At 73.1% G+C, this 56,440-nt stretch carries 52 protein-coding genes (1 of these 52 only partly in view); 21 read left to right on the top strand and 31 right to left on the bottom strand.

The genetic code is table 11. From position 1 onward, the window contains the following. A protein-coding gene (locus tag ACWDD7_RS24900) for a hypothetical protein (protein WP_450458973.1) crosses the window boundary here: on the bottom strand, window positions 1-70 show its 5' portion. 245 nt of this gene lie to the left of the window's left edge; the window shows 70 of its 315 coding nt (coding positions 1-70); the start codon lies at window positions 68-70; the stop codon falls past the left edge of the window. Between the two features lie 65 nt (window positions 71-135). Here ACWDD7_RS24900 and ACWDD7_RS24895 point away from each other — a divergent pair, with 65 nt between their 5' ends. Next, window positions 136-324, top strand: a complete 189-nt coding sequence (locus ACWDD7_RS24895) for a hypothetical protein (protein WP_285561245.1) — start codon at window positions 136-138, stop codon at window positions 322-324. A 314-nt stretch (window positions 325-638) separates the two neighbouring features. Here ACWDD7_RS24895 and ACWDD7_RS24890 read toward each other — a convergent pair whose 3' ends face one another. The 4 genes from ACWDD7_RS24890 to ACWDD7_RS24875 form a co-directional block, all read right to left on the bottom strand. Continuing rightward, complete coding sequence (locus ACWDD7_RS24890; RefSeq protein WP_450458971.1) at window positions 639-941, bottom strand: hypothetical protein; 303 nt, start codon at window positions 939-941, stop codon at window positions 639-641. Then, window positions 938-1,669 (bottom strand): GntR family transcriptional regulator, encoded by a 732-nt coding sequence (locus ACWDD7_RS24885; RefSeq protein ID WP_450458970.1) that lies wholly within the window; start codon window positions 1,667-1,669, stop codon window positions 938-940. Before ACWDD7_RS24885 ends, ACWDD7_RS24890 begins: the two co-directional genes overlap by 4 nt. Window positions 1,670-1,677: 8 nt before the next feature. After that, window positions 1,678-1,902, bottom strand: coding sequence for a hypothetical protein (locus ACWDD7_RS24880; protein ID WP_450458969.1), 225 nt, complete (start codon window positions 1,900-1,902; stop codon window positions 1,678-1,680). Between the two features lie 523 nt (window positions 1,903-2,425). Beyond that, the gene (locus ACWDD7_RS24875) at window positions 2,426-2,704 is read right to left on the bottom strand and encodes a hypothetical protein (protein ID WP_450459002.1); all 279 of its coding nucleotides are present in this window, start codon (window positions 2,702-2,704) and stop codon (window positions 2,426-2,428) included. Window positions 2,705-2,782: 78 nt separating this feature from the next. On the opposite strand from ACWDD7_RS24875, the gene ACWDD7_RS24870 reads away from it, so the two are divergent. The 5 genes from ACWDD7_RS24870 (at window position 2,783) to ACWDD7_RS24850 (ending at window position 7,191) form a co-directional block, all read left to right on the top strand. After that, window positions 2,783-3,538 (top strand): GntR family transcriptional regulator, encoded by a 756-nt coding sequence (locus ACWDD7_RS24870; protein ID WP_450458968.1) that lies wholly within the window; start codon window positions 2,783-2,785, stop codon window positions 3,536-3,538. A gap of 366 nt (window positions 3,539-3,904) precedes the next feature. Further along, entirely contained in the window at window positions 3,905-4,204 is a 300-nt protein-coding gene (locus ACWDD7_RS24865) for a hypothetical protein (RefSeq protein WP_450458967.1), read from the top strand. A gap of 204 nt (window positions 4,205-4,408) precedes the next feature. Beyond that, window positions 4,409-6,073 (top strand): energy-dependent translational throttle protein EttA, encoded by a 1,665-nt coding sequence (gene ettA, locus ACWDD7_RS24860; RefSeq protein ID WP_450458966.1) that lies wholly within the window; start codon window positions 4,409-4,411, stop codon window positions 6,071-6,073. Window positions 6,074-6,079: 6 nt separating this feature from the next. After that, window positions 6,080-6,502 (top strand): acyl-CoA thioesterase, encoded by a 423-nt coding sequence (locus ACWDD7_RS24855; protein ID WP_351868408.1) that lies wholly within the window; start codon window positions 6,080-6,082, stop codon window positions 6,500-6,502. Next, entirely contained in the window at window positions 6,499-7,191 is a 693-nt protein-coding gene (locus tag ACWDD7_RS24850) for a hypothetical protein (RefSeq protein ID WP_450458965.1), read from the top strand. The genes ACWDD7_RS24855 and ACWDD7_RS24850 overlap by 4 nt, the downstream gene beginning before the upstream one ends. A 66-nt stretch (window positions 7,192-7,257) precedes the next feature. Here ACWDD7_RS24850 and ACWDD7_RS24845 read toward each other — a convergent pair whose 3' ends face one another. Beyond that, window positions 7,258-7,662 carry a globin gene (locus ACWDD7_RS24845; protein ID WP_285561230.1) on the bottom strand — a complete coding sequence of 135 codons (405 nt, stop codon included), beginning with the start codon at window positions 7,660-7,662 and terminating at the stop codon, window positions 7,258-7,260. Between the two features lie 83 nt (window positions 7,663-7,745). Between ACWDD7_RS24845 and ACWDD7_RS24840 the strand changes: the two genes are divergently transcribed. Beyond that, a complete protein-coding gene (locus ACWDD7_RS24840; RefSeq protein WP_450458964.1) occupies window positions 7,746-8,723 on the top strand; it encodes a methyltransferase domain-containing protein in 978 nt (325 codons plus the stop codon). A gap of 18 nt (window positions 8,724-8,741) precedes the next feature. Here ACWDD7_RS24840 and ACWDD7_RS24835 read toward each other — a convergent pair whose 3' ends face one another. The 14 genes from ACWDD7_RS24835 to ACWDD7_RS24770 form a co-directional block, all read right to left on the bottom strand. Further along, window positions 8,742-10,259, bottom strand: coding sequence for an FHA domain-containing protein (locus tag ACWDD7_RS24835; protein ID WP_450458963.1), 1,518 nt, complete (start codon window positions 10,257-10,259; stop codon window positions 8,742-8,744). A gap of 58 nt (window positions 10,260-10,317) precedes the next feature. Further along, window positions 10,318-11,667: a VWA domain-containing protein gene (locus tag ACWDD7_RS24830; protein WP_450458962.1), complete on the bottom strand. Its 1,350-nt coding sequence runs from the start codon at window positions 11,665-11,667 to the stop codon at window positions 10,318-10,320. A gap of 79 nt (window positions 11,668-11,746) precedes the next feature. Further along, window positions 11,747-13,144, bottom strand: coding sequence for a protein phosphatase 2C domain-containing protein (locus ACWDD7_RS24825; protein WP_450458961.1), 1,398 nt, complete (start codon window positions 13,142-13,144; stop codon window positions 11,747-11,749). Between the two features lie 3 nt (window positions 13,145-13,147). Beyond that, window positions 13,148-15,658, bottom strand: a complete 2,511-nt coding sequence (locus ACWDD7_RS24820; RefSeq protein WP_450458960.1) for a tetratricopeptide repeat protein — start codon at window positions 15,656-15,658, stop codon at window positions 13,148-13,150. Continuing rightward, window positions 15,658-16,929, bottom strand: coding sequence for a coiled-coil domain-containing protein (locus tag ACWDD7_RS24815; RefSeq protein WP_392212443.1), 1,272 nt, complete (start codon window positions 16,927-16,929; stop codon window positions 15,658-15,660). The genes ACWDD7_RS24820 and ACWDD7_RS24815 overlap by 1 nt, the downstream gene beginning before the upstream one ends. A 41-nt stretch (window positions 16,930-16,970) precedes the next feature. After that, complete coding sequence (locus tag ACWDD7_RS24810; RefSeq protein ID WP_450458959.1) at window positions 16,971-17,996, bottom strand: glutamate ABC transporter substrate-binding protein; 1,026 nt, start codon at window positions 17,994-17,996, stop codon at window positions 16,971-16,973. A 14-nt stretch (window positions 17,997-18,010) separates the two neighbouring features. After that, window positions 18,011-19,450, bottom strand: coding sequence for a hypothetical protein (locus tag ACWDD7_RS24805; RefSeq protein WP_450458958.1), 1,440 nt, complete (start codon window positions 19,448-19,450; stop codon window positions 18,011-18,013). A gap of 188 nt (window positions 19,451-19,638) precedes the next feature. Beyond that, a complete protein-coding gene (locus ACWDD7_RS24800; RefSeq protein ID WP_450458956.1) occupies window positions 19,639-20,625 on the bottom strand; it encodes an N-acetylglucosamine kinase in 987 nt (328 codons plus the stop codon). Next, on the bottom strand, window positions 20,616-21,881 hold the full coding sequence (locus ACWDD7_RS24795; protein WP_450458955.1) for a 6-phospho-beta-glucosidase: 1,266 nt from the start codon (window positions 21,879-21,881) through the stop codon (window positions 20,616-20,618). The genes ACWDD7_RS24800 and ACWDD7_RS24795 overlap by 10 nt, the downstream gene beginning before the upstream one ends. A gap of 7 nt (window positions 21,882-21,888) precedes the next feature. Further along, window positions 21,889-22,788, bottom strand: coding sequence for a carbohydrate ABC transporter permease (locus ACWDD7_RS24790; protein WP_450458954.1), 900 nt, complete (start codon window positions 22,786-22,788; stop codon window positions 21,889-21,891). Between the two features lie 2 nt (window positions 22,789-22,790). Further along, window positions 22,791-23,732 (bottom strand): carbohydrate ABC transporter permease, encoded by a 942-nt coding sequence (locus ACWDD7_RS24785; protein WP_450458953.1) that lies wholly within the window; start codon window positions 23,730-23,732, stop codon window positions 22,791-22,793. Window positions 23,733-23,735: 3 nt separating this feature from the next. Beyond that, window positions 23,736-25,079 carry an ABC transporter substrate-binding protein gene (locus tag ACWDD7_RS24780; protein WP_450458952.1) on the bottom strand — a complete coding sequence of 448 codons (1,344 nt, stop codon included), beginning with the start codon at window positions 25,077-25,079 and terminating at the stop codon, window positions 23,736-23,738. Between the two features lie 94 nt (window positions 25,080-25,173). Then, window positions 25,174-26,385 (bottom strand): ROK family transcriptional regulator, encoded by a 1,212-nt coding sequence (locus tag ACWDD7_RS24775; protein WP_450458951.1) that lies wholly within the window; start codon window positions 26,383-26,385, stop codon window positions 25,174-25,176. A gap of 133 nt (window positions 26,386-26,518) precedes the next feature. Then, window positions 26,519-27,628, bottom strand: a complete 1,110-nt coding sequence (locus ACWDD7_RS24770; RefSeq protein WP_450459001.1) for a mechanosensitive ion channel family protein — start codon at window positions 27,626-27,628, stop codon at window positions 26,519-26,521. A gap of 324 nt (window positions 27,629-27,952) precedes the next feature. Between ACWDD7_RS24770 and ACWDD7_RS24765 the strand changes: the two genes are divergently transcribed. After that, window positions 27,953-28,489 (top strand): HNH endonuclease, encoded by a 537-nt coding sequence (locus ACWDD7_RS24765; RefSeq protein ID WP_020940112.1) that lies wholly within the window; start codon window positions 27,953-27,955, stop codon window positions 28,487-28,489. 114 nt (window positions 28,490-28,603) lie between these two features. Here the strand turns inward: ACWDD7_RS24765 and ACWDD7_RS24760 are convergent, their stop codons facing one another. The 3 genes from ACWDD7_RS24760 to ACWDD7_RS24750 all read right to left on the bottom strand — a co-directional run bounded on the left by ACWDD7_RS24760 (window position 28,604) and on the right by ACWDD7_RS24750 (window position 31,441). Beyond that, window positions 28,604-29,968 carry an FtsX-like permease family protein gene (locus tag ACWDD7_RS24760; protein WP_450458950.1) on the bottom strand — a complete coding sequence of 455 codons (1,365 nt, stop codon included), beginning with the start codon at window positions 29,966-29,968 and terminating at the stop codon, window positions 28,604-28,606. Between the two features lie 224 nt (window positions 29,969-30,192). After that, window positions 30,193-30,891: an ABC transporter ATP-binding protein gene (locus ACWDD7_RS24755; protein ID WP_351868456.1), complete on the bottom strand. Its 699-nt coding sequence runs from the start codon at window positions 30,889-30,891 to the stop codon at window positions 30,193-30,195. Between the two features lie 16 nt (window positions 30,892-30,907). Then, window positions 30,908-31,441: a PadR family transcriptional regulator gene (locus tag ACWDD7_RS24750; protein ID WP_351868458.1), complete on the bottom strand. Its 534-nt coding sequence runs from the start codon at window positions 31,439-31,441 to the stop codon at window positions 30,908-30,910. A gap of 109 nt (window positions 31,442-31,550) precedes the next feature. On the opposite strand from ACWDD7_RS24750, the gene ACWDD7_RS24745 reads away from it, so the two are divergent. From ACWDD7_RS24745 to ACWDD7_RS24735, 3 genes are read left to right on the top strand one after another with little or no spacing between them, the layout of a single operon-like run. After that, window positions 31,551-31,838 carry a hypothetical protein gene (locus ACWDD7_RS24745; protein ID WP_450458949.1) on the top strand — a complete coding sequence of 96 codons (288 nt, stop codon included), beginning with the start codon at window positions 31,551-31,553 and terminating at the stop codon, window positions 31,836-31,838. Beyond that, complete coding sequence (gene malQ, locus ACWDD7_RS24740; protein ID WP_450458948.1) at window positions 31,839-34,055, top strand: 4-alpha-glucanotransferase; 2,217 nt, start codon at window positions 31,839-31,841, stop codon at window positions 34,053-34,055. It begins immediately after the preceding gene. 58 nt (window positions 34,056-34,113) lie between these two features. Continuing rightward, window positions 34,114-34,356, top strand: coding sequence for a hypothetical protein (locus tag ACWDD7_RS24735; RefSeq protein ID WP_351868465.1), 243 nt, complete (start codon window positions 34,114-34,116; stop codon window positions 34,354-34,356). A 133-nt stretch (window positions 34,357-34,489) separates the two neighbouring features. On the opposite strand, the gene ACWDD7_RS24730 is transcribed toward ACWDD7_RS24735, so the two are convergent. Together ACWDD7_RS24730 and ACWDD7_RS24725 are read right to left on the bottom strand one after the other, a co-directional pair. Continuing rightward, window positions 34,490-34,888 (bottom strand): cytidine deaminase family protein, encoded by a 399-nt coding sequence (locus ACWDD7_RS24730; RefSeq protein ID WP_392212763.1) that lies wholly within the window; start codon window positions 34,886-34,888, stop codon window positions 34,490-34,492. A gap of 161 nt (window positions 34,889-35,049) precedes the next feature. Further along, complete coding sequence (locus ACWDD7_RS24725) at window positions 35,050-35,625, bottom strand: TetR/AcrR family transcriptional regulator (RefSeq protein ID WP_450458947.1); 576 nt, start codon at window positions 35,623-35,625, stop codon at window positions 35,050-35,052. 130 nt (window positions 35,626-35,755) lie between these two features. Here ACWDD7_RS24725 and ACWDD7_RS24720 point away from each other — a divergent pair, with 130 nt between their 5' ends. After that, window positions 35,756-37,264: an FAD-dependent monooxygenase gene (locus ACWDD7_RS24720; protein ID WP_450458946.1), complete on the top strand. Its 1,509-nt coding sequence runs from the start codon at window positions 35,756-35,758 to the stop codon at window positions 37,262-37,264. 96 nt (window positions 37,265-37,360) lie between these two features. On the opposite strand, the gene ACWDD7_RS24715 is transcribed toward ACWDD7_RS24720, so the two are convergent. Continuing rightward, the gene (locus ACWDD7_RS24715) at window positions 37,361-37,840 is read right to left on the bottom strand and encodes a DUF1203 domain-containing protein (protein WP_351868472.1); all 480 of its coding nucleotides are present in this window, start codon (window positions 37,838-37,840) and stop codon (window positions 37,361-37,363) included. A gap of 112 nt (window positions 37,841-37,952) precedes the next feature. On the opposite strand from ACWDD7_RS24715, the gene pepN (ACWDD7_RS24710) reads away from it, so the two are divergent. Continuing rightward, window positions 37,953-40,523 carry an aminopeptidase N gene (gene pepN, locus ACWDD7_RS24710; protein ID WP_351868475.1) on the top strand — a complete coding sequence of 857 codons (2,571 nt, stop codon included), beginning with the start codon at window positions 37,953-37,955 and terminating at the stop codon, window positions 40,521-40,523. Between the two features lie 100 nt (window positions 40,524-40,623). Here the strand turns inward: pepN (ACWDD7_RS24710) and ACWDD7_RS24705 are convergent, their stop codons facing one another. Beyond that, complete coding sequence (locus ACWDD7_RS24705) at window positions 40,624-41,640, bottom strand: aspartate-semialdehyde dehydrogenase (protein WP_450458945.1); 1,017 nt, start codon at window positions 41,638-41,640, stop codon at window positions 40,624-40,626. Window positions 41,641-42,027: 387 nt separating this feature from the next. On the opposite strand from ACWDD7_RS24705, the gene ACWDD7_RS24700 reads away from it, so the two are divergent. From ACWDD7_RS24700 to ACWDD7_RS24685, 4 genes are all read left to right on the top strand, one after another. Continuing rightward, a complete protein-coding gene (locus ACWDD7_RS24700; protein ID WP_351868508.1) occupies window positions 42,028-42,504 on the top strand; it encodes an RNA polymerase sigma factor in 477 nt (158 codons plus the stop codon). A 1-nt stretch (window position 42,505) separates the two neighbouring features. Beyond that, window positions 42,506-43,348 carry a hypothetical protein gene (locus ACWDD7_RS24695; RefSeq protein WP_450458944.1) on the top strand — a complete coding sequence of 281 codons (843 nt, stop codon included), beginning with the start codon at window positions 42,506-42,508 and terminating at the stop codon, window positions 43,346-43,348. Window positions 43,349-43,563: 215 nt separating this feature from the next. Continuing rightward, window positions 43,564-45,318 (top strand): TIGR03767 family metallophosphoesterase, encoded by a 1,755-nt coding sequence (locus tag ACWDD7_RS24690; protein WP_351868484.1) that lies wholly within the window; start codon window positions 43,564-43,566, stop codon window positions 45,316-45,318. A 47-nt stretch (window positions 45,319-45,365) separates the two neighbouring features. Further along, a complete protein-coding gene (locus ACWDD7_RS24685; protein ID WP_450458943.1) occupies window positions 45,366-46,493 on the top strand; it encodes a serine hydrolase domain-containing protein in 1,128 nt (375 codons plus the stop codon). Here ACWDD7_RS24685 and ACWDD7_RS24680 read toward each other — a convergent pair. Beyond that, window positions 46,490-46,933 (bottom strand): hypothetical protein, encoded by a 444-nt coding sequence (locus ACWDD7_RS24680; protein WP_450458942.1) that lies wholly within the window; start codon window positions 46,931-46,933, stop codon window positions 46,490-46,492. The genes ACWDD7_RS24685 and ACWDD7_RS24680 overlap by 4 nt on opposite strands. A gap of 11 nt (window positions 46,934-46,944) precedes the next feature. After that, window positions 46,945-47,730 carry a hypothetical protein gene (locus ACWDD7_RS24675; RefSeq protein WP_450458941.1) on the bottom strand — a complete coding sequence of 262 codons (786 nt, stop codon included), beginning with the start codon at window positions 47,728-47,730 and terminating at the stop codon, window positions 46,945-46,947. Window positions 47,731-47,832: 102 nt separating this feature from the next. On the opposite strand from ACWDD7_RS24675, the gene ACWDD7_RS24670 reads away from it, so the two are divergent. From ACWDD7_RS24670 to ACWDD7_RS24660, 3 genes are all read left to right on the top strand, one after another. Then, window positions 47,833-48,564: a Crp/Fnr family transcriptional regulator gene (locus tag ACWDD7_RS24670; RefSeq protein WP_392212475.1), complete on the top strand. Its 732-nt coding sequence runs from the start codon at window positions 47,833-47,835 to the stop codon at window positions 48,562-48,564. Between the two features lie 172 nt (window positions 48,565-48,736). Further along, window positions 48,737-51,232 carry an ATP-binding protein gene (locus ACWDD7_RS24665; protein ID WP_450458940.1) on the top strand — a complete coding sequence of 832 codons (2,496 nt, stop codon included), beginning with the start codon at window positions 48,737-48,739 and terminating at the stop codon, window positions 51,230-51,232. A 22-nt stretch (window positions 51,233-51,254) separates the two neighbouring features. Next, complete coding sequence (locus ACWDD7_RS24660) at window positions 51,255-51,476, top strand: hypothetical protein (RefSeq protein ID WP_450458938.1); 222 nt, start codon at window positions 51,255-51,257, stop codon at window positions 51,474-51,476. A gap of 4 nt (window positions 51,477-51,480) precedes the next feature. On the opposite strand, the gene ACWDD7_RS24655 is transcribed toward ACWDD7_RS24660, so the two are convergent. After that, on the bottom strand, window positions 51,481-52,572 hold the full coding sequence (locus ACWDD7_RS24655; protein ID WP_450458936.1) for a hypothetical protein: 1,092 nt from the start codon (window positions 52,570-52,572) through the stop codon (window positions 51,481-51,483). A gap of 207 nt (window positions 52,573-52,779) precedes the next feature. Then, window positions 52,780-55,350 (bottom strand): aminopeptidase N, encoded by a 2,571-nt coding sequence (gene pepN, locus ACWDD7_RS24650; protein WP_450458934.1) that lies wholly within the window; start codon window positions 55,348-55,350, stop codon window positions 52,780-52,782. 141 nt (window positions 55,351-55,491) lie between these two features. Here pepN (ACWDD7_RS24650) and ACWDD7_RS24645 point away from each other — a divergent pair, with 141 nt between their 5' ends. Then, window positions 55,492-56,154: a mycothiol-dependent nitroreductase Rv2466c family protein gene (locus tag ACWDD7_RS24645; RefSeq protein ID WP_351879926.1), complete on the top strand. Its 663-nt coding sequence runs from the start codon at window positions 55,492-55,494 to the stop codon at window positions 56,152-56,154. Window positions 56,155-56,440: the final 286 nt, after the last annotated feature.

The following is a 56,440-nucleotide window of genomic DNA, read 5'->3' as shown; positions in this document are numbered from 1 at the left end:
GGGTGGCGCCCTCGTCGAGTGCTCGGTAGTACGCCATGATCTCTGTCTCGATGCGCTCTAGATCAGCCACAAGGCCATCGTGCCAGCGAGCGAATAGGGAAGCACGGCAGAAACGGTGCCGGGAACCGGGGGACTGTGAGTAGGAGACGCTACGTAGCCCGGGGTGTGCCAGGTGGATACCGGATCTGGGACAACCGAGGACGTCGATGGTGGGGTGATCTCTACGAGTTGTGTCCTGACGATCTTGTGGCCGAGCTCAACGGCCAGGCAGACCACGTACGAATCACCGTGCTGATGAAGCGCTACAGGGCGCAGAAGCGATAGGTGCCGCCGAAGCGGAGATGACGCATGCGCGCACCACAAGCGCACCAGATCGGACGGGGAACAGCGGGGGGCCACGGTGAAAGCAGCCAGCCCGACGGGACGGCGTCCCAGCCGTTCACCCAGGTCAGCGGCCGACCCGGCCCCAAAGGGCCGCAGCTTCCTAAGCTGAGGGCTCAGAGTCTCTTCCTCCCCCGTTGCCCAGTGTTCCAGCGGCCGAAGTAAAGCAGCGGGGAGGGGAGCCGGTTGATGTTCGGGCCCCCCTCCCCGCGTGAGGTGAGGGACATCATGGGTGGGCGCTGCTTGCGGTCACCGTCTCAGGTTTGGTGCGGTTCGCTCATGGCCAGGAGGTGGCCGCGGCTGGTCGCGACGCGGAGTACGTCCCGGAGGGCTCCGGTCAGCTCCTTCGCCAGGAGGCGCAGGTCCTCCGCATCCGTGTCATGGTCAGTGAGGGTGTCCGTGGCGTGCTCCAGCAACTCGGTTGCCGCTCCCAGTTGGATCGATTCGATGTTGTCCGCCAGACGGGACATGTAGCCGGTCTTGTCGTCGGTGCTCAGGTAGCAGGGCTTGCCGTCCGAGCCCGACCACGGCAGGAGTCGTAGTTCGTTCGGTGCCGTCATTCTTTGGTCTGCCTCTCATCAGTCGGGTGGTGGGTGGTGAAGACGGCGTCGACCCGGTCGCCCGGGAACGCCAGAAGTGCGCCCTCGATGACCCGTCCGGAGGTGTCGGTTGTGACGCGTGTGATCGCGAGGACCGGCGCGGAGGAGCGGAGCCGGAGGGCGGACGCTTCCTCCGGGGTCGGGGGGCGGGCGCATACCGTCTCCCGGACAGTTGCCTGTGGTGTGCTCAGGACGGCGAAGCGCGTGGCTGTCTCTCTCCAGGAGGCGTTGTCGTCCTCGACTCCGGCCGGGGTCAGGTCGGGCGGGATGTAAATACGGGCCAGTCCGCGCGGGGACTCTCCCTGACGGCTGATGCAGAAGAACTCGGTGAGTGGGCTGCCCGTCGGCACCTTGAGCAAGGTCGCCAGATGTCCGTGTGCTGCAATCGTGGTGGTGCTGACAGCAATGTTCAGGGCCGCTTCTCCGGCGGTCCATGGGTCCAGCGTCCCCCAGCCGCCGACGTACACGGTCTTGCGAGGGCGATGGCGGACGAAGTTGCCCTTGCCGTGGATCTTCTCGACCAGGCCCTCGGCCTGGAGGACCGCGAGGGCGTTCCGCAGTGTCACCGTGCTGACCTTGTAGCGGACGGCGAGGCCCGCCTCAGACGGGAGGCGTTCGCCGGGCTTGATGCGGCCGGTCGTGATCTGCTGCCGGAGATCGTCGGCGATCTCGTGATGGCGTGCACGCACGGGATGGTTCACCGCCTTCTCAGCATGCGAACGGCGACGAGTCGGGTTCGCGCGTGCATGGTCAGCAGTTCGCCAGATTCGAAGAGGAGTTGCTTGGCGCCTTGAGGGAGTTGGAAGAGGTCGGCCACCCGACAGGGCAGGCCCCCGAGTTGGATGACGTCGCCTCGTTGCACGGTGGCCGCGGTGACCTCGACGCTGGAGACCAGCGCGCCGCCGAGAACCCGGCCGCTCACCGCTCCGCCTCCCTGTTCATGGAGCGGGAAGGCACTGTGTGGCACGGGCAGGCGCACGTCTCGTACACAAGCGGCAGGTCGATCGGTGCGGAGACAGGCGACGACTCCGCGCAAGCAAGGTGTATGCCGATGCAGCACACGGCCGACTGGTAGGGAATGGCCGACGTCTCGGTGATGTGGGGCCGTTTTGGAGGAAGCATCAGCAACCTCCCGCGAGAGGTGACCACGCCTCAGCCGGCATGTGAGAGGTGACCACCAGCGCGCGCCGCCGTACTCGTTGCTCCCAGGCCAGCACGCACGGGCGGACAAGCGCGTTTTCCTCCCCCGCGAGCGGGAGGCGGTGCTTCGCGGTTTCGGTAGGCCGGCCCAGGACCGCCGTCGGGGCGTCGGCAGGGACGGGCAGGATCAGGGCGGCCGGAGGCCGAGAGGGTGTTAAGGGGCGGCGATGCCTGCCCTTGCGGGCGTACCGCGCTCTGGTGAGCGAGGCGGCGCGGCGGATACGGTTGAGCACGCTGTTCAGCTCCTATCGCTGATGGCTCGGTCCCCCGACATCGCCCGTCGTGGGGACCGCTTTGCGTACGGCCGCCCAGAGGGTGCGGCCGTTCAGGCTGGTGGCGAGAAGCCCGAACCGATCGGCCTCCGCCACGGCTTCCAAGACCTCCCGCCAGGACTCGGCCGGAAGCGATTCCGGCACCTCTGCCTCGACCGACCAGGACCGGTCGTGCTCCTCCAGGCGTGTGGGGAGCCCGAGGGCCGACAGCCGGGCAGCGATGGCCGCCGCGCTAACTCCCGAAGCGGGCACAGGGCAGCCTCCGTCACCGGCGATCACTTTCAGTGAAGCTAGTTAACTAGATTAGAGCTAGTGGACTAGATTTTCCATATGCCTGAGCAGCCGCCCTATCTCCGTATCGCCGACGAACTCCGGCGGCGGATCGCGGAGCACGTATGGGAGCCCGGAGACCGCCTGCCGTCCCGCGCCCAGATCGGCCAGGAGTGCGGGGTCGGCGAGAACGTCGTCCGCCGGGCTCAGGAGCTGCTGATCTCCCAGGGAGTGCTGGAGGGGCGCGCCGGTTCCGGCACGTACGTCGCCGAGCCACGGCAACGGGTGCGCATGGTCCGGTCGTCCGCGCGAGAGCGGCCCGACGGGTCGCCGTTCCGGGCGGACATGAAGGCCGTGGGCAGGCAAGGGGACTGGGAGAGCCGGACTGACGCCAAGGTGCCGGCTCCCGCGGACATCGCGGCACGGCTCGGTATCGCCGAAGGTGATCTCTGCGTCCGGACGACGTACGAGTTCCTGGGCGACGGCAGGCCGGTGCAGCTGTCCACGAGCTGGGAGCCGTACGACCTCACCGCCGGCACCCTCGTCGTCCTGCCCGAGGGAGGGCCGCACGCCGGGGAAGGTGTCGTGAACCGCATGGCCGCGATCGGGATCACCGTCAGCCATGCCGTGGAGCAGCCCGAGCCCAGGCAGGCGACCGCCGAGGAGGCGTCGATACTCGGCATCCAGAAGGCCGCGCTCGTCACGCACATCCGGCGGACGTACTACAACGACCAAGGGCGGCCCGTCGAGACCGCGGACATCGTGGTGCCCGCCGCTCACTGCGAGATCGTCTACGAGATCCCGATCAGCCGATAGCCCCGTTGGGATTGCCGTATGGCCGAAGACGCTCGCGCTCGCCCCGAGTGCGGCCAACCCCTGAAGTGGGGCGGTTTCGTACTCGCCCGAGGCGACGACGGTCAGCGGGCTTGCCGCTCGCTGTGGCAGTGCGCCGATCGGCACACCTGGTGGAGGCAGGCAGAGCAGCCGGAAGAGCCGCTACAGGTCTGCCCGGCCCCGGAGCTGTTTCGGTGACATCCGAAGCTGGTTAGCGGGGCCCGGCGGCGTTGCAGCGGCATCCATGGGTGAGCGTCAGGCCGCCGATGACGGCGCCAGGGGCCGCGATGGCTCGAACTTCCGGGGCGGAGGCCAAGGAGGGTTGGTCCTGGCGGCCATGATCTCTCTATGGACGAATACGCGTGGCCCGCGGGCCCGGAGGTGCCGGAGCCCGAGGCGGTTCGGCGGAGCTGGGCGGAGACCGTCGTCGCTCTGCCTGTGGGGACTCATGTCGGTGGTGAGGTCATCGCGCGCCAGTGCTTCGGCGTCTTCATCCGTGTAGAGGGCATCCCGAACGCCGTGGCCCTCGCGGAGATCACGGCCATGCCGCGTGGGATGGAGCTGCCCCCGTTGGGCGCCCATGTGGAAGGCACGGTGATTGACCATGCCCACCACAACCACCAGGTGAAGATCCGGTTGCCTGGGTGATCATTCCCGGGCCGTCTCTGGGCCGTGCGAGGACGCCCAAGGGCACTCAATGGCGACCGACAGCGACAGACGCGCCACAGCCGCCACCAGTGAAAGTCCAGGTCAGAGCGCCACGGCCTCACGGGTTACCACCCAAGGGTCGCGGTCAGGCAAGATGGGGTGTATCTGCCCACTGCCAGATTTCAAGTTGCCGGACGGTTTCTCTTGGCTGAGTTCATTTACACCATGCGCAAGGCGCGCAAAGCGCACGGCGACAAGGTGATCCTCGACGACGTCACCCTGAACTTCCTGCCGGGTGCCAAGATCGGCGTCGTCGGTCCGAACGGTGCCGGTAAGTCGACCGTGCTGAAGATCATGGCGGGGCTGGAGCAGCCGTCCAACGGTGACGCGTTCCTGTCGCCCGGCTACACCGTCGGCATCCTGCTGCAGGAGCCCCCGCTCGACGAGGACAAGACGGTCCTGGAGAACGTCCAGGACGGCGTCGCCGAGATCAAGGGCAAGCTCGACCGGTTCAACGAGATCGCCGAGCAGATGGCGACCGACTACTCGGACGCGCTGCTTGAGGAGATGGGCAAGCTCCAGGAGGAGCTGGACCACGCCAACGCCTGGGACCTCGACGCCCAGCTGGAGCAGGCCATGGACGCGCTCGGGTGCCCCCCGGGCGACTGGCCGGTGGTCAACCTCTCCGGTGGTGAGAAGCGCCGCGTCGCGCTCTGCAAGCTGCTCCTGGAGCAGCCCGACCTGCTGCTCCTCGACGAGCCCACCAACCACCTCGACGCCGAGTCGGTGAACTGGCTGGAGCAGCACCTGGCCAAGTACCCGGGCACCGTCGTGGCCGTCACCCACGACCGGTACTTCCTGGACAACGTCGCCGGCTGGATCTGCGAGGTCGACCGCGGCCGCCTGCACGGCTACGAGGGCAACTACTCCAAGTACCTGGAGACCAAGGCCGCCCGCCTCAAGGTCGAGGGCCAGAAGGACGCCAAGCGGCAGAAGCGCCTCAAGGAAGAGCTGGAGTGGGTCCGCTCCAACGCCAAGGGCCGCCAGGCCAAGTCCAAGGCCCGCCTCGCCCGGTACGAGGAGATGGCCGCCGAGGCCGACAAGATGCGGAAGCTGGACTTCGAGGAGATCCAGATCCCGCCGGGCCCGCGCCTGGGCAGCGTCGTGGTCGAGGTCGACAAGCTCAACAAGGCCTTCGGCGAGAAGGTCCTGGTGGACGACCTCTCCTTCACGCTGCCGCGCAACGGCATCGTCGGCGTCATCGGCCCGAACGGTGCCGGCAAGACCACGCTCTTCAAGATGATCCAGGGGCTGGAGACCCCCGACGCCGGCACCATCAAGGTCGGCGAGACCGTCAAGGTCTCCTACGTCGACCAGGGCCGCGCCAACATCGACCCGAAGAAGACGCTGTGGGAGGTCGTCTCCGACGGTCTGGACTACATCAACGTCGGCCAGGTCGAGATGCCCAGCCGCGCCTATGTGTCCGCCTTCGGCTTCAAGGGCCCCGACCAGCAGAAGCCGGCCGGCGTGCTGTCCGGCGGTGAGCGCAACCGCCTCAACCTCGCGCTCACCCTCAAGCAGGGCGGCAACCTGCTGCTCCTCGACGAGCCCACCAACGACCTCGACGTCGAGACCCTCTCCAGCCTGGAGAACGCCCTGCTGGAGTTCCCCGGCTGCGCCGTCGTCGTCTCGCACGACCGCTGGTTCCTCGACCGCGTCGCCACCCACATCCTCGCCTACGAGGGTGACTCCAAGTGGTTCTGGTTCGAGGGCAACTTCGAGTCGTACGAGAAGAACAAGGTCGAGCGCCTCGGCGCGGACGCCGCGCGGCCGCACCGGGCGACGTACAAGAAGCTGACCCGGGGCTGATCGGTCTTGCGCCACACCTACCCGTGCCCGCTGCGCTGGTCCGACATGGACGCCTACGGCCATGTCAACAACGTGGTCTTCATGCGCTACCTGGAAGAGGCCCGGATCAACTTCCTGTTCCGGCCGGACAAGGAGTTCCAGCAGGGCTCCGTGGTGGCGCGCCATGAGATCGACTACAAGCGCCAGCTCGTCCACCGGCACCATCCGGTGGACATCGAGCTGTGGATCACCGAGATCCGGGCCGCGTCCTTCACCATCGCCTACGAGGTGAAGGACGAGGACGTGGTGTACGTGCGGGCCTCGACGGTCGTCGTGCCGTTCGACTTCGAGGCCCAGCGGCCGCGCCGGATCACCGCGGAGGAGCGCGAGTTCCTCCAGCAGTACCTGGAGACGGCCGGGGCCGAAGAGGGCGAGGCCGTCGCCGCATGACGGTGCTGCACCTCGTGGACGAGACGGAGGCGGCGGACCTCGCCGCCTTCCTCTCCCGGCTGCTCCACTACGACCGCGGTGCCGCGGTCCGTCTCCAGGCGGCCGGCACCGCGCTCGCCGTCTTCGGGCGGCCGCCGTCCTTCGAGGTCCTCGCGGTGCGCGCCGTACGGCTCGCGAAGCCGTACGAGAACGGTCTCGACATCACCCTCGACGTCACCGTCTCCGCGGGCGAGCTGCTGGAGTCCGTGACCGAGCGGGCGGCCACCGCGGCCGTGCCGGGCGCGGTCACCGGGCCGCCGTGGGCCGGTGTGCTGCCGCCGCGCGGCGGCTGGCGGGCCGAGCCGGGGCTGCCGGCCCCGGACACGCTGCGGGCGACCGTGGCCGCGGCGGTCGGTGAATTCCGGGCGCGCACGGAGGGGTTGGCGCCCGAGCGGCGCACCCGTGCGGAGCTGGACCGGATCGGGCGGGACATCTGGTCCCGCGAGATCGGGCGCACCGGGCTGCCCGTGCGCGCCGTGCACGCGGCGCAGTCCCTCGGTTTCCTGCGCCCGGGGACGGAGGCGGCCGACACCGGGCTGCTGTCCTCGGGGGCGTGGCTGCGGCTGCGTACGCCGTACGGATCGATCGCGGTGCGGCGGGTCGGGGCCCTCGGGTCGCTCGGCTCGTTGGGCGTCAGCGTGAGCGGCTGAGCCGCCGGCTCCCGCCCGGACCGGACTTTGGCGACGGCGACCGGGACCCGACCAGCCGGCGCGGGATCAGTCCGCCGTGTTGATCATCGAGGCGGCGGCGTACGTCAGGTAGTTCCACAGCGTCCGCTCGTGCTCCTCGGACAGCCCCAGCTCGTCCACGGCCGTGCGCATGTGCCGCAGCCAGGCGTCGTGCGCCGCCCGGTCCACCGTGAACGGGGCGTGCCGCATCCGCAGCCGGGGATGGCCCCGGCGCTCGCTGTAGGTGGTCGGGCCGCCCCAGTACTGCATCAGGAACAGGGCGAGGCGCTCCTCGGCCGGACCCAGGTCCTCCTCCGGGTACATCGCCCGCAGTTCCGGGTCCTCGGCGACCCCCTCGTAGAAACGGTGGACGAGCCGGCGGAAGGTGTCCTCCCCGCCGACCTGCTCGTAGAAGGTCTGCTCCTGAAGCGTGCCGCGCCGAATCTCATTCACCCGTCCATGGTCTCAGACGGGACGGCCGAGAACCCAGGACTCAGGACCACGGGGTTCGGGGCTCGGGTGCCTACCGTGGTCGTATGACCGCCTACGACGCACGGACCGAGGAACTCGCCGCCGCCGCGCGGGCCGCGCTGGTGCGGGAGATCGACGCGGAGGGCGCCTTCGCGGCGGACCCGAGATGGCGGGAGCCGTTCGCCGAGGTGCCCCGGCACCTGTTCGTGCCGTACTACTTCGTCGCCGGGCCGCGCGGCTACGAGCGGCGCTGGGGCGAGAGCCCCGATCCCCGGGCCCGCGAGCGCTGGGTGCGTGGCGCCTACGCGGACGAGCCGCTGGCCACCCGGCTGCGCGACGGCGAACTGCTGTCCTCCAGCAGCCAGCCCTCCCTGATGGCGCGGATGCTGGCCGCGCTGCGCGTCGAGGACGGTGACCGGGTCCTGGAGGTGGGCGCGGGCACGGGATACAACGCGGCCCTGCTCGCCCATCGGCTCGGCGACGACGACCTCGTCACCACGGTGGACCTGGAGCCGGAGATCACCGAGTCGGCGCGGCTGCACCTGGCCGCGGCGGGCCATCGGCCGGTGGTCGTCACGGGCGACGGGGCGCGCGGGGTGCCCGAACGAGCCCCCTTCGACCGGATCATCGCGACCTGCGCGCTGCCCACGGTGCCGCGCGCCTGGCTCGCCCAGTGCCGCCCCGGCGCCCGCATCGTGACCCCGCTGTCCACCGGGCTGCTCGCGCTCACCGTGCGGGACGCGGAGCACGCCGAGGGCCGCTTCCTGCACACGGCCGCCTACTTCGTGCCCTCGCGCGGGCAGGAGCGGGCCGAGCCGGAGGGCGTCTCCTTCGCCGGGCTGCCGCGCCGGGCCCGCGAGCAGGACACCTTCCGCTTCCTGCTGGGACTGACCCGGAGCGGCCTCGATCCGCAGGAGGCGTACGCGCTGTGGGAACGCGAGGAGGAGCCGGAGCGCGAACGGTACGGCGTCACGCTCGCCGGCGCACGGGGCTGGGCCTGGCTGGACGACCCGGAGGGGCCGTACGCCTGGCCCCTCCCGTGACCGTCCCGCGCCCGGTGCTCAGCCCCGGCGGACGGTGATCGTCGTCCAGGCGCCCACGTGCACCCGGTCGCCGTCCCGGAGCGGGACCGGCACGAACGGCTGGATCGGCTCCTCGGACATGTTGACCGTGGTGCCGTTGGTCGAGTTCTGGTCGACCACCGCCCAGCTGCCGTCCGGCTGCTGCACCAGCATCGCGTGCTGGTGCGAGACGCCCGGGTCCTCCGGCGGCACCGCCAGGTCGATGTCCGGGGTGTCGCCGGTGGAGTGCCGGCGGCGGCCGATCGTCACCTGGTCGCCGGTGAGGGTGCGCTGCTGTTCGGGGGAGTACGCGGGCAGGTTCAGGCCCGTGGCCTCGGGGCCCGAGCGCTGCATCATCGCCATGAAGTACTCGCGGTCCGGGCCGATGGTCGCGGTCCAGGTGGACTGCCCGGGTGCGTCCGGGAAGCCGGGCCCCGCGGGGGCCTTCTGGAAGCCGGGTCCCGAGGGGGCCTGGGTGCCACCGGGCTGCGGGTAGCCGTAACCGCCGCCCTGGCCCGGGTCCGAGGGGTGGGCGGACGACGGCGGGGAGATCACCCAGTCGTCGTCACCGCCGCCGAAGGAGGGGCCACCGGAGACGGGACCGCCGGGCGGGCCGCCGACCGGGGGCCGGCCGGTCTCCTGCGGGAACGCGGGGGGCGCGGGCGGGCCGCCGGCCCCCGGGAACGCCTGCGGGGCGCCACCGGGACCACCGGGACCACCGGGACCGGCAGGGCCGCCGGGAGCGGCGGGCGGGGTCGGGCCGGGCGGCGGCGGGACGGGACGGGAGGGGTCGCCGCCGAAGGGGTTCTGGCCGGGAGCGTTGCCGAAGGGCGAGGGACCGCCGGGGCCGCCGGCCGGGCCGCCGGGGGCCGCGCCGGGGCCTCGGTCGCCGCCGAAGGCGGGCGGCGGGGTCTGCGGGTTGCCGGGCTGCGGGTAGCCGTAGCCACCGCCCTGGCCACCGGGACCCTGGCCGGGGCCGGAGGGCGCGCCGGGCGCTCCCTGTCCCGGGACCCGCCCGAAGGCGGGCGGGGCCGGCGGGCCGGGCGAGGTCGGCGGGCTCGGCGGCGTGCGGTCGAACGGGGTCGGCCCGGACGGCTCGCTGCCGAACGGCGGGATCGGCTCGGCCGGGCGGTTCACCTGCGAGGGCCGCGAGCCCTGGTACTCGAACCCGCCGTCACCGCCGCCGAACGGCGCGTTCGGCGACTGGAAGCGGGGACCCGAGGGGCGCGGGGCCGCCGGGGTGTACGAGGTCGCGGTGTTGGTCAGGAAGTTCCACCGGCACTCCTCGCAGAAGGGCGCGCCGCCCTCGCGGGGCGTGCGGCACTGCGGGCACAGCTCGGCCTCCGCGGCGCCGGCCGGCGGGCGGGCGCCGCCCTGGGCCCCCTGCGGGGGCGGGAAGCCGTAGCCGCCGGGCGGCGGGGGAGGCGGGGGCGGAGGTACGGCACCGGCCATGCGGTGACCGCAGACCTCGCACCAGTCGTCGGAACCCGACTGGTGTCCGTTCGGGCAGGTCGGCATGTCGGTGCTTCCCCTTCTTCCTAAGGGTCCGGCCGGATGGCCCGGGTCGCTTGCAGGGTCACTTCTTTACACGAACAGTCTTGGTGGACCGGGTCTCCAGAGTCATCTCGTCGGCCTCCGCGACCCTCGTCTTCAACCGCACAGTACCTGTCGCGGCGTCGACCACGTCCACCACCTTCGAAAGCAGTTTCGCAGTATCCGCGTTCCCGGAGGCACTCGCCAACTGAACGGCCCGTCCCAGTTTGGCCGTTGCTCCATCGAAATCGCCCACTTTGCGCAGATCGAGGCCCTGTTTGATGACTTGTGCCAGTTCGGCCTGGCCCGTGTAGTGGGCGACTTGGGGGCTGATCGCGGTGGACGCCGTCATGTCGTCGGTCCATACGGCCCGTACGAGGCCCTGCGCGCCCAGATTCTGTGCCGTACCGTCCGCCTGCGGAACCACCAGCGACACCCGGGCGGCCAGCATTTCGCGGCCCAGACCGGCCGGCGGTACCTCCACGCACAGGTGGTAGTCGCGGGACTCGTCGCCCCAGGAGCCGGTGGGATAGTCCCCGGCGCGCGGCCCCGCCTCGGCGCGACGGGCGGTCAAGTCCTCGACGGCGGGGGCGACTTGCTTGACGAAGCGGATGGCGGTGCCGACCGGCGTCCACACCCGCAGGGCGACGTCGGCGACCTCCTTGCCCATCGCCGCCTCCATCATCCGCGTGAAGTCGGCGGCGAGGCCCGAGGGATCGGCGACGATGTCGGCGGTGCCGAGGAGCGCGGAGGCGATCCCTGTGACTTCTTTCACTTCCCAGTCGGTGCCCACGCCCCGCGCGTCACAGGTGAACCGGCCGGCGCAGGCGTCGAGGGCGGCGCGCAGATCCTCGGGCGACTCGTGCTCGTTGCGCCCGTCGGTGAGCAGGATGCCGTGACGCAGGGTGACGTCCGCCGAGGACAGCAGCCGGTCGGCGAGGCGCAGCCAGGTGCCGATGGCCGTACCGCCGCCCGCACCGAGCCGTCGGAGCGCCTGTTTGGCCTCTTCGCGGGTGGCCGGTCCGGCGACGGCGAGGCGGCCGCCGCCGGGATAGACCTCGGTGGCCACATGGGTGCCGCCGATCACCGCGAAGTGGGTGCCGTCGCGCAGGGTGTCGACGGCGGCGGCCGTGGCGTCCCGGGCGTTGCGCATCTTGGTCGGCGGGTAGTCCATGGAGCCCGAGCAGTCGACCATGAGCGCCACGGCGGCGGAGGGCCGCCCGCCGGAGGCGACCGCGCCCAGGCCCCCGCCCAGGCCCCCGCCCAGCGTGCCGCCGCCCGTCGCCGTCACCGTGACGATGGCGTTGACCTCGCGGCCGCCCTCGGGCAGGTACTCGTTCTGGTACACGTCCACCGAGAACCGCGGCACGCTCGGTTTCGCGAAATTGGCCATACGAACTCAAATCCCCCTCCACCGCCCCGCTTACGCACGGCGGTGCTGTGTACGGGCCGGTCCCCTCCGGCCCGTGGTTTCAGGCCGATCCTGCCCCCTGCGACGGTGCCGGGAACGGCAGGACCGCCACTGTTACGTTGTCGTGGCCCCCGCCGTCCAGGGCGTGGCCGACCAGGACACGGGCGCTGTGCAGCGGCCGGGCGGCGGCGTCCGCCGGGATCGTCTCGGCCATCTCCTGGGCCGTCTCGGCGTAGTTCCACAGCCCGTCGGTGCACACCACCACGACGCCGGGCCGGTCCGGCTTGAACGAGGCGGTGTGCGGGTCCAGTTCGTAGGCGTCCGCGCCGAGCCAGCCGGTGATCGCGTGGGCGCGCTCGTCGGCGTACGCCTCGGCCTCGTTCATCAGCCCGGCGGCGACCATCTGCGCGGCCCAGGAGTCGTCCTCGGTGAGCCGGGCGGGCGGCGCGGTGCGGTCGTCCGGCACCCAGTAGGCGCGGCTGTCGCCGACCCAGCCGACCACCAGGAGCCCGGCGGCGACCACGGAGGAGACGATGGTGCAGGCCGGTGCGTTCTGGTGCGGGTCGTGCTCGCGGGCCGCGTCCGGTTCCCCGGCCAGCGCGTTGACGGCCTGGGCGGCGGCGACGATCGCCTCGTGCATGGCGGTCTGCGGATGGGTGCCGCGCGGCAGGGCGGCGAGCAGGGTGTCACCGGCCGCGCGCGCGGCGGCGGCCGAGGCCTCGTCGGGACGGGTCGCCGAGGAGACGCCGTCGCAGACGACGGCGAGTGTGGCCGGGCTGCCGTCGGGCAGCGCGGTGTGGCCGAGGGCGAAGGAGTCCTCGTTGCGGTGGTGGCGCAGTCCGCGGTCGCTGACGGCGGCCACCGGGCCCGACTCCCGTTCCATGTGGTCGCGTTCGCGGGGCTGGGCGTGCCCGCAGTTCTCGCAGTAGCCGTCGTTGTCCACACGGCCGGCGCGGCAGGCGACACAGGTGGTGACGGGCTGCGCGTGTTCCTCGGATCGCTCGGGTACGGGGGTCTCGCCCGCCGAGCGGGGATCGGGAGCCTGCAAGGGGTACTCCTCGGGTTCCGCCGGCCGGTCGAAGCGGACGCCGGACGCGGGCTGTTCGGCGGGCGACCGCGGTACGCCGGGGTGCAGCGGGTGGCCGCCCGAGTCGGTGCCGGGCAGGTCGGTCGGCAGATGTGTCTTGGGCGAGGTGGAGTCGGAGCCCGGGGGCTCGGGGGCGGGCCAGTCGACGCCGTCCGCGCAGCCGGGCGCCGGGGAACCGGCGTCGGGGCCACCCGGCGCCGGGGAGCCGGGCGCCGCCGGCCTGGTCATCGTCAGCGTCGGGTGGTCCTGAGGCGGGGCTGGCACCACCGAGAGGTCCTGACCGCACGCACCGCAGAAGAGGTCGTCCGGCTCGACGGGCTCCGCGCAGCTCGGACACGTGGCCGGTGCGGCCTGCTGGGGCATCTGCGACATCAACTACACCCACGTCCGGGGGCGGTAACGGTTGGCCCGTTCCACCAGTTCGATCCTCTCCTCGCCGCCGGGTGCCAGCCGGGCCAGCGTGCGGTAGGCGCGCTCCAGGCCGAAGCGCAGGCCCCGCTCGTCCAGCCCGCTGCCCAGCAGCACCCGCCCGGCGGCGGTCGGCCGGGCGGTGTCCTGGCCCCCGGAGAGTATCCAGTCCAGCGCGCAACCGAGCACTTCCGCCGACAGCACCTCGCGCCGCGCCGGGTCGAGCCCGTACGCCTTGAGCGCCTCGACCTGCCCGGCGGCGGCGGTCAGGTCGTCCAGGAACGGTACGTCACCCGCGCCCGCGGTGCGCTGTCTGAGCCGGGCCCGGACCGCGGCGACCCGGGCGGCCGTGTAGTGGATGGACGACTCCGGCACCGACTCCAGCGTGCGCACCGCGCCCTGCCGGTCGCCCGCGGCGAGCCGGACCCGGGCGAGCCCGAAGGCGGCGCTCACAAAGCTGGGGTCGGTCGCCCACACCAGGTGGTAGTAATCGGCCGCGTTGTCCAACTGGCCCAGCACCTCGGCGCACAGGGCGAGCGCCAGCTTGGGCGTGGCCTCGCCGGGGAAGGCGTCGTAGACCGCGTCGAAGGCGAGCGCGGCGCCCGCGAAGTCGCCGGTGACCAGGGCGGCCACGCCCCGGTACCACACCACCCGCCAGTCCTCGGGCCGCTCCTCGTCCAGCGAGGCGAGCCCGGTCGAGGCGCCGTAGTGGTCCCCGGTCTCCAGCCGCGCCCGCACTTGCCTGAGGCGCGTCTCCACGCTCTGCACGGGCGCCGCCGCCAGCGCCCCGATCAGCTCCCCGGGCGCGGACGCCACGAGCCCCGCGAGGAACCCGGCGTTGGGGTCGCCCGCGTCGACCAGGGGCACGGGCAGCGCGAGGGCGGCGGCGGGGAGGTCCAGTTGCTTGACGAGGGCGGGGGCGGCAGGGGCCGGTCCCAAGGGGGCCGGCGCGGACGTGCGCTTCTTCCGTCCCACGACCTCCCGCGCCCCCCACCGCGACACATCCCCCGCGGGCAGGGGGAACAACTCCGTGTCCGTGACCCGCACCTCGGGCCCGAACAGCGTCGACAGCGCCGGCCGCGCCTGCCCCGTCTGGAGCGCCACGACCTCCCGCAGCACGCCCGTCAGCTGTTCGGCCATCTCCTGGGCGGAGCCGAAGCGGCGGCCCGGGTCGGGATCGGTGGCGCGGACCAGGAAGCGGTAGAAGGACTCGTAGCGGCGGAAGACCTCGACGGTCTCGGGATCGGGCAGCGAGTCGGTGTAGACGTTCGTGTAGCCCTGGAAGTCGAAGGTGAGCACGGCGAGGGTGCGGCCCACGGTGTACAGGTCGCTCGCCACCGAGGGGCCGACCTCGGCGACCTCGGGCGCCTGGTAGCCCACCGTGCCGTAGATCGCGGACTCGTCGTCGTCCATGCGGCGCACCGCGCCCATGTCGATCAGCTTGAGCTGGTCCTCGGTCTGGATGGCGTTGTCGACCTTGAAGTCGCAGTACAGCAGATTGCGGCTGTGCAGGTGGCCGAGCGCCTCCAGCGCCTCGATGCCGTACGCGCACGCCTGTTCCACCGGCAGCGGATCGCGTCTGCCCTCCGGTGTGCGGCGGTCGTTGGCGATCTCCTTGAGGGACTTGCCGCCGACGTACTCCATGACGATGTAGCCGTCGAGGGAGCCGGTGCGCTGGTCCAGGTGCTCCACGAAGTTGTAGATCCGCACGATGTTGGCGTGCTCGATCTCCGCGAGGAAGCGCCGCTCGGAGATCGCGGCGGCCATGGCGTCCTGGTCGCCGGTGTCCAGCAGGCCCTTGAGCACCACCCAGCGGTCGGAGACGGCCCGGTCCACGGCGAGGTAGACCCAGCCCAGGCCGCCGTGCGCGAGGCAGCCCGCGACCTCGTACTGGCCGTGCACGATGTCCCCGGCCTTCAGCTTGGGCACGAAGGAGTACGGGTGGCCGCACTTGGTGCAGAACCCCTCGGTGCGGCCCGGCCGTTCGCCCCGGGCCCGGCCGACCGGCGCCCCGCAGTCCGAGCGGGAGCAGAACCGTTTGCGTTCGGGCACCTCGGGGTTTTCCAGGACCATCGTGTGCGGGTCGGGCCGCGGCACCTGCGGCACGTGCACCAGACCCGCGCCCAGCCGTCCGCGTCCCGAGGACCCCGACGCGGAGCCGGAGCTGCGCACCGACACCGAGCGCGCGGTGGACCCGCCCGACAGCGAGCGCGACAGCCGCCCGGACACCGAGCGCCGCGATCTGGACGACTGCGAGGACGTGCGCGCGCTGCGGGCGCTGCCGGAGCCGCGGCTGTCCGCCGCGCCCCGGGTGAGCCCGGTGGGCGGCGAGCCGACCATCCCTCCCCCGGAGGAGGGACCCCCAGCCGCCACCACGGGCGCGAGGCCGCAGGTGTCGCAGTACAGCTCGCCGCCGCCGACGTCCTCGTACGCCCCCTCGCAGCCCGGCCGCTGACAGGCCCGCCCGGCCCCGCTCATCACTGGTCCCCCTTACGGTCCTCGGGCGCGGCGCCCAGCAGTTCGGCCGCCGCCCGCTGGTAGCGCAGCACCGCCTGTTCGGCCACCCGCAGATCGCAGGGCGCGCTCCACAGCATCCGCCGGGCCGCGTCGTACCGCTCCACCAGGAACGGGTCCTCGGCCAGGCCGTGCCGGGCGACCTTCGCCTTGTAGGCGTCGAGCCGGCCCCGCAGCTCGGCGCGGACCGCGAGCGGCGCGGTGACCGCGGTCAGCTGCTCGCGGGCGCGCAGCAGTTCGTCCTCCGCCTTCTGCTCCAGCGACTCCAGCAACGGGGACAGCCGGTGCCACTGGGCGCCCCGCCGGTACTCGGCCGCGGTCGCCAGCTGCTCCTGGAGCACGGTCGGCGGGCCGCTGACCACGGGCACCTCGGTGGCGGCGATCTTCGCCAGCACCTCGCCGCGCGCGGTGCGGGCCTCGGCGAGGGTGCGGTCGGCGCGCGAGAGGACGTCCCGGAGGCGGATCAGCCGGGCCTCGGCGTCCTGGCGCACGGTGAGCACCGCGTCGATCTCCCGCCGCACGTCTTCGAGGGCCCGCGCCTCACGGTCGTACACCGTCGTGTCCGGGCGGCCGCCGCCGGGCGCGGAGCTGCCCCGGGCCGGCACCCAGAAGGCGAGCGGGTCGCGGATCACGTCCTCGCGCAGCCGGGTCAGGGTGCGGGTGATCCGCTCCAGGTCGTCCCCGGCCGGGTGTTCGCCGGGGCGCACGCCGACGGAGTGCGCGAGTTGCCGGGTGCGCTGGAGTTCGGCGGACAGGAGGTCGATCCGCGCGGGCAGCGCCGACCAGACCGCGTCGGCGGCGACGACCAGGTCCAGGCTGGTCGCGTACAGCTCGTTCATCCGGTCGACCAGCTCGGCCAGCGAGAGGATCTCGCTGAGCCTGCCGTTGCCGGGGTCCGGGACCGCCACGGAGGTGCCCCGCAGCAGTTCGGTCAGCTCGGCCAGGTCCTCGCGGCTGGACCAGCGGCGCCGGGCGCGGATGTCCCGGGCGCCGCGCAGCGCGGCCGTATAGGCGTCGAAGTACGACCACAGCAGGGTGATCCGCGCCTCCGTGGCCTGCCAGCGCTCCTGGGTGACGCCGGTCAGCTCGGCGCCCTCCAGGAGTCTGCGGCCCGCGTGGTCCTGCAGGGCCAGCAGCGAGGTCTCGATCGCCTCGTGCTCCTGGCCGAGCCGCGCCAGCGCACGGTCCACCTCGTCCCGGTCCATCACCGGCCCGGCGGGGTCCGTGACGCCCATCGATCACCTCTCGCTTGCTGTGTGTTCCGGTCGGCTGTGCATCAACTGGTGCGCAGGTACTGCGGTGCGGGCGGCTTGGACGCCGAGGAGTCCTTTCCCAGTGTGGCCGACAGCCATGTGTCGTACGACGCCTGCCAGCCGCTCGCGCGGTAGGCGACCAGGACCCGGTTGACCCGGCGTACCAGATCGGAGGCGTCCTTCCGCATCGCCACTCCGTAGTACTCGGTCGTGAAGGGCGCGCCCTTGAGTTCCACCGTCGGATCCTGCGCGGCCTGGCTCGCGGCGAGCGCGCCGTCGGTGACCACCGCGTCCACCTCGCCGAGCTGGAGCCGCACCAGGCAGTCGAGCTGGCTGGGCACGGTGGTGGAGATGTCGGTGGAGGCGGGCAGGGCCCCGGCCTTCTTGTCCGCATCCAGCTTCGCGTACGCCGTCGAACCGGCCGCCGTGCACACCTTCTTGTGCGCCAGCGTGCCGTTGTACCCGGTGATCGGGGACGCCTTGGGCGCGAGCACCTGCTGCCCGGTCTTGAAGTACGGAGCCGAGAAGGCCACTTGCCCGAGCCGCTCGCAGGTGATCGTCATCGTCCGCACGACCATGTCGACGCGGCCGTCCTGGATCGCCGAGATGCGCTGGCTGGTCGGTATCGCCTTGAACTGGACCGCGTCCGGGTCGCCGAGGATGTCCTGGGCGATGCGGTGGACCAGGTCGATGTCGAAGCCCTCCAGCTGGGCGCCCTCGGTGTTGGGGTTGCGGTAGCCCCAGCGGTAGCTGTTCTGGTCGACGCCGACGACCAGCTTGCGCCGGACGCCCTGGCGGGCCTTGATGGCGTCGATGGTCGGGCCGTCCGCGCCGGACGGGGCGAGGGTCTGTTTCTGCGCCTCGGAGTCCTGGCAGGCGTCGGCGCGCACCTGACTGCCCTCGGCGAGCTGCTGCCCGGCCCGGTCGGGCGCGGGCCGGTGGCGCGGGGCCTGGATGCGCGGCAGCAGCAGGACGAACGCCAGCGCCAGGGCGCACAGGACCGCCATCGTGCCGACCCCGCCCCAGCCGCGCAGCCGGCTCACGCCCATCGCCCTGCCCCTTCTCACCGGTACTCCGAAAGCCTGCGGCCGATCCCGGCGAGCGCGCCCGCCGCGCCGAGCACCGCGAGGGCGCCGGCGCCGGCGGGCAGCCCGGTCATGGCGTCCCGCCCGTCCGTGGCGGCCCGGTGGAACTCGGCCTGCTCATGGCCTATCGCGCGGGCGAGGTCGCTGTCGACACCGTCGAAGCATTCGCCGGTGGTGCCCTTGGCGCCGATCACCTTGTCCAGCGCCTGCTGGTAGTTGCCGTTCTCGTCCTCGGTGCGGGCCGCGGTGTGCCGCTGCTTCCACAGCGCGGTGCTGTCCCCGGCGGCCCTGACGGGCGCGGTGCCGCCGGTGTCGTCGGCGAGCCGCTCGGCCCGGCCGAGTTCCTGGGCGAGCACCGTCATGTCCTTGTCGAAGTCGTAGTAGTACGTGTCGTACTGCTTGCCGCCGACCGTGACGGTCTCGGCGCCGCGCGCCACCAGGCTCAGGTTCTCGTTGCCCCGCGCCTTCAGGGAGGCGATGCGGGCGTCGTGCAGGACGGTCAGGGAGCGGATGCCGTGGTCGTACGAGCCGTTCAGCTCGGAGCGGGCGACGGTGTGTCCGACGGTGAGCCACAGCAGGGCGATCACCGTGGCGGAACCGGCCGCGACCAGGCCGTGGTTGAGGACGCGGTTCGTGCGCCGGTAGTCGCGGCGCTGGGCCCAGCCGAGCGCCGCGAGGGCGAGCACGCCGAGCGCGATGGCCGCCCAGGGGTACGGCGTCGCGTCCCCGTAGTCGGCGTCCAGGCGCGCGTTCTCCTTGGTGTAGAGGTCCTCCGCGGCCGGGAGCATCTCCGCCTGCATCTTCTCGTTGGCGTACCGCAGATAGGCGCCGCCGACCGGGTAACCCTGCCGGTTGTAGGTGCGGGCGCGCTCTATGAGGCCCTTGTACTCGGGCAGCAGCCGGTTCAGGCGGGCGATGGTGGCCTCGGAGGCGGAGCCGGGCTCGGCGTTGGCGGCGGCCGTGACCAGGCCGGAGGCGGCGGTGCTGATGTCCTTCTCGTACCGGTCACGCGTGGCGGCCGGTTCCTGGCCGCCCGCCAGGAAGCCGCTGGAAGCCGCGGTGTTGGCGTCCGCCAGGGCGCGGTAGATGTCGGCGGCGCCGGAGCTGAGGGGCTGGCTGCGGTGCAGCACGTCGTCGGCGGCGGCCGCGCGCTCGCTGCTCTGCCACGCGGTGACCGCGCCGAACGTCACGACCAGCAGGGCGAGTACGGCGCCGATGACGCGCAGCCGGCCCGGCTCGGTGGTCACGGCGGCGCGCAGCTTCTCGGCGCCCTCGGCGAAGGCGGTCCGCCGGGAGTGCGGCGGGTGCGGTGGGCGCGGCGCCGGGACCGGCGGGCCGGGCTGCGCGGGGATGCCGGGGGCGCCGGGCACGGCGGGGCTCGTGGCCGGTGGTGCTGCGCTCTGCGGCGGGTGTGTCACTCGACCTCCCCCATGGTCATCCGTACGCAGCCAAGTATCGCCGCACGGAGTGACATTCCGCACCGGCCTTCACTGGATCTTGTGTGGATCTCAGCGTGTGCTGTCCGTATACACGTCGGGAGAAGGTGTTCGGTTCCCCGGGCCGGGCCGTGGCACGACCAGAGGAAACCGTTTCTCCACAGGGGAGTTCAGGGCGCCTCCCAGTACCGTCGCGCCCGCTCCCGCGCCCCCGCCGCCACCTCCAGCCGGTCCAGGCCGAGGAGTACGGCGCCGAGGACCGGGCGCGCGTCGACGACGTGCACGGCGGCCTTGGGGGCGCGGGCCGCCAGCAGGGCCCGCACCCCGTCGTTCAGCCGGGCGTGCCCGGCGGTGAGCACACTGCCGCCGAGCAGCACCGGCGTCTCCTCGTCCAGCAGGTCCAGGCGGGTCAGCGCGACCGTGGCCAGCACCGTCACCTCCTGGGCGAGCCGGTCCACGAGCGCCCGCGCCACCGGGTCGCCGCCGGCCGCCGTCGCGAACAGCACCGGCGCCAGCTCGCCCCGCCGCTCGGGCGCGAGGTGCTCCAGGTGCAGCGCCTCGATCAGCGCGTACATGGAGGGCAGCCCGAAGTGGGCGGGCAGGGTCCGCGCGAGCGCCGTGGCCTCCCCGCGGCCGTCCTCCGCCCGTGCGGCGAACCACAGCGCCTCCTCCGCGAGCCCCCAGCCGCCGCCCCAGTCACCGGAGATCCGGCCGATCGCCGGGAAACGGGCGGTACGGCCGTCGGGCCGCATCCCCACGCAGTTGATGCCCGCGCCGCACACCACCGCCACGCCCCGGGGCTCGGCGACGCCCGCGCGCAGGATCGCGAAGGTGTCGTTGCGCACCTCCACCGAGGCGCCCCAGCCCCGCGCGCGCAGGGCGGTCGCCAACCGCTCCTCCTCCACGGGCAGATCGGCGTTGGCCAGACAGGCGGAGACATGGGTGACGGAGCCGAGCCCCGCGTCCGCCAGCGCCCGCCCCACCGGCTCGGCGAGCGCGTCCAGGGCCGCCGGCACGCCCACCGCGGGCGGCCGGAAGCCACCGCCGCGCGCCGTGGCCAGCACCTCCCCTGCGGCGCTGACCACGGCCACGTCGGTCTTGCTGTTGCCCGCGTCGATGGCGAGCACGCTCGTGGTGTCGGTCGAGGTCAGGCCCACGCGAGATGCTCCCGGTTGTGTGCGATCAGTCTGTCGGTCAGGGTCTCGGCGTAGTCGTACTGGCCGATCAGCGGGTGCGCGAGCAGGGCGCGGAAGACCCGGTCCCGGCCGCCGCGCAGCGCCGCCTCCAGGGCCAGTTCCTCGTACGCCGTCACGTTCGCGATCAGGCCCGCGTACAGCGGGTCCACCTCCGGCACGGGCAGCGGCGCGGGACCGGTCGGGCCGACCGCGGCCTGCACCTCGATCACCGCGTCGTCGGCGAGGAAGGGCAGCGTGCCCTTGTTGAGCGTGTTCACCACCTGGTACGGGCTGCCACCTCCGCCGAGCAGCGCCGCCACGAGGTCCACCGCCGCCTCCGAGTAGTACGCCCCGCCCCGCCTGGCGAGCAGCGCAGGCTTCTCGTCCAGGGCCGGGTCGCCGTACATCGCCAGCAACTCCCGTTCCATGCGGGCCACTTCCTCGGCCCGTGACGGCTTCGAGCGCAGTTCGCGTACGACCTCGTCGTGCGCGTAGTAGTAGCGCAGGTAGTAGGAGGGGACGACGCCGAGGCGGTCGAGGAGCCGGCGGGGCAGGCGCAGGTCGTCGGCGATGGCGTCGCCGTGCTCGGCGAGCAGCCTGGGCAGCACGTTCTCGCCCTCGGGGCCGCCGAGGCGGACGCCGGTCTCCCAGGTGAGGTGGTTGAGCCCCACGTGCGCGAGGTGTACGTCCGCCGGGGGCACGCCGAGGTGGGCGGCGAACTTCCGCTGGAGGCCGATCGCCACGTTGCACAGGCCGACCGCACGGTGCCCGGCGTGCAGCAGGGCGCGGGTGACGATGCCGACCGGGTTGGTGAAGTCGACGATCCAGGCGCGCGGGTTGCCGCGGCGCACCCGCTCGGCGATGTCCAGCACGACGGGTACGGTGCGCAGCGCCTTGGCGAGGCCGCCCGCGCCGGTGGTCTCCTGGCCGACACAGCCGCACTCCAGCGGCCAGGTCTCGTCCCGCTGCCTGGCCGCCTGGCCGCCGACGCGCAGCTGGAGCAGCACGGCGTCGGCCCCGTCGATGCCCGCGTCCAGGTCGGCGGTGGTCACGATCCTCCCGCCGTGCCCCTGCCGGGCGAAGATCCGCCGGGCCAGCCCGCCCACCAGCTCCAGGCGTTCGGCGGCCGGGTCCACCAGGACCAGCTCCTCGATGGGCAGGGTGTCCCTGAGCCGGGCGAAGCCGTCGACGAGTTCGGGGGTGTAGGTCGAGCCGCCGCCGACCACGGTGAGTTTCATACAGAGATCAACCCTTCACTCCGGTGAGCGTGACGCCTTCGACGAATGCCTTCTGGGCGAAGAAGAACACGAGGATCACGGGGGCCATGACCAGCACCGTCGCGGCCATGGTGAGGTTCCAGTCGGTGTGGTGCGCGCCCTTGAAGGACTCCAGGCCGTAACTCAGCGTCCAGGCGCCGGGGTTCTCGGAGGCGTAGATCTGGGGGCCGAAGTAGTCGTTCCAGGCGCTGAAGAACTGGAAGAGGGCCACGGCGGCGATGCCGGGCTTCGCCATCGGCAGGATGACCCGGACCAGGGTGCGCAGGTCGCCGCAGCCGTCCACCTTGGCGGCGTCGACGTACTCGTTGGGGATCGTCATCAGGAACTGGCGCAGCAGGAAGACGGAGAACGCGTCGCCGAACGCCATCGGGACGATCAGCGGCCACAGCGTCCCGGACAGGTCCAGCTGTTTCGCCCAGAAGAGGTACATCGGGATGACGACGACCTGCGGGGGCAGCATCATCGTCGAGATCACCAGCATCAGGGCGAGGTTGCGGCCCCGGAAGCGGAACTTGGCGAGGGCGTACGCCACGGGGACCGAGGACACCACGGTCAGTACGGTGCCCAGGCCGGCGTAGACCAGCGTGTTCTTCCACCAGGTGAGGAAGCCGGGGGTGTCGAGGACCTTGCGGTAGTTGCCCCATTCCCAGGTGTGCGGGACCAGATCCCGGCTCAGCGCCTGGCTGTCGCTCATCAGCGAGGTCAGGAGGACGAACACGAAGGGCAGCACGAAGAAGAGCGCGGCGGCGACGCCGAGGGAGTGCACCGCGATCCACTGGAGCACCTCCTTGCGGCGGGCGGTGCGCCGCGCGGGCGCGGACGCGGACGCCTCGGCCGGCCCGGCCGGTCCGGCGAGTACCTGGGTCATGGTCAGTCACCTGCCTGGATCAGGCCGCCCCGGCGCCGCATCAGAGTCGCGGTGAACGCCATCGACAGGGCGAAGAGGACGAGGGCCACGACACACGCGGAGCCGTAGTCGAAGCGCTGGAAGCCGAGGTTGTAGACGAGTTGGGGCAGGGTGAGGGTGGACTTGTCCGGGTAGCCGGGCTCGAACTGGGCGCCCGCGCCCTGGATCACCCCGGAGGCGACCTTTCCCGCGATCAGCGGCTCCGTGTAGTACTGCATGGCCTGGATCACCCCGGTGACGACCGCGAACATCACGATCGGCGAGATGTTCGGCAGCGTGACGTACCGGAACCGCTGCCACGCCGAGGCACCGTCCAGTTCGGCCGCCTCGTACTGCTCCGTCGGCACGTCGAGGAGCGCCGCCATGAAGATCACCATCAGATCGCCGATGCCCCACAGCGCGAGCAGGGTGAGCGCCGGCTTGGACCAGTCGGGGTCGCTGAACCAGCCCGGCGCCGGGATCCCGCCCTTGCCCAGAAGCGAGTTCACCGGGCCCGTGCCGGGGTTGAGGAGGAACGCGAAGGCCATGGTGGCGGCGACCGGCGGGGCGAGGTAGGGCAGGTAGAAGAGGGTGCGGAAGACCCCCGTGCCCGTCTTGATCTTCGTGATGAGCATGCCGACGCCGAGCCCGAAGAGCACGCGCAGGGTCACCGTCACCACGACCAGCCACAGGGTGTTGCGCAGGGCGGGCCAGAACAGCGGGTAGTGCTCGAAGACGTAGGCCCAGTTCTTCCCGCCGCTCCAGGTGGGCGGCCGGAAGCCGTCGTAGTGCATGAAGGAGAAGTAGACCGTCGAGATCAGCGGGTACGCGAAGAACACCGCGAAGCCGATCAGCCAGGGCGACAGGAAGGCGAGCGTCCGCAGTGCCGCCCGGCGGCGCTTGGAGGCCGAAGTGAGCGTCCGCATCGGCTACTTCGCCTGCGCGATGTCCGTGTCGATCTGCGCGGCCGCCTTCTCCAGCCCGGCCGTCAGATCCTTGACCCTGCCGCTCTCGTAGTCGTAGCCCAACTGCTGGACCGTCACGAGGTACTGGCCGCCGTCGGGGGAGGCGGGCGTGGTGGTGGAGTAGCGGTTCGCGGCGATGTCCAGGAAGGTCTTGAAGCGCGGGTCGTACCTCAGCTTCGGGGACGCGAGGGCCGCGAAGGTGGAGGGCACGTTGTGGATGCCGTTGGCGAAGCCGACCACGGCGTCCGTGTCCGTGGTGATGTACCTGACGAACTCCCAGGCCGCGTTCTGCTTGTGGCTGGTGGCGGCGATGCCCGCGATGGTGCCGGTGATGTACCCCTTGCCGTACTGGTTCCTCCGGTCGTCCGGTACGGGCAGCGGGGCGACCCCTATCTCGAACTTCGGCTCGGCCTGCTCGGCCATCCCGAGCCGCCACTCGCCGTCCATCTGCATGGCGACCTGGCCGGTGTGGAAGGGGTGCCTGGGGCCCCACTCGTCGCCGAGGGTGGCGCGGAACCGCTCCAGTCTCCGGAACCCGCCGAGTTCGTCCACGAGCCGCTTCTGGAGCGCGAACCCCTGCCGGAACGCGGGGTCCCCGGCGAGGTTCGACTTCCCGTCCTTCGTGAAGTACGTCGGCGAGAACTGCCCGAAGTAGTGCTCGGTGGTGGACTCCCAGCCGTGGTAGTCCGGCATGAACCCGAGCTGCTTGTACGAGTCCCCCTCGCGGACGGTCAGTCTCTTCGCGTCGGCCTCGAACTCGCTCCAGGTCTCGGGGGGACGGGCGATGCCGGCCTTCTCGAACGCCGTCTTGTTGTAGTACAGCCCGTACGCGTCGCCGAGCAGCGGCACGGTGCAGCGGTCGCCGTCGAACCGGGTGTACTCGTTCATGGCCTTCGGGAAGGTCTTCGCGGGATCGATGCCCGCCTTCCCCAGGAAGGGGTCGAGGTCGATCAGCGCGCCCGAGGAGCAGAACTTGCCCACGTTGTTGGTGGTGAAGGAGGAGATCACGTCGGGGGCGTCGGTGCCGCCCGCGCGCAGCGCCTGGTTGATCTTGTCGTCGGTCATGTTGCCGACGACGCGCACATGGATGTTGGGGTGTGCCTTCTCGAACCCGGCGACCAGCTCCCTGACCGCCTTCACCTCGTTCGGCGCGCTCCAGGCGTGCCAGAAGGTGATCGTCGTGTCCTTGGTGGGGTCGTCCGTGGCACCCGCGTCGGACTGTCCGGTGCACGCGGCGGTGAGCAGCACGGCGGAGGCGGTCAGGGCGAAGGCGGCTTTTCGGGTGACTCCGGGTGTTGCTGCGGGCATGGCGAGGTCTCCCAGTGGCGGGTAGGGAAGGGGAGGGCGCGGTGCTTCGGAGTGCTGCTGTTCTGTTCTTCCGGGGGGAGGGGGCGCGGTGCGGCTAGCGCGAGGTGTCGAAGACCTCGTCGCGGGTGGTGGCGAGCGCGGCCTCCAAGGCGCCGCGCAGGACGGGGTGTTCGCGGAGGTCGCCGAGGACGAGCCGGGGCCGGGCCGCCGCCAGCTCCTCCAGCTCGGCCTGGATCAGGGCGCGCAGCACCTCGCCGCCGGCGGTCAGCGCGGAGCCGCTGAGGACGACGAGTTCGGGGTCGAGGACCGAGACGAGCGCGGCGAGGCCGGTGGCGAGGCGGGTGGCGTACGTCCGGAGCAGCTCCCGGTGCGGGCCGGTCGCGTGATCGGCGGCGCGCGCCAGCAGTTCCCCCGCGGCCTCGGTGTACGGGCCCGACGGCACGTCCGGGACACCGAGTTCACGGGCCAGCTTCGGCAGCTCCTGGGCGCCGGCCAGCTCCTGGTAGCCGCCGCTGTTGGCCTTGGTCACCTGGCGGACCAGGGGCGTGCCGGGCACCGGCAGGAAGCCGACCTCGCCGGCGCCGCCGGTCCAGCCGCGGTGCAGCCGGCCGCCCAGGACGAGGGCGGCGCCGAGGCCCTCCTCGTTCCACAGCAGCACGAAGTCGCCGTGGCCGCGGGCGGCGCCCAGGCGCTGTTCGGCGAGGGCGACGAGGTTGACGTCGTTCTCGTACTCGACCGGCATGGGCAGCGCGGCGGCGAGGTCGTCGAGCAGCGCGGGGGAGTGCCAGCCGGGCAGGTGCGAGGCGTAGCGCAGCCGGCCGGTGTTCGGATCGAACGCGCCGGGCGTGCCGATGACGAGCCGGTGCACCTCGCCGCGCGCGAGCCCGGCGGCCTTCACCGCGCCGTCGAGTGCGTCGGTGACCTGCCGTACGACGGACTGCGCGGGGCGTCTGCCGGGGGTGGGCAGCTCGTACTCGCCGACCGTGCGGCCGGTGATGTCGGCGACGGCGGCGCGGATACGGCCCGGGGCGACGTCGAGTCCGGCGGCGTACGCGGCACCGGGGTCGACGGCGTACAGCTGGGCGCTCGGCCCCGGCCGCCCCTCACTGGTCCCGGTCACCCTGACCAGCCCCGCCGCCTCCAGCCGGGCCAGCAGCTGCGACGCGGTGGGCTTGGACAGCCCGGTCAGGTCCCCGATCCGGGTCCGGGACAGCGGCCCGTGCTCCAGCAGCAGATCCAGGGCGGCGCGATCGTTCATGGCGCGCAGCACGCGCGGGGTACCCGGCGTACCGGCCGTTCCTGCCATGGTTCCCGACACCTGCCTCACTGTTAGGAAACTTTCCTATTGCGGCTGAACGTAAGCCCGGCACGGAGGAGGCGTCAATACGGGGGAGCCGTGAGGAACGGAGTCGTTATCTCGCACCGTTCTCCCGCTTCTTCTACTTCCTCGGCGGCACCGTCCGCTGCGTCGTGATCGGCGTCGCCGCCGCCGACTGCGGGGAGTCGGCGTTGGAGAAGGCGGAGGGGGCGGCGACCGCGGCGGTGGGGTCGGGGAGGTCCGCCACGTCCTCGACGGCCGTCGCGCCGCCCACGATGCGGATGCTCGCCGCGTCGAAGGCGCGCTTGACGCGCCAGCGCAGTTCGCGTTCGACGGAGACGCTCTTGCCGGGCATGGTCTTGGCGGAGACGCGGACCACCATGGAGTCGATGAGGACGGAGTCCAGGCCGAGGACCTCGATCGGACCCCACAGCAGCTCGTTCCAGGGCTCTTCCTTGCTCATCTTCTCGGCGACCTCGTCCAGCGTCGCCTTGACCCTGTCCAGGTCCTCGCCCGCGCGCACGGTCACGTCGACCCCGGCCGTCGCCCAGCCCTGGGACAGGTTGCCGATCCGCTTGACCTCGCCGTTGCGGACGTACCAGATCTCGCCCTCGGCACCGCGCAGCTTCGTCACGCGCAGGCCGACCTCGATCACCTCACCGGTGGCCACGCCCGCGTCGATCACGTCACCGACGCCGTACTGGTCCTCCAGGATCATGAACACGCCGGACAGGAAGTCCGTGACCAGGTTCCGCGCGCCGAAACCGATCGCCACACCGGCGACACCGGCGGACGCCAGCAGCGGCGCCAGGTTGATCTTGAAGGTGGACAGCACCATCAGCGCCGCCGTACCGAGGATCAGGAAGCTCGCCACCGAGCGCAGCACGGAACCGATCGCCGCCGACCGCTGCCGCCGCCGCTCCGCGTTCACCAGCAGCCCGCCGAGCGCGGTGCCGTCCACGGCCTGCGCGGTACGGGCCATCCGCTCGATCAGCTTGGTGATCGCCCGCCGCACCACCGACCGCAGCGCGACCGCCACCACGATGATCAGCAGGATCTGCAGCCCCATGGCGAGCCACGTCGACCAGTTCTGCTCGACCCAGCTCGCCGCGTTCGTCGCGCTCTCCTGGGCGTCCTGGAGCGTCGGCACCGCGGGCGCCGTTCCCGACGGCGAGGGGGACGGTGACGGTGACGCACCGGCGGCCTTCAGGACCACGGGCAAGGACGACACGGCAGGTACCTCCAGGTGCTGCACGGTCCGTACCGGTGGGGCGGGCAGGGTCTGCGAGGTCACGAAAAGATCACCGGACGGCCAGCACCACCACACTAACGGGGCATTGTGTGTGCTCCGCGCGGTTCCGCCAAGGAGGCCGCAGGAGAGACAGGGCTCACCCTGGCTTGAACAGGCCATGATCCGGGGGATGTATCACCTGTGGTCGAAAACACTCCCAGCCCGTTACCGGGACATGGTGGCGCCGCCACCAGGCATGAGGGGAGACTGGCTGCAGATCGTCCCGGCGCGAGCCACGCGCCGCCGACGCCCAAGGAGGCACCCGTGCCGCATGTCCTGGTCCTCAACGCGTCGTACGAGCCGCTCGGCGTCGTACCGCTCCGCCGCGCGCTCGTCCTCGTCCTGGAGAACAAAGCCGTCTCCCTTGAGGAATCCGGCGCCTTTATGCACAGCGCGACCGTCACAGTCCCCGCGCCCAGCGTGGTCCGGCTCAAGCGATTCGTGCGGGTTCCCTATCGGGGGCCCGTTCCGCTCACCCGTCGTGCGCTCTTCGCGCGGGACGGGGGCCGGTGCATGTACTGCGGTGGCGTCGCAACCAGCGTCGACCACGTCATCCCGCGCAGCCGCGGGGGCAAGCACGTCTGGGACAACGTGGTGGCCTCCTGCCGCCGCTGCAACCACGTGAAGGCCGACCGCCACCTCGTCGAACTGGGCTGGCGCCTGCGCCACAAACCCGCCCCGCCCACCGGCCTGGCCTGGCGCATCATCGGCACCGGCCATAGGGACCCGCGCTGGCTGCCCTATCTGCAGCCGTACGGCGCGGACGACGCCATGGCCCGGATCGACGGCATCTCCGCCTGACGATCCGGGCCTTCGCGCATCCGCCCCGCGCCCCGGCTCCCCGGCCGGGACGCGGGGCCCGGCGGTGTGCCCGCCGCACGGCTCACGTCCTTGCGGGCACGGCCGGTACGCCCCTCACGCGTACCGCAGCTCCCCCGGACGCGCCGAGCGGCGCAGCAGCGGGAGCGCGGTGGCCGCCGCCGTCAGGCAGCAGCCGTAGACGAGGACCGGTACCAGCAGGGCGGCGTACGGCACGGTGACGGCGCCGCCGGACAGCGTGGCGTACCAGGTGCCGATCGCCATGCCCCCGGCGCCCGCCAGCACGAGCGCGGGCGACAGCGGCAGCGCGGTCTCCAGCAGCAGCGCCCGGCCGAGCACCGCGCGCGGCACCCCGGCGGCGACCTGCGCGGCCAGCCCCCGGCGGCGGTCCGCCAGCGACTCCGCGGTGCCGACGGCGAGGCCGCACACGGTGATCGCGAGGGCGACGAGGATCGCGGCGCCGGTCAGGTCGACGCCCGTGGTGTAGAAGGTCATCGGCATGCCGAGCTGGTGATCGCGGCGCATCCGGTGCAGTTCGGCGAGGAGCGCCTGCCGTACGCCCACGAAACCGGTGCCGACCACCGTGACCAGCAGCACCGCCGCGTGGGTGCGGGCCGCGGCCCACGGGTCGTCGCGCAGCCGTTCCGCCGCGATCAGCGTCGCCGCCGACCGGGCCCGCCGCGCCACCAGCCGCCCGGCCAGCCGTGCCGTGCCGCCCGCCAGCCACACCGTCCCCGCGCCGACCGCGGCGACCAGCGCGAGCACCGTCAACGGCAGCCCCTTCCGCGCACCGCCGAAGGTCCAGAGCGCCGACGACAGGACGACCAGCAGCCCGCCCGCGAACAGCAGCGCCGGCCCCCGTCCGCCGCGCGGCCGCACCCGGCGCACCCAGCCGAGCGGCGAGGCCACCAGCCGGCGCAGCGCGAGCACGGCCACCGCCGTGCCCAGCACCGGCACCGCGAGCGCGATCAGCGCGAGGCCCGCCCAGGCGGCCGGTGCCGGGCCGCTCCACAGCCGCAGTACGACCGTCACGGCCGCGGCGGTGGCGAGCAGCGAGCCCAGCAGACAGGCCGGGCCGGTCTCCAGCGCGGCGATCCGGCGCACCTGGGCCGGGGTGGCACCGGCCAGCCGCAGGGCGGCCAGCCGCCGGTCGCGGTGCACGGCACCGATCCGGGCGCACTGCCCGAGGAAGCCCAGCACCGGTATCAGGAGCAGCATCAGGGCGAGGACGACCCCCGAACGCTCGCCCGGCTCGTCCAGCAGGCCGTCGCCGACGGACACGCGGTACTGCCCCCGCAACGAGCCCAGCGCCACGGCGGCCTGCGCGAACCCCGTCGCCAGCGCGGCCCCGGCCGCGGTCAGTCCGGCCCGCCACCACTCCCGCCGGTCCGCGCCCCGGCCGAGCCGCCAGGCCAGCCGTGCCTCGGCCAGCACACCGGCACCGGACACCTCACCCCTCACCGGCCGGGTCCCGCCCGCCGTGCCACCGCCCCTCGGCCGCGTCCCGGCCGTCTCACCTCCCGCCGGCCGCGTCCCGGCCGTCTCACCGCCCGCTGGCCGCGTCCCGGCCGTCTCGTCGCCCGCTGGCCGCGTCCCGGCCGTCTCGTCGCCCGCTGGCCGCGTCCCGGCCGTCTCACCTCCCGCCGGCCGCGTCCCGGCCGTCTCACCTCCCGCCGGTCCGCGCGTCACGCCGCCACCTCCGCCGGGAGCACGAGACCGTCGCTGAGCCGCACCTCGCGGTCCGCGTACGCCGCGACCTGCGCGTCGTGCGTGATCAGCAGCACCGCCGTGCCCGCCTCGCGAGCGGTGTGCGCCAGGGCCGTCATCACCTGCTCGCCCGCCAGCGAGTCCAGGGCTCCTGTCGGCTCGTCCGCGAAGACCACCCTCGGGCCGGTCACCAGCGCCCGGGCGAGCGCCACCCGCTGCGCCTGACCGCCGCTGAGCTCACCCGGCCGCAGCCCCTCCTGGCCCCGCACCCCGAACCGCTCCAGCCACTCGCCCGCCCGCTCCCGGGCCACGGCGCGGGAGGCCCCGGCCAGCAGCAGCGGCAGCCCCACGTTGTCCACGGCCGTCAATTCCGGGATCAGCTGCCCGAATTGGAAGACCACCCCGAAGTCGGTACGGCGCAGCTCGGTCAGCCGCCGCTCCGGCAGCTGGTCGAGCCGCTGCCCGTCGTACGTCACCGCGCCCTCGTCCGGTCGTACGATCCCCGCCAGCAGGTGCAGCAGCGTGGACTTCCCGCTGCCGCTGGCCCCCGTCACCGCGAGGATCTCGCCCGCACCCAGCGCGACCGAGGCGCCGCGCAGCGCCGGTGTCCTGCCGTGCGCCTTGACGAGGTTCCGGCCCGCCAGCAGCGGCACCGACGCGTCCCCCTTGTCGCTCATCGCGTCCCCCTGTGGTTCATGTGGTGTCGACCTCCGCGGTCAAAGTGGTCAGCCGGGCCGCCGTGGTGTGCATCCAGCGGAGGTCGGCGTCGAGGTGGTTCAGGGCGTAGTCCGCCGAAAGCACGGTCGCCAGGTCGGCGCCCGGGTTCGTCTTCACCGTCGTGAGCTCCCGCATCCGCGCCTTGTGCGCGTCCTGCTGGGCGCGGAGATAGGCGGCCGGATCGCCGCCGGACAGGATGGAGACGACGACCTTGGCGAAGATCTCGTTCGCCACGAAGGGCGCCGGCGGGGCGATCTCACCGGCCCACCGGGCCAGCTCGCGCGCCCCGGCGGCCGTCGACCGGTAGAGCGTGCGCTCCGGGCCGCCGTCCGCGTCGGTCCCCTCGACCTCCGCGAGACCGTCCCTGACCAGGCGTTGCAGGGTCGTGTAGACCTGCCCGTAGGCCAGCGGGCGGGCTTGCGGGAAGCGTTCGTCATGGCGGCGCTTGAGGTCGTAGCCATGGCTCGGCCCCGCCTCCAGCAGGCCCAGGAGGATGTGCCGGGTGCTCATGGAGATCAGTATGCACTAGCTACATGTACTGAGTGAATAGTGAGTGCGACCGCCTTCACGGGGTAGGGCTGCGATAACCCTCGACGCCGTACAGGACAAGGAGGCCCCCGTGGCCACACCGGCCCGAACCCCGATCCCGCCCCAGTGGAAACACGGCCGGGGCACACCCGAGCCCAAACCCCTGGCGGAGCCGTCCGCCGAGACCATCGAGTCCATCGAGTCCACCGAGACCGGCGAGATCCGGCTGTACGCGTTCAACGCGGAGGCCGCCGCCACCACGGCGCCGCTCACCAGCGAGCCCCCGCTGCCCGCCGCCGAGCCGCTGACCAGCGAGCCCCCGCTCGCCGACACCGGCACCCTGACCAGCGAGTCGGACGCCTACGCGGCGGGGTCGTAGATGACCGGGGCGTGCGCGGACGAGCTGTCCCGGCTCGCCGGGCTGCACGGGGTCGCCGTCTCCTACAGCCCCGCCCCGGACCGTACGGTCACCGTCCCCGCCCCGGCCGTCGTCGCCGCCCTGAACGCCCTGGGTGTCGACGCCACGACCCCTCGGGCGGTCCGCGCCGCGCTCACCGCCCGGGAGCGCGAACTGCGTGAACGCCTCCTGCCGCCGACGGTCGTGCACTGGGCAGGCGACCCGCGGGACCCCGCCGCCCTCGCCGCCCTGCCGCCCGGCACGCGCGTGCGCGTCGAGACGGAGGAGGGGGAGGCGCGGGAGGCGACGGCGCCGGGAGCACCGGGGGAGGGGGCGTACGGAAGCACGGGGCGCGAGCAGGAGTCGTACGGAAGCAGGGGGCGCGGGCAGGAGCCGTACGACGCGGGACCGGACCCTCGGTCGTACCCCGTAGCCGCCCCCCTCGTCGCCGGTCTGCCCTTCGGCGTCCACCGGGTCACCGCCCTCGCCCCCGACGGACGCACCGGCCACACCCACCTCGTCGTCGCCCCCGACCGGCTGCCCGCGCCGCGCGGACGGTCGTACGGACTCCTCGTCCAGCTGTACTCGCTGCTCTCCCGCCGGTCCTGGGGGATGGGCGACCTCGGGGACCTCGCGGAGCTGGCGGGGTGGGCCGGGCGGGTCGCGGGGGCCGGGTTCGTGCAGGTCAATCCGCTGCACTCGGCGGTGCCCGGCGTGCCCGCGGACCCGTCGCCGTACCGGCCGTCCTCCCGGCGGTTCCCCGACCCCGTGCACCTGCGGGTCGAGGACGTCCCCGAGTACGCCTACGCCGAGGACCGCGAACGGCTCGACGCGCTCCTGGAGCGGGCCGCGCGGCTGCGCGCGGCCGTACTCGACAAGGGCGCACTCATCGACCGCGACGCGGTGTGGGAACTGAAGCGCGAGGCGCTGGAGACGGTCCTCGCCGTCCCCCTCGCGCCCGGCCGCCAGGCCGCCTACGACGCCTTCCGCGCCGCCCACGGACAGGCCCTCGACGACCACGCCACGTACTACGCCCTCGCCGAGACGCACGGCCCCGACTGGACCGCGTGGCCGGACGGCCTGCGCGACCCCCGTTCCGAGGCGACCGCCCGCGCCCGTACCGGACTCGCCGACCGCGTCGCCTTCCACACCCGCCTCGCCTGGCTCACCGACGGGCAGCTGCGGGCCGCCCAGCGCGTCGCGCGGGAGGCCGGGATGCCGGTCGGCATCGTGCACGACCTCGCCGTGGGCGTGCATCCCGGCGGCGCCGACGCCTGGGCGCAGCAGGACGTCTTCGCCGCCGGCATGTCGGTCGGCGCGCCGCCGGACGCGTTCAACGCGCGCGGCCAGGACTGGGGACTGCCGCCCTGGCGCCCCGACCGCCTCGCCGCGACCGGGTACGCCCCCTACCGCGACCTCCTGCGCGCCCTCTTCCGCTACGCCGGCGCCCTGCGCATCGACCACGTCATGGGCCTGTTCCGGCTCTGGTGGGTCCCCCGGGGCAGCGCGCCCACCGAGGGCACGTACGTCCATTACGACGCCGAGGCCATGCTCGCCCTCCTCGCCCTGGAGGCCGGGCGCGCCGGGGCCGTCGTCATCGGCGAGGACCTCGGCACCGTCGAACCCGGCGTCCGCGAGACGCTGCAACGGCGCGGGGTGCTCGGTACCTCCGTGCTCTGGTTCGAACGCGACTGGACCGGCGACGGCCGCCCCCTGCCCCCCGAACGCTGGCGCGCCGACTGCCTCGCCACCGCCACCACCCACGACCTGCCGTCCACCGCCGCCCGCCTCACCGGCGACCACGTCGAACTGCGCGACCGGCTCGGCCTGCTCACCCGTCCCGCCGCCGAGGAGCGCGCCGAGGCCGTCGCCGACGCCGCCGAATGGCTCGCCCTGCTCGGCAGCCTCGGACTGGTGGACCGCACGGCGGCCGGACCGCCCGGCACCGCCGAGGAGGCGGAGGTCCGCGCCGTGCACCGGTTCCTGCTGCGCACCCCGGCCCGGCTGATCGGCGTCTGGCTCCCGGACGGCGTGGGTGACCGCCGTCCGCAGAATCTGCCGGGCACCTGCGCCGAATACCCCAACTGGCGGTTGCCCATCGCGGACGGCGCGGGCAGGCCCGTCCCGCTGGAGGAACTGACGGCCGCTCCGCGCCTGCGTGCGCTCCTGGAGGTGTTCGCCCAGCTCAGGGACGGTTGAGCGATCGCTACGGTACCCCGGGCGCGCGGCCTTCCGGGTGATTCGCTAACTTGAGATCGTGGACAAGAAGAACGCCCTGCGCGCCGGCGCCCTGGCCGCCGGTACGACGCTGATGATGCTGCTCATGTCGTCCCCCGCGCTCGCGCTGACCCGCGACGACGGCGACGACCCCGGCCCGGGCCTCAGCGTCGTCCAGACGCTGGGCCTCTACGTGCTGATCCCGCTCGCCCTGTTCCTGGTCATCGCCGGGCTGGTGATGATGCTGGACAAGTCCCGCGGCAAGGCGAAGACCACCTCCTGAAGCCCGACGCCCAGGCCGAGGCCTGAACGCCGGAACATCGGTTCTTACGCCGGGGGCGCCTGTCCTGCCGTCGGTACGCGCGTGACGCGTACCCGGGCGAGGTCGGCGCCCCCGGCGTTTTCCGCTCCCGCCGCTACGGCGCCGACCGGCTGAAGGCCCCGGGAAGCAGCTCGGCGATGGACCGCCGCTCCAGCCGTCCGTCCGTCCGGACCAGGACGGCGATGCCGGGGAAGTAGTCGATCAGGACCTGCCGGCACCGCCCGCAGGGCGGCACCACCGACATGTCGCGCGAGCGGACCGCGACCATGGTGGTCAGCTCGTACGCCCCCTGGCCCGCGGCGGCCCCGATCACGACCAGCTCGGCGCACGGGCCACCGGTGAAGTGGTAGACGTTCACGGCCGTGACGATCCTGCCGTCGCCGGTGCGCGCGGCCGCCGCCACGGTGTGGATGTCGGGCCGCGCGTACTCTTCCGCGACGCGGCGGGCGGCCGCCACGAGCGCGAGATCGTCGTCAGTGGTGTCCACGGCCAGTGAGTCTTTCCCACCGGGCGCCGTGCCGCACCTTCTTCCCGGGCCGTGCCGCACCTTCTTCCCGGGCCGTGCCGCGTGCTTTCCGTGCCGGGCCGTGTGCGGACGCGGGTCACGGACGCGGTGGACGGACGGGGTGGACGGACGGGGTGGACGGATGCGGGTCACGGATGCGGCGCGGTCAGATAGCGCTGCACCGTCGGGCCCATCCACACCTCCAGTTCCTCCCTGGTCAGCGCCTGCGCGGCGGGCACCTGGAGGACGTAGCGGGTGAGCGCGAGGCCGAGGAGCTGGGCGGCGCAGAGGGCGGCGCGGGCCGGGACCTGCTCGGGGTCGGGACACACCTGCCGGGCCACGGGCAGCAGCTGCTCCCGGAAGATGCCCTGCATCCGCTCGGCCCCGGCCTGGTTGGTGACGCCGACGCGCAGCATGGCCCGCAGCTGCTCGTTCCCCTCCCACAGGTCCAGGAAGTGGCCGACCAGGGCCCGGCCGACCTCCCCCCGGGGCACCGGCGCGAGATCGGGAAAGCGCAGGTCGACCTCGACGGCCGCGGCGAACAGGCCGTCCTTGTTGCCGAAGTAGCGCATCACCATCGACGGGTCGATCCCCGCGTCCCTGGCGATGGCGCGGATGGTGGCCCGGTCGTAGCCGTCGGCACCGAAGCGCTCGCGGGCGGCGGTGAGGATGGCGGTGCGGGTGGCGTCGGAGCGGCGGGGTGGGGACGGGGGCTTCTCGGTCATGTCAACGAGCGTAGGCCAACACTCGTAGGCCAACAACTGTTGACGTCGCGCTCGCGCCCTCCTACCGTTGTCAACAAGCGTTGACCAACGGACGTTGGCCCACAGATGTTGGCACTTTCGGGAGGCCATCATGACCGGCAACACCGACACCACGCGCCACAGCGGAGCCACCTCCACCACCCCCGCACCGGTCATCGTCGTCGGCTCGGGCCCCACCGGTCTGCTCCTCGCCGGTGACCTCGCCACCGCCGGCGTCCCGGTCACCGTGCTTGAGAAGCGCCCCCGGAGGATCAGCAACCTCTCCCGCGCCTTCGTCCTGCACGCCCGTACCCTCGAACAACTCGACGCCCGCGGGCTCGCCGACGAGCTGGAGGCCACCGGCCGCACCCTCGACCGGCTCCGGCTCTTCGGCCGCCTCGCCATCGACCTCACCGACCTCCCCTCCCGCTTCGCCCACCTCCTCGTCCTCCCGCAGTACGAGGTCGAGGAGGCGCTGCGGAGGCGGGCCGTCGAGGCGGGGGCCGGCTTCCGGTACGAGACCGAGATGACCGGGCTCGCCCAGGACGCGGACGGGGTGACGGTCGAGACCCGTGGACCGGAGGGCCGTACGGAAAGCCTCCGGGCGGCGTACGTGGTCGGCGCCGACGGCATGCGCAGTGCCGTGCGGGACGCGATCGGGCTGCCGTTCCCGGGCAGGTCGGTGATCCGGTCCGTCGTGCTGGCCGACGTCAGGCTGGCCGAACAGCCGCAGGGGCTGCTCACGGTCGACGCGGTGGGCGACGCGTTCGCGTTCCTCGCCCCGTTCGGGGACGGGTACCACCGGGTGATCGGCTGGCACCGCGGCCGCGACGTCCCCGACTCCGAGCCGCTGGACCTGGCCGAGGTCAAGGAGATCACCCGGCTCGCGCTGGGCCGGGACTACGGGATGCACGACGCCCGCTGGATGTCCCGCTTCCACAGCGACGAGCGGCAGGCGCCGGCGTACCGGGTCGGACGGGTCTTCCTCGCCGGGGACGCCGCGCACGTGCACACCCCGGCCGGCGGCCAGGGCATGAACACCGGCCTCCAGGACGCGGCCAACCTCAGCTGGAAGCTGGCCTCGGTCCTCGCCGGTCATGCCGACCCCGCCCTGCTCGACACCTACCAGGCCGAACGGCACCCCGTCGGCAAGGCGGTCCTGCGCAGCAACGGCGGGCTGGTGCGGCTGGCCATGGTCAAGCGTCCCTGGACCCGGGCCGCCCGCGCCGTGCTCACCGGGTTCCTGAACGCCGTCGGCCCCGCCCGCCGCGGGATCACCGCCCGGATCACCGGCGTCGGTCACCGCTACCCGGCCCCCCGCGGCGCCCACCCCCTCACCGGCACCCGCGTCCCCGACCTCCGCCTCGCCGACGGCACCCGCCTCCACGAGGCCCTGCGCGGCGGCCGGTTCGTCCTCATCACCCCGAGCCACCAGCCGCCGCCCGCGACCCGCGCCGGCCGCCTCACCGTCGCCCACTGGGCGAGCGCCCGCCGCACCACCCTCCTCGTCCGCCCCGACGGCTACGCGGCCTGGGCCACCGACACCACCACCGCCCCCGGGGCCCTCGAAGCCGCCCTGACCACCCACCTGGGCCCCGCCCCGTCCCCCCGACTCGCCTGAGCTGCCCGCGAGCCCGCGACCGGACTCCCCGCGTGGCCGGGATCGCCGGGCGGGTCACCGTCTCCGTCCTGGCCACCGCCTACCGGACCCGGCCGGTCACCCCCGCCTCACCTCGTACAGGAAACACCCGTACGCCACCGCCCGGACATGCACCGACGCCACCTCCGGCTCGCTGAACGCCTCGGCGAGCGCCGACGAGAAGTCCTCGCTCACCAGCCGCCCGCCGAGGATGTGCCCCTGCGCCGAGTACCGCCGCAGCACCCGCGGCGCGTGGGTGAAGGGGAGACCGGGGCCGGACCAGCCGGGGCACTCCTCCGCATGGACGAACACCGGCCCCTGCTCGTCGTACGCCCCGGGCTCCGCCCCCGTCTCGGCCGCCCATCGGCGCAGCGGCGCGTACGCCACCAGCGCGATCCGCTCGCCGGGAACGCTGCGACGCAGACAGCAGCGCAGCATCGCGTCACCCTCCGGGTCGGCGTACGGGACGGCGGGACGGCCCGCGTCGTCCGTCAGCCGCAGGGAGCGGAGGGCCTCGGCGGGGATGGGGCGGACGGTGCAGGTCGTTGTCGTGGTCATGGGTCCAGGCTCCGACTTCCGTGCCGAGGGCACCGGCGGGATGCGGACATCGCGTTTCCGCCGGACGGCATGGAAGGATGGCGCAACCCACACATAACGAGGAGATGACCGCGTGCCTGGCACAAACCTGACTCGCGAAGAGGCGCAGCAGCGGGCTGAGCTGCTCAACGTTGACTCGTACGAGATCGATCTCGACCTCTCCGGCGCGCAGGAGGGCGGTACCTACCGGTCCGTGACCACGGTGCGCTTCGACGTCGCCCGTACCGGGGCGGAGTCCTTCATCGACCTGGTGGCCCCGGCCGTCCACGAGGTGGTGCTCAACGGCGACCGGCTGGATCCGGCCGAGGTGTTCGCCGATTCCCGGATCGCGCTGTCGGGCCTGCTGGAGGGGCGCAACGTCCTGCGGGTCGTGGCCGACTGCGCGTACACCAACACGGGTGAGGGCCTGCACCGGTTCGTCGACCCGGTCGACGAGCAGGCGTACCTGTACACCCAGTTCGAGGTCCCGGACGCCCGCCGCGTCTTCGCCTCCTTCGAGCAGCCGGATCTGAAGGCCACCTTCCAGTTCACCGTGAAGGCGCCCGAGGGCTGGACGGTGGTGTCGAACTCGCCGACCCCCGAGCCGCGGGACAACGTCTGGACGTTCGCGCCGACCCCGCGCATCTCGTCGTACATCACCGCGCTGATCGTCGGCCCGTACCACTCCGTGCACAGCGTCTACGAGAAGGACGGCCAGAGCGTCCCGCTCGGCATCTACTGCCGGCCCTCGCTCGCCGAGTTCCTCGACTCGGACGCGATCTTCGAGGTCACCCGGCAGGGCTTCGACTGGTTCCAGGAGAAGTTCGACTACGCGTACCCCTTCGAGAAGTACGACCAGCTGTTCGTGCCCGAGTTCAACGCGGGCGCCATGGAGAACGCCGGCGCGGTCACCATCCGCGACCAGTACGTCTTCCGGTCCAAGGTGACCGACGCGGCGTACGAGCTGCGCGCGGAGACGCTGCTGCACGAGCTGGCCCACATGTGGTTCGGCGACCTGGTCACCATGGAGTGGTGGAACGACCTGTGGCTGAACGAGTCGTTCGCCACCTACACCTCCATCGCCTGCCAGGCCGCCGCCCCCGGCTCCAGCTGGCCGCACTCGTGGACCACGTTCGCCAACTCCATGAAGACGTGGGCGTACCGGCAGGACCAGCTGCCCTCGACGCACCCGATCATGGCGGACATCAGCGACCTGGACGACGTCCTCGTCAACTTCGACGGCATCACCTACGCCAAGGGCGCCTCCGTCCTCAAGCAGCTGGTGGCGTATGTCGGCGAGGACGAGTTCTTCAAGGGCGTCCAGGCGTACTTCAAGCGGCACGCGTTCGGCAACACGCGCCTGTCCGACCTGCTGGGGGCGCTGGAGGAGACCTCCGGGCGCGATCTGAAGACCTGGTCGAAGAAGTGGCTGGAGACCGCCGGGATCAACATCCTGCGGCCCGAGGTCGCGACGGACGCCGACGGGGTCATCACTTCCTTCGCCGTGCGCCAGGAGGCCCCCGCGCTGCCCGCCGGAGCCAAGGGAGAGCCGACCCTGCGCCCGCACCGCATCGCGATCGGCCTGTACGACCTCGACGAGGCGGGCAAGCTGGTGCGCACCGAGCGCGTCGAGCTGGACGTGGACGGCGAGCTGACCGCCGTACCGCAGCTGACCGGCAGGCCCCGCCCGGCCGTGGTCCTGCTCAACGACGACGACCTGTCGTACGCCAAGGTCCGCCTGGACGAGCAGTCCCTCGCGGTCGTCACCGAGCACCTCGGCGACTTCGAGGCGTCCCTGCCGCGCGCCCTGTGCTGGGCCTCGGCCTGGGACATGACGCGGGACGCCGAGCTGGCCACCCGGGACTACCTGTCCCTGGTGCTGTCCGGCATCGGCAAGGAGTCCGACATCGGCGTCGTGCAGTCGCTGCACCGCCAGGTGAAGCTGGCCGTCGACCTGTACGCCGACCCGGCCGCCCGTGAGCCGCTGCTCACCCGCTGGACCGACGCCACGCTCGCCCACCTGCGGGCGGCCGAGGCGGGCAGCGACCACCAGCTCGCCTGGGCGCGGGCCTTCGCGGCGACCGCGCGCACGCCCGAGCAGCTGGACCTGCTGGAGGCCCTGCTGGACGGCTCGCAGACGGTCGAGGGCCTGGTCGTGGACACCGAGCTGCGCTGGGCGTTCGTGGAGCGCCTCGCCGCGGTCGGCCGCTACGACGAGGCGGAGATCGCCGCCGAGTACGAGCGGGACAGGACCGCCGCCGGTGAGCGGCACGCGGCCACCGCCCGCGCGGCCCGCCCGACCCAGGAGGCGAAGGCGGAGGCCTGGTCCTCGGTGGTCGACTCCGACAAGCTGCCCAACGCGGTGCAGGAGGCCGTGATCGGCGGCTTCGTGCAGACGGACCAGCGCGAGCTGCTGGCGCCGTACGCCGAGCGGTACTTCGAGATCGTCAAGGACGCCTGGGACTCCCGTTCGCACGAGATCGCCCAGCAGATCGCCATCGGTCTGTACCCGTCCCTCCAGATCTCCACCGGGACCCTGGAGCGGACGGACGCCTGGCTGGCGTCGGCCGAGCCCGGTGCGGCCCTGCGCCGCCTGGTCTCCGAGTCCCGCGCGGGCGTCGAGCGCGCGCTGAAGGCCCAGGCGGCGGACCGCGCCGCCGGGTGACGACGGCCCGGTGACGACGGCCGAGTGACGACGGCCGAGTGACGACGGCGCAAGGAAGGGGCGCCCGGCGAGCCGCCGGGCGCCCCTTCGCACGCTCCGGTCAGGCGGACAGCTCGGCCGCCACCAGCTCCGCGAGCTGCACCGCGTTCAGCGCGGCGCCCTTGCGGAGGTTGTCGTTGGAGACGAACAGGGCGAGGCCGTTGTCCGTCGTCTCGTCGCGGCGGATGCGGCCGACGTACGAGGGGTCCTGGCCGGCCGCCTGGAGCGGGGTCGGGATGTCGGAGAGGGCGACGCCCGGGGCCTTCGCGAGCAGCTCGGTGGCGCGCTCCGGGGAGATCGGGCGGGCGAACCGGGCGTTGATCTGGAGGGAGTGGCCGGAGAAGACCGGTACGCGCACGCAGGTGCCGGAGACCTTCAGCCCGGGGATCTCCAGGATCTTGCGGGACTCGTTGCGCAGCTTCTGCTCCTCGTCGGTCTCGTTCAGACCGTCGTCCACGATCGAGCCGGCCAGCGGGAGCACGTTGAAGGCGATGGTGCGCTGGTAGACCTGCGGCTCGGGGAAGTCGACCGCCGCGCCGTCGTGGGTCAGCTTGTCGGCCTCGGCGGCGACCTTCTGCACCTGGCCGTGCAGCTCGGCCACGCCCGCGAGGCCGGAACCGGACACCGCCTGGTACGTCGCGACGATCAGGCCCTCCAGACCCGCCTCCTCGTGCAGCGGCTTGAGGACCGGCATCGCGGCCATGGTGGTGCAGTTCGGGTTGGCGATGATGCCCTTGGGGCGGTCGGCGATCGCGTGCGGGTTCACCTCGGCGACGACCAGCGGTACCTCGGGGTCCCGGCGCCACGCCGAGGAGTTGTCGATCACGACGGCACCCTGCGAGGCCACCTTTTCGGCCAGCGCCTTGGAGGTCGCGCCGCCGGCGGAGAAGAGCACGATGTCGAGGCCGGTGTAGTCGGCGGTCGCCGCGTCCTCCACCGTCACGCCGTCCAGCACCGTGCCGGCCGAGCGGGCCGAGGCGAACAGGCGCAGCTGCGTGACCGGGAAGTTCCGCTCCACGAGGATCCTGCGCATGACCGTGCCGACCTGACCGGTGGCTCCGACGATTCCGACCCTCACGACGACTCCCTCTGTCCGATTCCTGCCCTGTCCCGGGATGACCGGGGCGTTTCCATGATGCGGCCGACCCCGGTCCACCTGTCCAATTCTTTGCGACATGTGCCCGAGGAGTGGGACACGGCCGGCCGCGCGGACGGTTCCGGTCCCGCGGCGTTCCCCTGCCCGTGCGGTTCGCGGTCATACGGCGGTGTGACGTACGCCTCCGCCCGCCCCCGGAGACGGGGTGAACGTTTGCGCCCGGTGCCGCGTCGTAGGGGCGGATGGGGAAGGGGGTGGCTGGTGCTCTGGGGAGGGGCGCGCCGGGGCGGCGGCGGTACGGCGCGTACGTCGTACGGCGCGGACGGCGGCGGGACGGCGCACGCGCGCGGCGGCACCGGGGACGATCCGCTGGACGCCGCCCAGGAGCGGCGGGTGCGGGCGGTGCTCGCGCTCGGCGGGGTGCCGCAGTCGGACCTGGCGGACGGGGTGCAGCAGGTGCGGCTGCGGCTGCTGGAGCGGACGGCGAGCGGGCAGGAGGCGCCGCGGGACGTGTCGGCGTGGGCCGCGGTGGTCGCCTCCCGGCTCGCGATGGACTGGCACCGGGCCCGGCGGCGCCAGGAACGGCTGGGGGAGCGGCTGGCCGCGCTGCGCGCTCCGGCGGGCGCCCTCGGCGAGGAGTCCAGCGTGCTGTCCCTCGCCATGGCCCGGGGCCTGGAGGAACTCCCGGCCGCGCAGCGCCAGGTGCTCGTGCTGCGCTTCTACGCCGATCTGCGCGTACGGGACATCGCCGAGGCCCTGGGCGTTCCCGAGGGCACGGTCAAGAGCAGGCTGCACACGGCGGTCCGCGCCCTGCGCGCCCGGCTGCACGAGGACGGGGTGGTGTGACGTGACCGCCGGGAACGGGGAGCACGGGGAGTGCGGGGAGCGCGGGGAGCGCGGAGGCCATGAGGAGCACGGGGAGCACGGAGGCCATGGGGAGCGCGGGGAGCACGGCCGGTACGGCGGCGGCCTGGACGCGCTGATGGCCGCGATCACGGGGGAACCGGTGCCCGCGGAGGCCCGCCGGGACCCGGCGTTCCTGGCCGAGCACCGGGTGGCGGAGGCGGACATCGCGGTGCTGAGGGCGGGGCTGGGGAGGCTGGCGGCGGAGCTGGACCCTCCGGTGCCCGCACATCCCGCACATCCCGCACGTCCCGTCCGTTCCGCGCATCCCGCCGGGGACCGGGCGCGCCGCCGCCGCCCCTTCCGCATCGCCCTGACCTCCCTCGCCGCGGCCGGCGCCCTCTGTCTGATCGCCGGGATCGGCTGGCTCGGCGCCCACCCGGGCGGCGGTGGCGTCTCGGCGGACGGGGCCGTACCCGGGGGCAAAGCGGGGCTGCCGACCGGTTCGCGGGAGGAGCCGGGCTGTGCCGAGGTGATCGTGGAGGGGACCGTGGTGAAGGTCGCGCCGCAGGGGTCCCGGACCCGGGTCACGGTGGCCGTCGAGCGGTCGTACAAGCCCGCCCACGGGCCGGCGGAGGTCGGCTTCCTGCTCGGCGGGGACGCGCGGCCGGACCCGCGCCCGGGCCAGCACGTGCTGGTGGAGGTCGGTCGCGGCGGCCGGGACGCGAGCCGGTGGACCGTCGGGGACGCCGCCGTGGCCGCCGAGCGCGCCCGGATCGAGGCGGCCCTGCCCGGGACCGGACGGACGGCCTGTCCGGGGGCCGGTCACGCCGCTCTACCCCGGTAGTTGAACGGAAGGCGACCGGCCCTCGGCGACGCGCGGACGACTCCATGGCCGCGCCAGGTACCGGAGGTCCACGTACGGGTGATCGGCGCCGCGTGTTGCCGTGGCGTTCGCATACATGCCATCCCCGTTGCCAAGGGTCCTAGGCAAGCGGGGCGTTCGCGTCCGTGACGGCCCGCGGCCACTGCCGACGCGTTCGCACTCGGGGAGATCGCACCATGTCGCGCCTACGCTCTGTCGCCGCCGCCACCGCGGGGGTCGACCGCCGTACCGTCCTCGCCGCCGCCGGAGCGCTCTCGCTCTGCGCGGGCGTGGGCTACGCCCTGCGCCCCACCGACAGCGAAGCCGCCACCAGCGCCGCCACCGAGCAGACGCCGGTCGCCCAGTCCCGGCCGGCCGCCGCCACCTCGGTCGCCCCCTACCGCACGGGCACCACCCTCGCCACCGTCTCCACCCCGCACGGCTCCGGCTACCGGCGCCTGGCCGACGGCCCCGGCTGGCAGCGCGTGGTGCGCACCGAGCTGGCCGGGCCCAAGGTGGGCCGGGACAAGCGCCGGGTGCCCCTTGCGGCGTTCGTGCAGTTCACCGACCTGCACCTGCAGGACGTGCAGCACCCGCTGCGCCTGGAGTACCTGCGCGCCGCCCACCAGGACGTCTGGCGCCCGCACGAGGCGCTCACCGTGCCCGGCGCCGTCTCGCTGGTGGAGCGGGTGAACGCGCTGCGCGGCGCGCCCGTCACCGGCGCCCCGCTGCACTTCGTCATGACCACCGGCGACAACACCGACAACAACGCCCGCTCCGAGCTGGAGTGGTTCATGAAGGTGATGAGCGGCGGCCGGATCACCCCCAACACCGGTGACCCGAGGCACTACGAGGGCGTGCAGAACAGCGGGCTGTCGCTGTACTGGCAGCCCGAGTCCGGCGCGGGCGACAGCGACAAGGCGCTCGGCTTCCCGCACCTGGAGGGCTTCCTCGCCGCCGCCATCCGGGAGGTGCGCAGCCCCGGGCTCAACCTGCCCTGGTACTCCACGGTCGGCAACCACGACGCCCTCCCGCTCGGCCTGTACGGCGCCCACGGCGACCCCTACCTCGCCGAGGCGGCGGTCGGCGGCAGGAAGCTGTTCAGCGTGAGCGCCGCCGACGCCAAGAAGCTCCAGGACGCCATCTGGAGCGGGGAGGACCCCAAGGGCGTCGACTACCGGGAGTTCCTCAAGGCCCGTGCGAGCGGCATGCGCTCGGTGACGCCGGACGAGGGGCGTGCCCTGTACACCCCGGCCGAGTACCTCAAGGCCCACCTGGACCCCGCCTACCAGGGCCACGGTCCGGCGGGGCACGGCTACTCCTCGGCGAACCTCGACGCGGGCACCCAGTACTACGCCTTCCGGATCTCCGACGACGTCATCGGCGTCAGCCTCGACACCACCGACGCGGGCGGCCACTACCAGGGCTCCGTCGGCACCGCCCAACTGAAGTGGCTGGAGCGGACCCTGCGCGACAACAAGGACTCCTACGCCGTCGTCTTCAGCCACCACACCAGCGACTCGATGACCAACACCCGCCCCGACCCGGCCCGGCCCGGCGAGATGCGGCACACCGGCGCCGAGCTGGTCGCGCTGCTGTCCCGGCACGCCAACGTGCTGGCCTGGGTCAACGGGCACAAGCACGAGAACGAGATCACCCCGCACAAGAGCGGCGCGGGCCACTCCTTCTGGGAGATCTCCACCGCCTCCCACATCGACCACCCGCACCTCGCGCGCATCATCGAGCTGGTCGACAACAAGGACGGCACGATCTCCCTGTTCACCACGCTGATCGAGTCCGCCGCCCCGGCCCGCACCGACTTCACCGACCTCTCCCAGACCGGACTGGCCTCCCTCTACCGGGAGTTGGCCTTCAACGCTCCCGGCGCGAGGACGAACCTGGCGGGCACCTCGGCCGACCGCAACACCGAACTCGTGCTCCCGAAGGGCTGACCGGGTATCTTCCTCCGGCCACCGCACACCACAGGCTGGGGGAAGACATGCCGGCTCGCACGGTCCTGACGGGCGCCGCCCTGCTCCTCGCGACGGCCCTCGCGACCGCGTTCACGACCCCGGCCGCCCCCGTCCACGCCGCGACCCTCGGCGCCGTCGACGCCGCGGTCAGGTCCGGCGTCCCCGGGGTGACCGTCACCGTCCGCGATCGCCACGGGACATGGTCCGCCACGGCCGGCGTCGGCGACCTCCGCACGGGCAGGTCCCGTTCGGCGGACGACCGTTACCGCGTCGGCAGTCTGACCAAGACGTTCGTCGCCACCGTCCTGCTCCAGCTGGAGGCGGAGGGAAGGCTGTCCCTGGACGACACGGTGGACACCTGGCTGCCGGGCCTGGTCGACGGTCACGGCAACGACGGCCGCCGCATCACCCTGCGCCAGCTCCTCAGCCACACCAGCGGTGTCCACAGCTACACCGCCGACCAGGACTTCCGCGCCCGGTACTTCACCGAGGACGGCTTCCGGGAACACCGCTACGACACGCTCACCCCGCGCCGGCTGGTCGCCCTCGCCACGCGCCACGCCCCGGACTTCGCGCCGGGCACCTCCTGGCGCTACTCCAACACCAACTACGTGCTCGCCGGGCTGGTCATCGAGAAGGCGACGGGGCACCCGTACGCCACCGAGATCACCCGGCGGATCATCGATCCGCTGCGCCTGACGGCAACGTCCGTGCCCGGTGCGGCGATCACCGTTCCGCGGCCCAGCAGCCGGGCCTACTCGAAGCTGGGCGACCCGGCGGGAGCGCCGTACGACGTCACGGACCTCGACCCCTCCTTCGCCGCCGCCTCCGGCGCGATGATCTCCGACTCGGCCGACATGGACCGCTTCTACGCCGCCCTGCTCGGCGGACGGCTGCTGCCCGCACGGCAGCTGGCCGAGATGAAGACCACCGTGGAGACCGGGGAGGACCCGGACGTCCGCTACGGCCTCGGTCTCATGGACCGGCGGCTGTCCTGCGGCGTCCACGTCTGGACGCACACCGGCGACATCCAGGGCTCCACCTCGGTCGCGGCGACGACGCCCGACGGCCGCCACACGCTGGCCGCGAACTTCAACGGGGACTGGGCGGGCGGGACGGGCACGGTGCTGGAGGCCGAGTACTGCGGCGACTAGCCCTGTGACTGCTCCGCCGGGTCCGCTTTCGCGCCGTAGGCGTTCTGGTTGCCCTGCTGCACGGCGAACACGATCCCGGAGTCCCGTGCCGTGTTCGTCTGCCGCAGCTCCCGCCCCCGTGCCTCTCCCCGGGGGACCGGACCGACGGCGGCCGCGAGCCGCTCCAGCGCGGTGCGGACCGCCGGGTCGCGGCGCAGCAGTGAGGTCAGCTCCAGGGTCCAGTAGGCGGACAGCGCCTGCCGTACGGCCTCGGGGTCCGCCGCCTCCCGTACGAGCGTGGCGTTGCCGTCGAGCTGGGTCTCCAGGGCGGCCCGGCGGCGGCGGTCCGGGCGGAACAGGGCGACGACGGCGCCGCGGGTCTCCTGCCACAGGTCGGTGGCCATCGCGGTGACCACGGCGGCGGCCCCGACCTCGGCGAGCACGGTCAGTTCGTCGTTCATGACGGCCTTCCTCACTGCTTCTTCTCGATCCGGTTCTCGATCCGGATGTGCTGGGTGCCGTGCTGGGTGGCGTAGACGACGCCGTGGCCGGAGGCCTTGTTGACCATCTTCGAACCGGCCTTCGAACCGGCCTGCGCGCCGGTCTCCTCGCCGGTCTTCGGGCCGGACTCCGGACCGGTCCTCGGTTCGTCGGCCCGCGCCGGTTCCGGAGGCAGCTGCCAGCCGGGCAGCTGGAGCCAGGCGTCGGCGGTGTGCTCCTTCACCGTGAAGCCGACCTTGCGGAAGTCCTCGGGGAACAGGCCGAGATGGCCGTGCCGCACCGTCTCGTCGTAGAAGTGCCCGGACAGCAGCAGCGAGGCGGGCACCGTCTCGGGCGCCCCGGCCAGCGCGGCCCGCGCGGGCGGCGCGTCCAGCAGGCGGGCGAGGACCTCCAGCGGGCTCCCGGCGACCTCCCCGTCCGGGGACACCCGGACGTCGCCCGCGTGCAGGGCGATCCGCACCCGGATCCGGGTCAGCGGCGAGGCCCCGCGGTTGTACGTCCGCAGCCGCAGGGCGAGTTCGGGTACCAGCGGATGGACGAGCGCCGCCTTGCGGGTGCCCGCCGGGGCCGTCACGCGCAACCCGTCGCCCAGGTCGTGGCGCAGACACGCGGCCCAGTCGACACCGCTCGCGGCGAACGCCTCCTCGACCATCTCCGTGAGCCGCGCCCGGATCTCGAACAGGGCCCGGTCCCCGCGCCCGGCGGACCGTTCGACGTCCACGGCCAGCACGGCCCGGTACTCCAACTCGGCTTTCATGGGACCTGCTTCGGCTCGGCGGCGGGGGACGTACTCCAGTCTTCCCGCAACCGGGAGCGCACAACTCGTAGGAATACGGGGTCGGGCGGGGATACTGGGGCCATGGTGGACGGCACACGGTCCGTCGCGCGCGCCGGACGGCGGCCGCGCGAGGAGTGGGACTGGCCGGCGCCCAGCCTGCTCGGCGGCCTCGGCGCGGACACGCGCGCCCGGCTGCTGGCCCTGGGGACGCGGGTGCGCTACGACGCGGACCGGATCCTGATGCGGGAGGCGGACCGCACCGACTTCGTGCTCATCCTGCTCGACGGTGTGGTGAAGGCCACCGGACGCACCCAGGACGGGCGCGACGCGCTGCTCGCCGTGCGGATGGGCGGCGACCTGGTGGGCGAACTGGCCGCCGTGGACGGCAAGCCCCGCTCGGCCACGGTCACCACCTGCGGTCCCGTCGTCGCCCGCATGATGACCCGGGCGGCCTTCCTGGACTGCCTGCGCCGGGACGCGCGGATCGCGGACGCCGTGAACCGCTCCATCGTGGCCAAGCTGCGTCTCGCCAACGCCCATCGCATCAACTTCACCGGCTGCGACGTCGGCACCCGGCTGGCCCGGGTGCTGCACCACCTGGCGATGACGTACGGGGAGCGCGCGGGCGCCGGCGCGGTGATCCACTGGCCGATCACCCAGCCCGAACTGGCCACCCTCGCGGGCGCGGCGGAGCCCAGCGTGCACAAGGCACTGCGCCGGCTGCGCCGTTCGGGCGCCGTCACCACCGGCTACCGCACCGTGCGCATCGAGAACCTCGCGCTGCTGTCCGAGATCGCCTACCCGGAATCCTGAACTCGCTTGTGCAGAGGTGGTGTCGGGCGTTCCGGAACCGCTCGAAATCGTCGGGGGAAACCCGTACTTTGACGACAGTCCGGCGCTCGCCCGTGGCTAGCGTGGCGGCAGGGCACCGGCACGACAGGGTTCCGGCGCCGGCGGCACGGTGCACGGCACATCGGGGGTTGTCATGGCGAACACGGACGCGAACGAGCCCACGGGGGCCGGCGGCGCAGGGCCGGAACGCGCGAGATCCGAGAACGGACGGCCCGGGGGTGAGCGGTCCGCGCGGCGGATCGACATCGCGGGCGACGCGGGCGGCCCGGTCGTCGCCGGTGACCACAACGTGGTCATCGACGCCCAGCACGGCTCGACGGTCACCCTCCTCATGGAGGGGCAGCGGCCCCGGCCGGTGCGCCGCGACAGGGTGGCCCTGCTGCCCCGGCGGCAGGCGGCCCCGCTCGGCCGGGACGGCGACCTGGCACGGCTCGCGACCGCCGTCCGTGACGGCGGCCCGGTCCAGCTGTGGGGCGAGCCCGGCGTGGGCAAGAGCACCCTGCTGCGGCACGCGGCCCGCACCCTCACCCCGGAACGCGACGGCGTGCTCTTCCTCGACGCGGCCCGGCGCGAACCCGAGGACCTCGCCCAGGACATGTTCGAGGCCTGCTACGAGACGCGCGGTTACGCCCCCTCCAGCCCCGAACTGCGCCGTCTGATGACCGGCGTGCGCGTCACCGTCTACGTCGACAACGCCGACTTCTCCCCGGAGGGTCTGCGCACGCTCATGGACGCGGCCCCCGACGCCACCTTCGTCGTCGCCGCACGGGACAGATCGCTGCTCGGCGACGGCACCGCCCTGCGCCTGGACGGCATCGGCCGCGCCCCCGCGCTGGAGCTCCTCGCGCGCGAACTGGGCCGGCCCGTGGCCGCGGGCCCGGAGGGCGACACGGCGGGCGACCTGTGGGAGACGTCGTCCGGGCGGCCCCTGCTGCTGTTGCGCGCGGCCGCCCTCACCCGCCTGGCGCCGTCCGGCACCGCCGTGCTGCCCCGCCCCGGCGAGGTCGGCGACCTGCTGCCCCTGCTGCTCGGCCGGCTGGACGCCGAAGCGCTGCGCGTCCTGCGGCTGCTGACCACGCTCGACGACGCCGACCTGGACGTCGGCCACATCGAGGCCCTCGGCGGCGCGTCCGACACCGCCGTGCTCTGCGGCCGCCTGGTGGACCTCGGCCTCGCCGAGCAGACGCAGCGCGGCTACCGCGCCGTGCCCGACGTCGTACCGGCGCTGCGCGAGCGCGACCCCGAGCCCTTCTCCGTCGAGCAGCTGTGCGACCACTTCGCCGGCTGGATCGGCCGCCCCGCCACCACCGCCGCGCAGGTCGAGCAGCACGCCCGCGCCCTGGAGGTGGTGGCCGAACTGGCCGAGCGGGACGGACGCCCCGAGCTGGCGGTACGGATCGTGCGGGCGGCGTCCCCGGCGCTGGCCCGCTCGCTGCGGTTCGGCGTGTGGGGCCGGCTGCTGGAGCGCGGACTGCCCGCCGCCCAGCTGGCCGGCGACCGGCAGGCCGTCGCGTACTTCACCCATGAGCAGGGCATCCGCAGCCTGCTCACCGGCCGCCGGGTCATGGCGGCCGTCCTGCTCACCGAGGCGGCCATGCTGTGGCGCCAGCTCGGCGACCTCCACGGCGCCGACGCCGCCGCGGGTGCCCACCAGTACGTCCCCCCGCACGCCGCGAACGCCCCGGGCACGCTGCCCCAGCCGGACGGGGGTGCCTCGAACCTCGCGTCCTCCGGACCGACGGGTCCCGACCCGTCGTCCGCCCACGCGGCGGGCGCGCACGGCACGGCGGCCCACGCGCCCGCCACGCCGGTGGATCCCGGTACGACGGCGCACACCACGGCGGCGCAGCACGCGACCACGGCACCGCAGGCGGGTGCGCACCAGGCGGCGGTCCAGCACTCCGCGGCCGCCCCGCACGCGGCGGCGCCCCATGCGGCCGCTCCCCACGCCGCCGGTGCGCATTCCGCGGGCGCGGCGAAGGCGGGCGCCGCCAAGGCCGGGGCCGCCAAGGCCGGGGCCGCCAAGGTCGGCGCGGCCAAGGCCGGGGCCGTCGCGCAGTCCGCCGGTGCCGCGCACGCGGGGGCGGCGGCGACCGGCGCGGCGGGAACGGGTGCGGGGGCGGCGGGTGCGGGTGCCGCGGGAGCCGGCGCGGCCGGGGCCTCCGCCGCGGGGGCCTCCGTGATCCTCAAGGTCGTCGCCGTGATCGTCGCCGTCGTCGTCGGCAGGGTCGTCATCAGCCAGGCGGTGCACTCGTTCGCGGAGAGCCACTCCGGTTCATCCAGTTCGTCCAGCTCTTCGGAGACCGGTCTCGCCGGCCGCTGGAGGGGCAGCGACGGTGCCACGTACCAGTTCGACGCGTCGGGCGGCGGGTACGTCTCCCGGGGACGCGACGCGTGCGGCCAGGACGCGAGCACCGAGTTCACCGGCAGCGGCGACACCTACAGCGCCGAGCGGCCCATCTACGACACGACCAGCGGCTCCTGCACCGATCTCCTCGGCGAGGCCACCACGACGATCACCCTCATCGGGAACGACTCCGCCAAGGTCAGCACCACCATGACCAAGACCTACCGGGAGGGCGTGCAGTGCTTCAGCTGCGGAACGCTCTTCCTGACCCGTGAACAGTGACCCCGCGCCCCAGGGAGGCCCCGTGTCCCGCCACTCCGTCCGCATCGGAGGCGACGCCTCCGGCCCGGTCGTCGCCGGGAACGACAACCGCGTCGAGGTCCACCAGGTCGGCCCCGGGGCCGACCCGGAGGCCGCCGGTCCGACCCAGAACAACACGGCCGAGGGCCACGGCACCGTCTTCACCGTGATGAACGGCGACCTGCACGTCCACCACGAGGCCCCGGAGACCCCGGAGAGTCCCTGACCCGCTACCGGGGCAGGACCACCACACAGGCGGCGGGCTCGCGGTCGTCCGCCGCCATCAGGGCCGTACGGACCACCGCGGCCTGCTGCTCCATCGCGTCCCTGAGCTTCCTCGGGGTCAGATGGACGACCGTGATCCCGAGCCGCTCCAGGTGCTCCCGCCTGCGGGCGTACTCCGACCACTCGGCGTCCGCGTCGAACGCGTCGGCCGGGGCGTCCGGGTCGACCGCGGCCGTCGGCTGCCGGTGGAGCGCGCGGGTGTCCAGCTCGACCGCGACCGCCTGGTCCGGCCAGTACGCGTCCAGGGCGCCGAGGTGGGGGCCGCCGGGCAGCCGCAGGTCGACGTTCCACAGCGGGTCCGGGAGGCCGTACTCGCGGACCATGCGATACAGCCGGTGCTCCGCGATGGCGCGGCCCTCCGCCACCAGCGAGTCGACCGCGTCCACCACGTGCGGCAGGCCGAGCAGCTTCGCCCGGGTCAACTCCCTTACGACGGCCGCCGGTTCGCAGTGCCCGCCGCGCACCGCCTCGGTCAGCAGCCGCCGTACCGCCTCCCCGTCCCGCAGCTCCGCCAGCGCGTCCGCCAGCGCCCGCGGCACCGGTGCCACCGGCAGGCCCGTCACCGTGCGGGGGGTGGGGAGGTCGGGTGTGCGCAGGACGCGGACGTAGCCGGTGGAGCGCAGCCGGCGCTGCCGGGGCACCAGGACGTCGACGTGCTCCAGGTCCGCCAGCGGCGGTGCCGAGGCGAAGCCGTACAGGGCGAGCGCCGCGAGACCGGTGAGGACCGCGCCCGGGTAGGGCGGGCGGTACGCGTGCCGCCCCGTCGGCTGGACCGGGACACCGGACCCCGGTTCGCGGGCCGCGTACCGCAGGGCCCCGTGCAGCCGCTCCTCGTCCGTCGGGGGTCCTGGGTGCAACAGGTAGACGTGCGGCAGCAGTCGGGTCCACGGCCCGCCCGCGCGGCACCGTGCGGACAGCTCGGCCGCGGTCACCCCGTGGGCGCGCAGCTGGGCCGTGGTCAGGACCCGCTGGTGGGCCTCGGCCAGGCGGCCGAGGTGGCCGAGGGGGCGGGGGGAAAGCGGGGTGTTGTGCGTCATGCCCCTCGCATGCCCACCCTTGGTCTCCCCTTTAACCGCTGTTACACAGTCGTCGAGAAATGCGGACAAGGTAGTACTAAAGGTCAGGTGTTCGGGTGCCGAAAGGACGCCGGAAACCCCTGGTCCACCCGGGGGTGAACCAGGGGTTACGGCCGTCAGGGCACGAATCCCGTAACGGTCACCGACCGCCCAGGCTCAGGCCAAGGATCACCGCGCCTGCGCGTCGCACTCCTGCCCCCGGAGCGCCCGCGCGAGGTCGTCCCGCGCCTCCAGCACCAGGCGCCGCAGCGCGGGCGCCGCGTCCTGGTGCGCCGCCAGCCACGCGTCCGTCGCCTCCAGCGTCTCGGGCCGGTCCTGGAGGGCGGGGAACAGCCCGCTGACGATGTCCATGCCGATCTGGATCGAACGCTCCTGCCACAGGCGGTCGATGGCCGCGAAGTACTTCTCGGCGTACGGAGCCGTCAGCTCCCGCTGGGAGGGCTGGTCGAAGCCCGCGATCGTGGCCTCCACCAGGGCGTTGGACAGCGTGTCGGACTCCACCACCTGCGCCCACGCCTGCGCCTTGACCGCCGCCGACGGACGGGCCGCGAGGCAGCGGACCTGGTGGCGCTTGCCGGACGCGGTGTCGTCCCGGGCCAGCTCGGCGGCGATCACCGACTCGTCGGCCGCCCCGTGCGCGGCCAGCGGCTCCAGGAGCGCCCAGCGCAGCTCCTGGTCCACCTCCAGACCCTCGATCGTCGTCGTGCCGTCCAGCAGCTCCTTCAGCAGCGCGAGGTCCGCCTCGGCCGTGGCCGTCGAGGCGAAGAACCGCGCCCACGCCAGCTGGTGCTCACTGCCCGCGTCGGCCGCCCGCAGCTCCCGCAGCGCGCCCTCGGCGAGCAGCGCGCCGCCGGTCTCGCGCCAGGCGGGGGAGGCGTAGCGGTCCAGCGCCGTGTGCGTCCACGCGTGCAGCATCTGGAGCACGCCGATGTCGGACTCGCGGCCCGCGAACCGCAGCACCAGGGCGATGAAGTCCCGGGCGGGCAGCAGCGCGTCCCGGGTCATGTTCCACAGCGCCGACCAGCACAGCGCGCGCGCCAGCGGGTCGGTCAGGTCGCCCAGGTGCTCCCGGAGCGTGGCCAGCGAGGCGGCGTCGAAGCGGATCTTGCAGTAGGTGAGGTCGTCGTCGTTGACCAGGACCAGGTCCGGGGCCTCGGCGCCGGCGAGGTCCGCCACGACGGTGCGCGGGCCCTCCACGTCCGTCTCCCCCCGCGCGTACCGTTCGAGGGCGCCGCCGTCGGTGAGCCGGTACAGGCCCACCGCGACCCGGTGCGGGCGCAGTTCGGGGTGTGGCTCCGGGGCCTCCTGGACCACCGCCAGCTCGGAGACGCGCGAGTCGGCCAGGAGCACCTGCGGGGTCAGCGTGTTCACCCCGGCCGTCTGCAGCCAGGACCGCGACCACGCCGTCATGTCCCGGCCGCTGGTCTCGCCGAGCACCGACAGCAGGTCGCCGAGGCGCGTGTTGCCGTACGCGTGCCGCTTGAAGTACCGGCGCGCGCCCTCCAGGAACGCGTCCTGGCCGACGTACGCCACCAGCTGCTTGAGCACCGAGGCACCCTTGGCGTACGTGATGCCGTCGAAGTTCAGCTTGGCGTCCTGGAGGTCGCGGATGTCCGCCGTGACCGGGTGCGTGGAGGGCAGCTGGTCCGCGCGGTACGCCCACGCCTTGCGGCGGTTGGCGAAGGTGATCCAGGCGTCCTTGAAGCGGGTCGCGCCGACATTGGCGAACGTGCCCATGAAGTCCGCGAAGGACTCCTTCAGCCACAGGTCGTCCCACCAGGCCATGGTGACCAGGTCGCCGAACCACATGTGCGCCATCTCGTGCAGGATCACGTTGGCACGGGCCTCGTACGACGCCTGCGTCACCTTCCCGCGGAAGATGAACTCCTCGCGGAAGGTGACCAGGCCCGGGTTCTCCATCGCGCCCAGGTTGTACTCCGGCACGAACGCCTGGTCGTACTTCCCGAACGGGTACGGGTAGTCGAAGTGCTCGTGGAAGAAGTCCAGGCCCTCCTTGGTGACCAGGAAGACGTCCTCTGCGTCGAAGTGCGGCGCGAGCCCCTTGCGGCACATCGCGCCCAGCGGGATCTCCAGCGTCGTACCGTCCGCGAGCGTACGGGAGTAGGAGTCGGTCACATAGTGGTACGGCCCCGCCACCACGCACGTGATGTACGTCGAGATGGGCTTGGTCTCCGCGAACCTCCAGACACCGTCGGCGAGTTCACCCGCGCCGTTGCTCCACACCGTCCAGCCCTCGGGCGCGCGCACCTCGAAGCGGAAGGGCGCCTTGAGGTCCGGCTGCTCGAAGTTGGCGAACACCCGGCGGGAGTCGGCGGGCTCGTACTGCGTGTAGAGGTAGACCTCGCCGTCCTCGGGGTCCACGAAGCGGTGCATGCCCTCGCCGGTGCGCGAGTAGGCGCACTGGGCGTCGACCACCAGTTCGTTCTCCGCGGCCAGGTCCTCCAGGGCGATGCGGGCGCCGTCGAAGACCTCGCTCGGGTCCAGGTCCTTGCCGTTGAGCGACACGGCGGTCACGCTCGGCGCGACCAGGTCGGCGAAGCTCGCGGCGCCGGGCTCGTTGCAGCGGAAGCGGATCGTGGTGACCGAGCGGAAGGTGCGCGGCTCGCCGTCGGTGTCGCCGACGGCCGACCTGAGGTCCAGGGACACGTCGTATCCGTCGACGGACAGCAGGGCGGCCCGCTCCCGGGCCTCGTCGCGGGAAAGATTCTCACCGGGCACGGCGGCACTCCCTTGTGATCGCGTGGTTGAGGGCTGAACAGGACCGATCCTGCCATGTGCCCCTGACCGGATTCAGCGGGGAATGCCCTCCGTGACGGCGTCGTTGCTCCTCCCAGAAGACCGTTTTCGCTGAGGAGAGCCATGTCCGAGACCGCTTCCCCGTCCGGCAAGACCCCCGTCGACTTCTGGTTCGACCCGCTGTGTCCCTGGGCCTGGATGACCTCCCGCTGGGTCCTGGAGGTGGAGAAGCTCCGCGACATCGAGGTCCGCTGGCACATCATGAGCCTCGCCGTCCTCAACGAGGACAAGCTGGACGAGCTGCCCGACGAGTACCGGGAGATGCTGGCCATCCGGGCCTGGCAGGGGGTACGGGTGGTCACCGCCGCCTGGCAGAAGCACGGCCAGGACGTCGTCGGCCCGCTCTACACCGCGCTCGGCACCCGTATCCACAACAACGGCGAGGGCGCGACCCTGGAGGCCATCGCCGGCGCGCTCGCCGACGTCGGCCTGCCGGCCGAGCTGATCGACTACGCCGAGCAGGAGGACTTCGAGTTCGACGCCGAGCTGCGCGCCTCCCACAAGGAGGGCATCGACAAGGTCGGCCAGGAGGTCGGCACCCCGGTCATCGCCGTCCCCGGCGACGACGGCGAGCAGATCGCCTTCTTCGGCCCTGTCGTCACCCCCGCCCCCAAGGGCGAACTGGCCGCCCGCCTCTGGGACGGCACCCTGGCGGTGGCCTCGGTCCCGGGCTTCTACGAGATCAAGCGGACCCGGACGCAGGGGCCGGACTTCAGCAACCTGTAGCCGAGCGGCCTGCACGGGCCCGGCTCCACGCCGGGCCCATTCCGCCGGCGGAACGGCGCCCCCGGGGCGCGGGGCCGTGTTCGACCCGTGGCTGCGCCCGTGTGCGTGACCGGTCTTGAGGCATCCGTGCTCGGCCACCGGCCCGCGCCCCTACGGCGGCGTCCGCCCGCCGTGCGGGGCTGTGTTGGACGCGTGGCTGCGCCCGTGTGCGTGACCGGTCTTGAGGCATCCGTGCTCGGCCACCGGCCCGCGCCCCTACGGCGGCGTCCGCCCGCCGTGCGGGGCT

It is taken from the genome of Streptomyces sp. NPDC001056 (genome assembly GCF_053598955.1).
Note: the sequence above shows the minus strand (reverse complement) of the source record. Positions and strands in the feature narration are given on the sequence as shown.

Bases quoted from the DNA above. Each gene is read 5' to 3' on its own strand.
- ACWDD7_RS24865 (WP_450458967.1), top strand. From the start codon at position 3,905: ATGGACGAATACGCGTGGCCCGCGGGCCCGGAGGTGCCGGAGCCCGAG.
- ACWDD7_RS24750 (WP_351868458.1), bottom strand. From the start codon at position 31,441: ATGAGCACCCGGCACATCCTCCTGGGCCTGCTGGAGGCGGGGCCGAGC.
- ACWDD7_RS24655 (WP_450458936.1), bottom strand. From the start codon at position 52,572: ATGACGCACAACACCCCGCTTTCCCCCCGCCCCCTCGGCCACCTCGGC.
- ACWDD7_RS24675 (WP_450458941.1), bottom strand. From the start codon at position 47,730: ATGAAAGCCGAGTTGGAGTACCGGGCCGTGCTGGCCGTGGACGTCGAA.
- ACWDD7_RS24840 (WP_450458964.1), top strand. From the start codon at position 7,746: ATGACCGCCTACGACGCACGGACCGAGGAACTCGCCGCCGCCGCGCGG.
- ACWDD7_RS24645 (WP_351879926.1), top strand. From the start codon at position 55,492: ATGTCCGAGACCGCTTCCCCGTCCGGCAAGACCCCCGTCGACTTCTGG.
- ACWDD7_RS24850 (WP_450458965.1), top strand. From the start codon at position 6,499: ATGACGGTGCTGCACCTCGTGGACGAGACGGAGGCGGCGGACCTCGCC.
- ACWDD7_RS24780 (WP_450458952.1), bottom strand. From the start codon at position 25,079: ATGCCCGCAGCAACACCCGGAGTCACCCGAAAAGCCGCCTTCGCCCTG.
- ACWDD7_RS24715 (WP_351868472.1), bottom strand. From the start codon at position 37,840: ATGACCACGACAACGACCTGCACCGTCCGCCCCATCCCCGCCGAGGCC.
- ACWDD7_RS24720 (WP_450458946.1), top strand. From the start codon at position 35,756: ATGACCGGCAACACCGACACCACGCGCCACAGCGGAGCCACCTCCACC.
- ACWDD7_RS24870 (WP_450458968.1), top strand. From the start codon at position 2,783: ATGCCTGAGCAGCCGCCCTATCTCCGTATCGCCGACGAACTCCGGCGG.
- ACWDD7_RS24785 (WP_450458953.1), bottom strand. From the start codon at position 23,732: ATGCGGACGCTCACTTCGGCCTCCAAGCGCCGCCGGGCGGCACTGCGG.
- ACWDD7_RS24815 (WP_392212443.1), bottom strand. From the start codon at position 16,929: ATGGGCGTCACGGACCCCGCCGGGCCGGTGATGGACCGGGACGAGGTG.
- ACWDD7_RS24830 (WP_450458962.1), bottom strand. From the start codon at position 11,667: ATGGCCAATTTCGCGAAACCGAGCGTGCCGCGGTTCTCGGTGGACGTG.
- ACWDD7_RS24835 (WP_450458963.1), bottom strand. From the start codon at position 10,259: ATGCCGACCTGCCCGAACGGACACCAGTCGGGTTCCGACGACTGGTGC.
- ACWDD7_RS24775 (WP_450458951.1), bottom strand. From the start codon at position 26,385: ATGGCAGGAACGGCCGGTACGCCGGGTACCCCGCGCGTGCTGCGCGCC.
- ACWDD7_RS24665 (WP_450458940.1), top strand. From the start codon at position 48,737: ATGGCGAACACGGACGCGAACGAGCCCACGGGGGCCGGCGGCGCAGGG.
- ACWDD7_RS24795 (WP_450458955.1), bottom strand. From the start codon at position 21,881: ATGAAACTCACCGTGGTCGGCGGCGGCTCGACCTACACCCCCGAACTC.
- ACWDD7_RS24890 (WP_450458971.1), bottom strand. From the start codon at position 941: ATGACGGCACCGAACGAACTACGACTCCTGCCGTGGTCGGGCTCGGAC.
- ACWDD7_RS24685 (WP_450458943.1), top strand. From the start codon at position 45,366: ATGCCGGCTCGCACGGTCCTGACGGGCGCCGCCCTGCTCCTCGCGACG.
- ACWDD7_RS24810 (WP_450458959.1), bottom strand. From the start codon at position 17,996: ATGGGCGTGAGCCGGCTGCGCGGCTGGGGCGGGGTCGGCACGATGGCG.
- ACWDD7_RS24725 (WP_450458947.1), bottom strand. From the start codon at position 35,625: ATGACCGAGAAGCCCCCGTCCCCACCCCGCCGCTCCGACGCCACCCGC.
- ACWDD7_RS24790 (WP_450458954.1), bottom strand. From the start codon at position 22,788: ATGACCCAGGTACTCGCCGGACCGGCCGGGCCGGCCGAGGCGTCCGCG.
- malQ (WP_450458948.1), top strand. From the start codon at position 31,839: ATGACCGGGGCGTGCGCGGACGAGCTGTCCCGGCTCGCCGGGCTGCAC.
- ACWDD7_RS24825 (WP_450458961.1), bottom strand. From the start codon at position 13,144: ATGTCGCAGATGCCCCAGCAGGCCGCACCGGCCACGTGTCCGAGCTGC.
- ACWDD7_RS24670 (WP_392212475.1), top strand. From the start codon at position 47,833: ATGGTGGACGGCACACGGTCCGTCGCGCGCGCCGGACGGCGGCCGCGC.
- ACWDD7_RS24755 (WP_351868456.1), bottom strand. From the start codon at position 30,891: ATGAGCGACAAGGGGGACGCGTCGGTGCCGCTGCTGGCGGGCCGGAAC.
- ACWDD7_RS24690 (WP_351868484.1), top strand. From the start codon at position 43,564: ATGTCGCGCCTACGCTCTGTCGCCGCCGCCACCGCGGGGGTCGACCGC.
- ACWDD7_RS24820 (WP_450458960.1), bottom strand. From the start codon at position 15,658: ATGAGCGGGGCCGGGCGGGCCTGTCAGCGGCCGGGCTGCGAGGGGGCG.
- ACWDD7_RS24680 (WP_450458942.1), bottom strand. From the start codon at position 46,933: ATGAACGACGAACTGACCGTGCTCGCCGAGGTCGGGGCCGCCGCCGTG.